54 protein-coding genes and 1 riboswitch (2 of these 55 running past the window's edge) are annotated in these 55,186 nt (G+C 67.2%); of the genes, 42 read left to right on the top strand and 12 right to left on the bottom strand.

Features of this window, described 5'->3' with window-relative positions:
• Together acs and H7F35_RS33110 are read left to right on the top strand one after the other, a co-directional pair.
• Window positions 1-871 carry the 3' end of an acetate--CoA ligase gene (acs, locus tag H7F35_RS33115; protein ID WP_187110700.1) on the top strand. It extends 1,127 nt beyond the left edge of the window, so the window shows 871 of its 1,998 coding nt (coding positions 1,128-1,998); the start codon falls outside the window, past its left edge; its stop codon occupies window positions 869-871.
• Window positions 872-998: 127 nt separating this feature from the next.
• A complete protein-coding gene (locus tag H7F35_RS33110) occupies window positions 999-1,499 on the top strand; it encodes a LapA family protein (protein ID WP_187110699.1) in 501 nt (166 codons plus the stop codon).
• Window positions 1,500-1,505: 6 nt separating this feature from the next.
• On the opposite strand, the gene H7F35_RS33105 is transcribed toward H7F35_RS33110, so the two are convergent.
• A complete protein-coding gene (locus H7F35_RS33105) occupies window positions 1,506-1,811 on the bottom strand; it encodes a c-type cytochrome (protein ID WP_187110698.1) in 306 nt (101 codons plus the stop codon).
• A 106-nt stretch (window positions 1,812-1,917) separates the two neighbouring features.
• Here H7F35_RS33105 and H7F35_RS33100 point away from each other — a divergent pair, with 106 nt between their 5' ends.
• Both H7F35_RS33100 and H7F35_RS33095 read left to right on the top strand, forming a co-directional pair.
• Window positions 1,918-2,172, top strand: a complete 255-nt coding sequence (locus H7F35_RS33100) for a TIGR04438 family Trp-rich protein (protein ID WP_187110697.1) — start codon at window positions 1,918-1,920, stop codon at window positions 2,170-2,172.
• Window positions 2,173-2,233: 61 nt separating this feature from the next.
• Window positions 2,234-3,055 (top strand): DUF3592 domain-containing protein, encoded by an 822-nt coding sequence (locus tag H7F35_RS33095; protein WP_187110696.1) that lies wholly within the window; start codon window positions 2,234-2,236, stop codon window positions 3,053-3,055.
• Window positions 3,056-3,164: 109 nt separating this feature from the next.
• On the opposite strand, the gene ilvD is transcribed toward H7F35_RS33095, so the two are convergent.
• The gene (ilvD, locus tag H7F35_RS33090; protein WP_187110695.1) at window positions 3,165-4,859 is read right to left on the bottom strand and encodes a dihydroxy-acid dehydratase; all 1,695 of its coding nucleotides are present in this window, start codon (window positions 4,857-4,859) and stop codon (window positions 3,165-3,167) included.
• A 103-nt stretch (window positions 4,860-4,962) separates the two neighbouring features.
• Here ilvD and H7F35_RS33085 point away from each other — a divergent pair, with 103 nt between their 5' ends.
• Window positions 4,963-5,898 (top strand): LysR family transcriptional regulator, encoded by a 936-nt coding sequence (locus tag H7F35_RS33085; protein ID WP_187110694.1) that lies wholly within the window; start codon window positions 4,963-4,965, stop codon window positions 5,896-5,898.
• A gap of 52 nt (window positions 5,899-5,950) precedes the next feature.
• Entirely contained in the window at window positions 5,951-6,499 is a 549-nt protein-coding gene (locus H7F35_RS33080; RefSeq protein WP_187110693.1) for a hypothetical protein, read from the top strand.
• A 24-nt stretch (window positions 6,500-6,523) separates the two neighbouring features.
• On the opposite strand, the gene H7F35_RS33075 is transcribed toward H7F35_RS33080, so the two are convergent.
• Window positions 6,524-7,426 carry a LysR family transcriptional regulator gene (locus H7F35_RS33075; RefSeq protein WP_187110692.1) on the bottom strand — a complete coding sequence of 301 codons (903 nt, stop codon included), beginning with the start codon at window positions 7,424-7,426 and terminating at the stop codon, window positions 6,524-6,526.
• A gap of 130 nt (window positions 7,427-7,556) precedes the next feature.
• Here H7F35_RS33075 and H7F35_RS33070 point away from each other — a divergent pair, with 130 nt between their 5' ends.
• The 8 genes from H7F35_RS33070 (at window position 7,557) to H7F35_RS33035 (ending at window position 15,607) form a co-directional block, all read left to right on the top strand.
• On the top strand, window positions 7,557-8,330 hold the full coding sequence (locus H7F35_RS33070) for an SDR family oxidoreductase (protein ID WP_187110691.1): 774 nt from the start codon (window positions 7,557-7,559) through the stop codon (window positions 8,328-8,330).
• A gap of 6 nt (window positions 8,331-8,336) precedes the next feature.
• Entirely contained in the window at window positions 8,337-8,606 is a 270-nt protein-coding gene (locus H7F35_RS33065) for a hypothetical protein (RefSeq protein WP_187110690.1), read from the top strand.
• 57 nt (window positions 8,607-8,663) lie between these two features.
• Window positions 8,664-9,488, top strand: coding sequence for a prolipoprotein diacylglyceryl transferase (gene lgt, locus H7F35_RS33060; RefSeq protein ID WP_187110689.1), 825 nt, complete (start codon window positions 8,664-8,666; stop codon window positions 9,486-9,488).
• A 528-nt stretch (window positions 9,489-10,016) separates the two neighbouring features.
• Window positions 10,017-10,685, top strand: coding sequence for a GntR family transcriptional regulator (locus H7F35_RS33055; RefSeq protein WP_187110688.1), 669 nt, complete (start codon window positions 10,017-10,019; stop codon window positions 10,683-10,685).
• A gap of 48 nt (window positions 10,686-10,733) precedes the next feature.
• A complete protein-coding gene (locus H7F35_RS33050) occupies window positions 10,734-12,200 on the top strand; it encodes a malonyl-CoA decarboxylase (RefSeq protein ID WP_187110687.1) in 1,467 nt (488 codons plus the stop codon).
• Between the two features lie 79 nt (window positions 12,201-12,279).
• Entirely contained in the window at window positions 12,280-13,263 is a 984-nt protein-coding gene (locus H7F35_RS33045; RefSeq protein ID WP_187110686.1) for a Bug family tripartite tricarboxylate transporter substrate binding protein, read from the top strand.
• Window positions 13,260-14,048, top strand: coding sequence for an enoyl-CoA hydratase/isomerase family protein (locus H7F35_RS33040; protein WP_187110685.1), 789 nt, complete (start codon window positions 13,260-13,262; stop codon window positions 14,046-14,048). The genes H7F35_RS33045 and H7F35_RS33040 overlap by 4 nt, the downstream gene beginning before the upstream one ends.
• A gap of 23 nt (window positions 14,049-14,071) precedes the next feature.
• Window positions 14,072-15,607 (top strand): malonate--CoA ligase, encoded by a 1,536-nt coding sequence (locus tag H7F35_RS33035; protein ID WP_187110684.1) that lies wholly within the window; start codon window positions 14,072-14,074, stop codon window positions 15,605-15,607.
• 124 nt (window positions 15,608-15,731) lie between these two features.
• Here the strand turns inward: H7F35_RS33035 and H7F35_RS33030 are convergent, their stop codons facing one another.
• From H7F35_RS33030 to H7F35_RS33015, 4 genes are all read right to left on the bottom strand, one after another.
• Window positions 15,732-16,157 (bottom strand): universal stress protein, encoded by a 426-nt coding sequence (locus tag H7F35_RS33030; protein WP_187110683.1) that lies wholly within the window; start codon window positions 16,155-16,157, stop codon window positions 15,732-15,734.
• Window positions 16,158-16,223: 66 nt separating this feature from the next.
• Window positions 16,224-17,051, bottom strand: coding sequence for a sulfite exporter TauE/SafE family protein (locus H7F35_RS33025; protein ID WP_187110682.1), 828 nt, complete (start codon window positions 17,049-17,051; stop codon window positions 16,224-16,226).
• Window positions 17,052-17,327: 276 nt separating this feature from the next.
• The gene (locus H7F35_RS33020) at window positions 17,328-17,663 is read right to left on the bottom strand and encodes a cell division protein ZapA (RefSeq protein ID WP_187110681.1); all 336 of its coding nucleotides are present in this window, start codon (window positions 17,661-17,663) and stop codon (window positions 17,328-17,330) included.
• The gene (locus tag H7F35_RS33015; RefSeq protein ID WP_093129838.1) at window positions 17,660-17,884 is read right to left on the bottom strand and encodes a DUF904 domain-containing protein; all 225 of its coding nucleotides are present in this window, start codon (window positions 17,882-17,884) and stop codon (window positions 17,660-17,662) included. The genes H7F35_RS33020 and H7F35_RS33015 overlap by 4 nt, the downstream gene beginning before the upstream one ends.
• A 115-nt stretch (window positions 17,885-17,999) precedes the next feature.
• On the opposite strand from H7F35_RS33015, the gene H7F35_RS33010 reads away from it, so the two are divergent.
• From H7F35_RS33010 to H7F35_RS33000, 3 genes are all read left to right on the top strand, one after another.
• Complete coding sequence (locus H7F35_RS33010; RefSeq protein ID WP_222621992.1) at window positions 18,000-19,595, top strand: flavin monoamine oxidase family protein; 1,596 nt, start codon at window positions 18,000-18,002, stop codon at window positions 19,593-19,595.
• 24 nt (window positions 19,596-19,619) lie between these two features.
• Window positions 19,620-20,042, top strand: a complete 423-nt coding sequence (locus H7F35_RS33005; RefSeq protein ID WP_187110680.1) for a c-type cytochrome — start codon at window positions 19,620-19,622, stop codon at window positions 20,040-20,042.
• A gap of 69 nt (window positions 20,043-20,111) precedes the next feature.
• On the top strand, window positions 20,112-20,627 hold the full coding sequence (locus tag H7F35_RS33000; protein ID WP_187114500.1) for a RidA family protein: 516 nt from the start codon (window positions 20,112-20,114) through the stop codon (window positions 20,625-20,627).
• A gap of 18 nt (window positions 20,628-20,645) precedes the next feature.
• Here H7F35_RS33000 and H7F35_RS32995 read toward each other — a convergent pair whose 3' ends face one another.
• Window positions 20,646-22,367, bottom strand: a complete 1,722-nt coding sequence (locus H7F35_RS32995) for a ClcB-like voltage-gated chloride channel protein (RefSeq protein WP_187114499.1) — start codon at window positions 22,365-22,367, stop codon at window positions 20,646-20,648.
• Window positions 22,368-22,461: 94 nt separating this feature from the next.
• Window positions 22,462-22,716: riboswitch (cobalamin riboswitch) on the top strand.
• Window positions 22,717-22,810: 94 nt separating this feature from the next.
• On the opposite strand from H7F35_RS32995, the gene H7F35_RS32990 reads away from it, so the two are divergent.
• The 17 genes from H7F35_RS32990 (at window position 22,811) to H7F35_RS32910 (ending at window position 40,154) form a co-directional block, all read left to right on the top strand.
• Window positions 22,811-24,730, top strand: coding sequence for a TonB-dependent receptor domain-containing protein (locus H7F35_RS32990; RefSeq protein WP_187110679.1), 1,920 nt, complete (start codon window positions 22,811-22,813; stop codon window positions 24,728-24,730).
• Window positions 24,715-26,163, top strand: coding sequence for a cobyrinate a,c-diamide synthase (locus tag H7F35_RS32985; protein WP_187110678.1), 1,449 nt, complete (start codon window positions 24,715-24,717; stop codon window positions 26,161-26,163). Before H7F35_RS32990 ends, H7F35_RS32985 begins: the two co-directional genes overlap by 16 nt.
• The gene (locus H7F35_RS32980) at window positions 26,153-26,725 is read left to right on the top strand and encodes a bifunctional adenosylcobinamide kinase/adenosylcobinamide-phosphate guanylyltransferase (protein ID WP_187110677.1); all 573 of its coding nucleotides are present in this window, start codon (window positions 26,153-26,155) and stop codon (window positions 26,723-26,725) included. The genes H7F35_RS32985 and H7F35_RS32980 overlap by 11 nt, the downstream gene beginning before the upstream one ends.
• The gene (locus H7F35_RS32975; RefSeq protein WP_187110676.1) at window positions 26,722-27,591 is read left to right on the top strand and encodes an ABC transporter substrate-binding protein; all 870 of its coding nucleotides are present in this window, start codon (window positions 26,722-26,724) and stop codon (window positions 27,589-27,591) included. The genes H7F35_RS32980 and H7F35_RS32975 overlap by 4 nt, the downstream gene beginning before the upstream one ends.
• Before the next feature lie 11 nt (window positions 27,592-27,602).
• Entirely contained in the window at window positions 27,603-28,613 is a 1,011-nt protein-coding gene (locus H7F35_RS32970; protein ID WP_187110675.1) for a FecCD family ABC transporter permease, read from the top strand.
• Window positions 28,610-29,395 (top strand): ABC transporter ATP-binding protein, encoded by a 786-nt coding sequence (locus H7F35_RS32965; RefSeq protein ID WP_187110674.1) that lies wholly within the window; start codon window positions 28,610-28,612, stop codon window positions 29,393-29,395. The genes H7F35_RS32970 and H7F35_RS32965 overlap by 4 nt, the downstream gene beginning before the upstream one ends.
• Before the next feature lie 384 nt (window positions 29,396-29,779).
• Window positions 29,780-30,349 carry a cob(I)yrinic acid a,c-diamide adenosyltransferase gene (cobO, locus tag H7F35_RS32960; protein WP_187110673.1) on the top strand — a complete coding sequence of 190 codons (570 nt, stop codon included), beginning with the start codon at window positions 29,780-29,782 and terminating at the stop codon, window positions 30,347-30,349.
• A gap of 8 nt (window positions 30,350-30,357) precedes the next feature.
• Window positions 30,358-31,056 (top strand): 5,6-dimethylbenzimidazole synthase, encoded by a 699-nt coding sequence (gene bluB / locus H7F35_RS32955; RefSeq protein ID WP_187110672.1) that lies wholly within the window; start codon window positions 30,358-30,360, stop codon window positions 31,054-31,056.
• Window positions 31,056-31,529, top strand: a complete 474-nt coding sequence (locus tag H7F35_RS32950) for a MotA/TolQ/ExbB proton channel family protein (RefSeq protein WP_187110671.1) — start codon at window positions 31,056-31,058, stop codon at window positions 31,527-31,529. Before bluB ends, H7F35_RS32950 begins: the two co-directional genes overlap by 1 nt.
• Window positions 31,526-31,882 (top strand): DUF2149 domain-containing protein, encoded by a 357-nt coding sequence (locus H7F35_RS32945; protein ID WP_187110670.1) that lies wholly within the window; start codon window positions 31,526-31,528, stop codon window positions 31,880-31,882. The genes H7F35_RS32950 and H7F35_RS32945 overlap by 4 nt, the downstream gene beginning before the upstream one ends.
• Window positions 31,879-35,919: a cobaltochelatase subunit CobN gene (cobN, locus tag H7F35_RS32940; protein WP_261803457.1), complete on the top strand. Its 4,041-nt coding sequence runs from the start codon at window positions 31,879-31,881 to the stop codon at window positions 35,917-35,919. Before H7F35_RS32945 ends, cobN begins: the two co-directional genes overlap by 4 nt.
• A 21-nt stretch (window positions 35,920-35,940) precedes the next feature.
• Window positions 35,941-36,918 carry an adenosylcobinamide-phosphate synthase CbiB gene (cbiB, locus tag H7F35_RS32935; RefSeq protein ID WP_187110669.1) on the top strand — a complete coding sequence of 326 codons (978 nt, stop codon included), beginning with the start codon at window positions 35,941-35,943 and terminating at the stop codon, window positions 36,916-36,918.
• Window positions 36,915-37,937, top strand: coding sequence for an aminotransferase class I/II-fold pyridoxal phosphate-dependent enzyme (locus H7F35_RS32930; protein WP_187110668.1), 1,023 nt, complete (start codon window positions 36,915-36,917; stop codon window positions 37,935-37,937). The genes cbiB and H7F35_RS32930 overlap by 4 nt, the downstream gene beginning before the upstream one ends.
• 27 nt (window positions 37,938-37,964) lie before the next feature.
• Window positions 37,965-38,318 (top strand): CidA/LrgA family protein, encoded by a 354-nt coding sequence (locus H7F35_RS32925; RefSeq protein ID WP_187110667.1) that lies wholly within the window; start codon window positions 37,965-37,967, stop codon window positions 38,316-38,318.
• Window positions 38,315-39,043: an LrgB family protein gene (locus H7F35_RS32920; protein ID WP_187110666.1), complete on the top strand. Its 729-nt coding sequence runs from the start codon at window positions 38,315-38,317 to the stop codon at window positions 39,041-39,043. Before H7F35_RS32925 ends, H7F35_RS32920 begins: the two co-directional genes overlap by 4 nt.
• Before the next feature lie 5 nt (window positions 39,044-39,048).
• Window positions 39,049-39,630 (top strand): GNAT family N-acetyltransferase, encoded by a 582-nt coding sequence (locus H7F35_RS32915; RefSeq protein ID WP_261803456.1) that lies wholly within the window; start codon window positions 39,049-39,051, stop codon window positions 39,628-39,630.
• Window positions 39,631-39,689: 59 nt separating this feature from the next.
• Entirely contained in the window at window positions 39,690-40,154 is a 465-nt protein-coding gene (locus H7F35_RS32910; RefSeq protein WP_187110665.1) for an OsmC family protein, read from the top strand.
• A gap of 24 nt (window positions 40,155-40,178) precedes the next feature.
• Here the strand turns inward: H7F35_RS32910 and H7F35_RS32905 are convergent, their stop codons facing one another.
• Window positions 40,179-40,949: a flagellar brake protein gene (locus tag H7F35_RS32905; protein ID WP_187110664.1), complete on the bottom strand. Its 771-nt coding sequence runs from the start codon at window positions 40,947-40,949 to the stop codon at window positions 40,179-40,181.
• 155 nt (window positions 40,950-41,104) lie between these two features.
• A complete protein-coding gene (locus tag H7F35_RS32900) occupies window positions 41,105-42,019 on the bottom strand; it encodes a LysR family transcriptional regulator (RefSeq protein WP_187110663.1) in 915 nt (304 codons plus the stop codon).
• A gap of 179 nt (window positions 42,020-42,198) precedes the next feature.
• Between H7F35_RS32900 and H7F35_RS32895 the strand changes: the two genes are divergently transcribed.
• The 4 genes from H7F35_RS32895 (at window position 42,199) to H7F35_RS32880 (ending at window position 49,315) form a co-directional block, all read left to right on the top strand.
• On the top strand, window positions 42,199-43,083 hold the full coding sequence (locus tag H7F35_RS32895; protein ID WP_187110662.1) for an alpha/beta hydrolase: 885 nt from the start codon (window positions 42,199-42,201) through the stop codon (window positions 43,081-43,083).
• Window positions 43,084-43,233: 150 nt separating this feature from the next.
• A complete protein-coding gene (locus tag H7F35_RS32890; RefSeq protein WP_187110661.1) occupies window positions 43,234-44,484 on the top strand; it encodes an efflux RND transporter periplasmic adaptor subunit in 1,251 nt (416 codons plus the stop codon).
• 40 nt (window positions 44,485-44,524) lie between these two features.
• On the top strand, window positions 44,525-47,800 hold the full coding sequence (locus tag H7F35_RS32885; RefSeq protein WP_187110660.1) for an efflux RND transporter permease subunit: 3,276 nt from the start codon (window positions 44,525-44,527) through the stop codon (window positions 47,798-47,800).
• 24 nt (window positions 47,801-47,824) lie between these two features.
• Window positions 47,825-49,315 carry an efflux transporter outer membrane subunit gene (locus tag H7F35_RS32880; protein ID WP_187110659.1) on the top strand — a complete coding sequence of 497 codons (1,491 nt, stop codon included), beginning with the start codon at window positions 47,825-47,827 and terminating at the stop codon, window positions 49,313-49,315.
• A gap of 69 nt (window positions 49,316-49,384) precedes the next feature.
• Here the strand turns inward: H7F35_RS32880 and H7F35_RS34985 are convergent, their stop codons facing one another.
• Window positions 49,385-49,774: a hypothetical protein gene (locus tag H7F35_RS34985; RefSeq protein ID WP_261803455.1), complete on the bottom strand. Its 390-nt coding sequence runs from the start codon at window positions 49,772-49,774 to the stop codon at window positions 49,385-49,387.
• On the opposite strand from H7F35_RS34985, the gene H7F35_RS32870 reads away from it, so the two are divergent.
• The 4 genes from H7F35_RS32870 to H7F35_RS32855 all read left to right on the top strand — a co-directional run bounded on the left by H7F35_RS32870 (window position 49,734) and on the right by H7F35_RS32855 (window position 53,938).
• Window positions 49,734-51,194, top strand: a complete 1,461-nt coding sequence (locus H7F35_RS32870; protein ID WP_187110658.1) for a cobyric acid synthase — start codon at window positions 49,734-49,736, stop codon at window positions 51,192-51,194. The two genes, H7F35_RS34985 and H7F35_RS32870, sit on opposite strands and share 41 nt — an antisense overlap.
• Window positions 51,191-52,237 carry a nicotinate-nucleotide--dimethylbenzimidazole phosphoribosyltransferase gene (gene cobT / locus H7F35_RS32865; RefSeq protein WP_187110657.1) on the top strand — a complete coding sequence of 349 codons (1,047 nt, stop codon included), beginning with the start codon at window positions 51,191-51,193 and terminating at the stop codon, window positions 52,235-52,237. Before H7F35_RS32870 ends, cobT begins: the two co-directional genes overlap by 4 nt.
• Before the next feature lie 346 nt (window positions 52,238-52,583).
• Window positions 52,584-53,378, top strand: coding sequence for an adenosylcobinamide-GDP ribazoletransferase (locus tag H7F35_RS32860; RefSeq protein WP_187110656.1), 795 nt, complete (start codon window positions 52,584-52,586; stop codon window positions 53,376-53,378).
• Window positions 53,375-53,938 (top strand): histidine phosphatase family protein, encoded by a 564-nt coding sequence (locus H7F35_RS32855; protein WP_187110655.1) that lies wholly within the window; start codon window positions 53,375-53,377, stop codon window positions 53,936-53,938. The genes H7F35_RS32860 and H7F35_RS32855 overlap by 4 nt, the downstream gene beginning before the upstream one ends.
• Before the next feature lie 40 nt (window positions 53,939-53,978).
• Here H7F35_RS32855 and H7F35_RS32850 read toward each other — a convergent pair whose 3' ends face one another.
• Window positions 53,979-55,186: the 3' portion of a LuxR C-terminal-related transcriptional regulator gene (locus H7F35_RS32850; RefSeq protein WP_187110654.1), read on the bottom strand. It continues 1,561 nt past the right edge of the window; the window shows 1,208 of its 2,769 coding nt (coding positions 1,562-2,769); the start codon falls outside the window, past its right edge; it ends in the stop codon at window positions 53,979-53,981.

The following is a 55,186-nucleotide window of genomic DNA, read 5'->3' as shown; positions in this document are numbered from 1 at the left end:
GGCGGCAGAGGGCGACGAGAAGGTGCATCCGAAGAACTGGGACCTGTCGAGCCTGCGCATCCTCGGTTCGGTCGGCGAGCCGATCAATCCCGAGGCGTGGATGTGGTACCACCGGAACATCGGCCACGAGAAGTGCCCGATCGTCGATACCTTCTGGCAGACCGAAACCGGTGGCCACGTCATCACGCCGCTGCCGGGCGCCACGCCGCTGGTGCCGGGCTCGTGCACCTTGCCGCTACCGGGCATCATGGCCGCCATCGTCGACGAGACCGGCAAAGACCTGCCCAATGGCGCAGGCGGCATGCTGGTCATCAAGCGGCCCTGGCCCTCGATGATCCGCACCATCTGGAACGACCCCGAGCGCTTCAAGAAGAGCTACTTCCCCGAGGAGATGGGCGGCACGATCTACCTGGCCGGCGATGGCGCCGTGCGCAGTGTCGATCGCGGCTACTTCCGCATCACGGGTCGCATCGACGACGTGCTCAACGTCTCGGGCCACCGACTGGGCACCATGGAAATCGAATCGGCGCTGGTCTCCAAGACCGACCTCGTGGCCGAAGCCGCGGTGGTGGGCCGTCCCGACGATGTGACGGGCGAGGCCGTGTGCGCTTTTGTCGTGCTCAAGCGCAGCCGCCCGACCGGCGAAGAAGCCAAGCAGATCGCCAATGAGCTGCGTGCCTGGGTCGCCAAGGAAATCGGCCCCATCGCCAAGCCCAAGGACATCCGCTTCGGCGACAACCTGCCCAAGACGCGCAGCGGCAAGATCATGCGGCGCCTGTTGCGCAGCATTGCCAAGGGCGAGGAGATCACGCAGGACACCTCGACGCTGGAAAATCCGGCAATCCTCGAACAGTTGTCAGAACGCCTGTAGGACGTGGCCGTTTATCCGTCCGGCAGCGCCGGACGGGCCCTTCGGCTGAGGTAAAACCAATTCAGTTGCCGCGCGCTCCGGTGCGTGCGGCCTGCATTTGTGTTCGATCTTTCCGAAGGAGGCCCCCATGGGTGTGAGATCCGCTTTCCTGTTTGTCATCGTGCTGCTGATTGCAGCACTCGCCGCGCTGAACTGGGGGGCGCTGTCGGCGCCCACCGATGTGTGGCTGGGCTTCATGACCGTCTCGGCGCCGCTGGGGCTGATCATGCTGGGGCTCACGGTCGTGCTCGCGGCCTTCTTCCTGGTCTACGTGCTGTACCTGCACAGTTCGGTGCTGCTCGACACCAAGCGCCACACGAAGGAAATGCAAGTCCAGCGCGACCTCGCGGACAAGGCCGAAGCCTCGCGCTTCACCGAGTTGCGCAACTTCCTCGAAGCGCAAGAGAACAAGCACATGGCGCACAACGCAGACCGTCACACGGCCGTGCTGGCGCGCATGGATCAGCTTGAAACCGCCGTCCGGTTGCGCTCCGACCAGACCGACAACACGGTGGCCGCGCACATCGGCCAGCTTGAAGATCGCATCGAGCGCCGTCCGCTGCCGGTGGACATCAACCCGCAGGGTTGACGGGGATTACTTCGTCGACAGCACCCAGGCGGCCAGCTTCTTTGCATCCGCTTCGCTGACCTGGTTGTTCGCCGGCATCGGCACCGGCCCCCAGACGCCGGAGCCGCCCTTCATGATCTTGCTGGCGAGCGTGTCGACGGCACCCTTGTCGTCCTTGTACTTCGCGGCCACATCCTTGAACGACGGCCCGAGCACCTTGCGCTCGACCGCGTGGCAACTCATGCAGTTCTTCGACGTGGCCAGGGCGAGATCGGCGAAGGCGGGGGCTGCGACGCCGAAGCCCAGGGCGACCAACAACAGGACTCTTTTCATGGGGATGTATTTCGTAAGGGCTGGGTTACATTCGATGCAACGCGATTGTAGGTAGCGCCGTGCACCGGCGTCCGGATGCGTTGCCACAAACCCCGGGGGATTCGCGATGTTGTTTTTGCTGCTGGGCCTGCTGGGCATTGCCCTCAAGTACCTCGAAGTCGGCATGGTCGCCGGCTGGAGCTGGTGGATCGTGCTTTCCCCGTTCGCGATGGCCATCGCGTGGTGGGCCTGGGCCGATTCCTCGGGCTATACCAAGCGAAGGGTCATGGAGCGGGAAGACAAGCGCAAGCAGGCGCGCATCGACCGCCAGAAGACCAACATGGGCATGAAGACCAGCAACGGCCAGCCCCCGCGCCGCTGAGCGCGGTGCCGCCGCTACCCGCCTGACAAACCCCGCGCTCCATGCCGAAAGGAGGTGCGCCATGGATGACCAAGCCGCCACCCGCGCATTGCTCGTCTTCGGCCTCTCGCTGTTGGTCGGACCGGCCATCGGCGGGCTCGTGGGGTGGCTCAAGACCTTCTTCTGGGGTGTCGGCGTCGGTGCGCTGTTGATCGGCTGCGCAGGCCTTTACGGTGCGGTCACGGTCGGCTGGCACCGCTACCAGTCGATTGCCGGCACGGACAGCGTGCAGGGCAGCCTGGTCGAGTTCGTGGAAGAGCGCAGCAAGGACAGCGACGGCCGCACGACCATATCGCGCGCGCCCATCGTCGAATACACCGCTTCCGATGGATTGAAGCGCCGCGTCAAGGGGCTGGGCGGTGGCCTGACCGGCAAGGAGTGGGGCGACCCGGTCGAGGTGCGCTACAGCAAGGCCGACCCAGCGCAGGCGTTGGTGGCCGATTTCCAGAACATGTGGGGCATCGTCTGGGGGCTTGGCATCTTCGGTGGATTTCCGACGATGTTCGGCCTCTTCTTCATGGGCATGGCGATCAGGGAAGGCCGGCACCAGGACGGGCGGCGGTTGGTGCGCGATCCCACGCCGGCGCAGCAGCGCTGGCGTACACACGGCACCGTGGTCGCCAACATGGTGTTTCTCGCGGGCTTCGCGCTCGTGTTCTTCTATCCCGATCCGAACCCGGCGAAGCAGTTCGGCGCGGGCTTCATGACCATCGGCGCCGGGGCCTTGCTGCACTTCATCGTGCAGAGCTTGCCGCCGGCGACGGATTTCCAGTTCCGCAGCATCCTCGCGATCGTCGGCCTTGGGTTTCTGGCCTTCGGCTACGGCGCGTGGATGATGGCCTGAACAAGGCTCGCCCCCAGGCTGCGTGCACTTCGCGTCACTTCGCCAACCCCCTACCGGGGGCAACACCGGAGGCCCGGCAAAGCCGGTTCCTCGGTGTTTCCCGAAGGAATCAGAACTTGTCGAGCACCGCGCCTGAGCTGGCGCTCGATGCGTTGAACGCGAACTTCGCTTGTACGCCGCGCGTGTAGCGCGGAGCCGGGGCCTTCCAGCCCTCGCGGCGCTTGGCGATCTCGGCTTCGGGCACGTTCAGTTCGAGCACCAGCTTGTGCGCGTCGATGGTGATCGAGTCGCCTTCGTTCACGAACGCGATGGTGCCGCCGGCCGCAGCTTCAGGCGCCACGTGGCCCACGACCATGCCCCAGGTGCCGCCAGAGAAGCGGCCATCGGTGATCAGGCCCACGCTTTCGCCCAGGCCCGCGCCGATCAGCGCGCCGGTGGGGGCCAGCATTTCCGGCATGCCCGGGCCGCCCTTGGGGCCGAGGTAGCGCAGCACCATCACGTCGCCGGCCACGATCTTGCCGGCCAGGATGGCCTGCAGCGCCGATTGCTCGTCGTCGAACACGCGCGCCGGGCCGGTGATGACCGGGTTCTTCAGGCCGGTGATCTTGGCGACAGCGCCTTCGGGCGACAGGTTGCCCTTCAGGATCGCCAGGTGGCCTTCGGCGTACATCGGCTTGTCGATCGTGCGGATCACGTCCTGGTCGGCGCGCGGCACGTCGGGCACGTCCTTGAGCACTTCGGCAATCGTCTGGCCGCTGATGGTGATGCAGTCGCCATGCAGCAGGCCCGCGTTCAGCAGCACCTTCATGACTTGCGGAATGCCGCCGGCCTTGTGCAGGTCGACCGCGAGGTACTTGCCCGAGGGCTTCAGGTCGCACAGCACCGGCACCTTCTTGCGCATGCGCTCGAAGTCGTCGATGGTCCATTCGACCTCGGCCGCGTGCGCGATGGCCAGGAAGTGCAGCACCGCGTTGGTCGAGCCGCCCGTGGCCATGATGACGGCCACGGCGTTTTCGATAGCCTTCTTGGTCACGATGTCGCGCGGCTTCAGGTCTTTCTTGATCGCCTCGATCAGCACCTTGGCTGACTCCTTGGCCGAGTTGGCCTTCTCGTCGTGCGGATTCGCCATGGTCGACGAGTAGGGCAGCGAGATGCCCAGCGCCTCGAACGCGCTGGACATGGTGTTGGCCGTGTACATGCCGCCGCACGAGCCGCTGCCCGGAATGGCGCGCATCTCGATCTCACGCAGGTCTTCGTCGCTCATGTTGCCTGCGGCGTTCTGGCCCACGGCTTCGAACACGCTCACGATGTTCAGGTCTTGCCCCTTGTAGCGCCCCGGCAGGATGGTGCCGCCGTACACGTAGATGGCCGGCACGTTGGCGCGCAGCATGCCCATCAGGCCGCCGGGCATGTTCTTGTCGCAGCCGCCGACCACGAGCACGCCGTCCATCCACTGACCACCGACGCAGGTTTCGATGCAGTCCGAAATGACTTCGCGGCTCACCAGCGAGTACTTCATGCCTTCGGTGCCCATGGCCATGCCGTCGGAAATGGTGGGCGTGCCGAACACCTGCGCGTTGCCGCCGGCTTCCTCGATGCCCGCGATGGCCGCGTCGGCCAGCTTCTGCAGGCCCGAGTTGCAGGGCGTGATGGTGCTGTGGCCGTTGGCGACGCCGACCATCGGCTTCTTGAAGTCGCTCTCTTCGTAGCCCATGGCATAGAACATCGAGCGGTTGGGGGCGCGGCTCTTGCCTTCGACGATGTTGGCGCTGCGGCGATTGATCTGGATTGGCTTGGTGTCCATGGTGTCTCTTGTGTCGTGGGGAGATCGAGGGGAGCGCCAAGTATCGGACTTCTGATTGATTGGTTCCAATCCAATTTGCAGCATGGATTGATATGCTCGGCATATGAATGAAGTCATGATTGACCTGCGGGCCTGGCGCCAGTTCGTCGCAGTGGCCGAAGAGCTGCACTTCGGCCGGGCCGCGTTGCGGCTGCACATGACGCAGCCGCCGGTGACGCAAGCCATCGCCCAGCTCGAAAAGACGCTGGGCGTGGTGCTGTTCGACCGCACCCGAAGGCGCGTGGCGCTCACGCCCGCCGGCGAGGCGCTGTTGCCCGACGTGCGCGAGCTGCTGGCACGCGCCCAGGCGCTGCCCGCGCGGGCCCGTGCGGCGGCGGCGGGGCAGGTGGGCCGCGTGCGCATCGCCTTCGTTTCGACCGTCGGCTTCGAGCAGTTGCCGGCCTGGGTGCGCGAGTTCCGCGTGCTGTGCCCCGAGGTGGCGCTCGAACTGGTCGAGGCCACCGGCGACGTGCAGCTCGAAGCCTTTGCGCGCGGCGAGATCGATGCCGGGCTGATGCTGCATTCGCCCGGCGCTGCGCCGCCGGGACTGACGCGGCTTGCCGTGTCCGAAGAGCCGCTGGTGCTCGCGCTGCCGGCTCGGCATGCGCTGGCCCGCACACAGAAGCTGTTGTTGTCCGATGTGCTGGCCGAGCCGCTGGTGATCTTCCCGCGCCGCATCGTGCCTTCGCTGCACGACGCGATCTTCGGGCTCTATCACGCGGCAGGCCGGGTGCCGCAGCTCTCGCAGGAGGCCATCCAGATGCAGACCATCGTCAACCTGGTGTCGGGCGGCATTGGCGTGGCCTGGGTGCCGGAGAGCGTCACGCAGTTCAGGCGCGCGGGCGTGGTGTACCGCCGCGCCGCGGAATTCGCGCCGGCCGCGCGGCGCCGCAGTGCGCCGACGCTTCCCGTCTGCGAGACCAGCCTCGTGTGGCCCGCCGGGGCCGCCAACCCGGCGCTGGAGCGCTTCGTGGCGTTCGTGCGCGAGCTCAAGCTATAAACGGCGGCGTTGGCACCGCGTCGGTGCGCTCGAAGAAGTGAAGAAGAATCGCATGAAGACCCCAGCCTCCTTCCTCGTCCGTTGCACTTTTGTGGTGGCGGCGGCCCTGTGTGCGTTGGCCGTGCAGGCGCAACCTGCGGCCCCCCAGTTCAAGGACTATCCGGCCGATGCGGCATACACCGGAGCGAACCACGCGCTGGTGATCGACAGCGACTTCGCCAAGCTGTTCCGCACCCGCCTCAGGAATGCGATTGCTTCGAGCAAGCCGGACTTCGCGGGTCGCTACATCGTGGTGCGCTGGGGTTGCGGAAGCGACGGATGCAACATGGGCGCGGTGATCGATGCGACCACGGGGCATGCCACCGCGCTGCCGGTGGTGCTCTCCAGCGCGTCTCCGGTGAAGCCGGAGTTCGGGAACGAGGCCGGGCAGGAACTCATCTACAAGCGCTCCAGCCGCCTGATGGTTTTCGCGGGCGACATCAACATCGAGCAGCCGAAGGGCGGCAGCGGGGACACAGTCGCGTTCTACGAATTTGCCAACGGCAAGTTCAGGCTCGTCAAGAGTCTTCCTTACGGCCGCAAGGACATGACGGCGCGCTGACGGCGCAAGGCGCGGCGAGCCGGATCAAGGGCTGAGCGAGTCAGCCAGCAGCGTCTCGAGCCAGCCCGCGAACGCCTGCATCCGGCGCGACAGGTTGCGCCGGTGCGGATACACCAGATGCACCGGCAGCGGCTCGGCGCGCGCGTCGGGCATCACCTCGACCAGTTCGCCGGCTGCAAGATGCTCGCGCACGTCGTAGGCGGGAATCTGGATCAGGCCCAGCCCGGCCAGTGCGCAGGCGATGTAGGTTTCGGCGTTGTTGGTCGTCACCTGGCTGGGTATTCGCAAGGTGTGTGTTTCGCCATCGCGCTGCCATTCCCACGGCGCTGCGCGGCCACTGGTCGGCGAGGCGTAGTTGACCGCGAGGTGTTGCGGAAAATCCGCAGGCGTGCGCGGCGTGCCGTGCCGCGCCAGATAGGCCGGGCTCGCGCAGTTGATCAGCGTGAAATGCCCGAGCGGCCGCGCCACCAGACTGCTGCTTGCCAGGGGCCCGACGCGCAGCGCGCAATCGACGCCTTCGAGCACGAGGTCCACCGCGCGGTCGCTGGAGCCGAGTTCAAGCTCGATGCCCGAAAAACGCTCGAAGAAGCTCGGCAGCGCCGGCGCGATCAGTCGCCGCGCGATGCGGCTCGGCACGTCGACCTTGAGCCGTCCGCTCACGTGGCCGTGCGCGGGCAGGAACTGCTGCTCGATGTCTTCCATGTCGGCCACCAGCGCGCGGGCCCGCTCCAGCATCACCTCGCCGTCGGGGGTGAGGCTGACGCGTCGCGTGGTCCGGTGGAGCAGGCGCGAGCCCAGCCGTGTTTCGAGCTGCTGCACGGCCGTCGAGATGGTCGCGCGCGGCAGGCCCAGCCGGTCGGCGGCGCGCGTGAAGCTGCCGGTTTCGGCCACGCGCAGGAAGACCTGGAGAAGGTCGATGCGGTCCATTCGCTGTTTGCCTGATTGTTCGTGATTTATTGAACAGTCTAGCCTTGGATCGTTGATTTATCCGCGCACCGGCGACCAATAGACTCCAGCTCGCAGTCACACATCCACATCTCTTTTCAGGAGTTCATTCATGTCCGCACGCACACTCAAGAACAAGGTCGCCGTCATCGCCGGCGGCGGCAAGAACCTCGGCGCCCTGATCGGCCACCAACTGGTCGACAGCGGCGCCCGTGGCATCGCCATCCACTACAACAGCGATGCTTCGCGCGCCGACGCCGAGGCAACCGCCGCCGCGCTCAAGGCCAAGGGCGCCGACACGCTGCTGGTGCAGGGCGATCTCTCCGTGGTCGAGAACAACGTCCGGTTGTTCGACCAGGCCGTCAAGCATTTCGGCCAGGTCGACATTGCCATCAACACCGCCGGCGTGGTCATCAAGAAGCCGATCCTCGATGTCACCGAAGCCGACTACGACAAGAGCTTCGATGCCAATGCCAAGGCGGCCTTCTTCTTCATCCAGCAGGCCGGCCGCACCTTGGCCGAAGGCGGCAGCATCGTGTCGATCGTGAGTTCGCTGCTGGCGGCCTACACACCGTTCTATGCGATCTACCCGGGCTCGAAGGCTGCGGTGGAGCACTTCACGCGCGCGGCTTCCAAGGAGTTCGGCGAGCGCGGCATCTCGGTCAATGCGATCGGCCCGGGACCCATGGACACGCCGTTCTTCTACGGCCAGGAAAGCAAGGAAGCCGTCGAATACCACAGCAGTGCTGCCGCGCTGAGCAAGTTCTCGAAGAAGGGCCTGACCGACATCGAGGACATCGCGCCCATCGTGCGCTTCCTGGTCACCGAAGGCTGGTGGATCACGGGCCAGACCATTTTCGCCAACGGTGGCTACACGACCCGCTGACACGACATGCACACGATCCTGGTGATGGGCGGTGGCTTCGTGCTGCTGGTGGTGTTTCTTCTGGCCGGCCGCTTCATGGGCGACGGCTCCGCGCTGGCGCTCGCCACGGCCGCCAAATGGTTCATTCCGGCGTGGTTCATCGGCGCCGGCATCAACATGGCGGTGGGCGTGATCAAGGCAGGCTACTCGGTGGCCGAAGAACTGCCGATCTTCCTGCTGATCTTCGCGGTGCCGGCCGTGGTGGCGGGGCTCGTGTGGTGGAAGTTCGGGCGCTGACGTTGCCCTGAATGTCCCCGTGCCGGCCCCGACATTCAGGCCGGGCACAATCCGCGGATGCTCATGTATCCGCAGATCAATCCCATCGCCCTGCAACTGGGGCCGGTGGCCATCCACTGGTACGGCCTGACCTACCTGGCCGCCTTTGCGCTGTTCTACTTTCTCGGCACGCGCCGGCTGCGACATGAGCCGTACCGCTCGCTCGTCGGTGCCGGTGCCTGGCAGCGCAAGGACATCGAGGACATTCTTTTTCTCGGCGTGATGGGCGTGATCGTCGGTGGCCGGCTCGGCTACTGCCTGTTCTACAAGCCCGAGTTCTATCTCACGCATCCGCTCGAAATTCTCTACGTGTGGCAGGGCGGCATGAGCTTCCATGGCGGCATGCTGGGCGTGATCGGTGCGATGGTCTGGTTCTCGCATTCGCGTGCGCGGCCGTTCTGGCAGGTGATGGATTTCGTCGCGCCCTGCGTGCCGACGGGCCTGGCCGCGGGCCGCGTGGGCAACTTCATCAACGGCGAGCTGTGGGGCCGATTCAGCAGCCCCGACCTGCCATGGGGCATGGTGTTCCCGCAAAGCGGCTCGATGCTGCCGCGCCATCCCTCGCAGGTCTATCAGTTCCTGCTTGAAGGCTTGCTGCTGTTCGTGATCATGTGGCTCTACGCGCGCAAGGAGCGCAAGCAGGGCCAGGTGGCGGCGGTGTTCCTGATCGGCTATGGCGCTCTGCGCTTTTTTGCCGAGTACTTCCGCGAGCCCGACGATTTCCTCGGCCTGCGCGCATTGAGCCTGAGCCAGGGTCAGTGGCTCAGCGTGCCGATGGTGATTGCCGGCATCGCGTTGTGGTTCTGGTTCGGCCGCACGAAGACTGTCGCTGCTCGGGCCTGAGTTCGTCGGTTTCTCGGGGCCTGTGTTGAGGCCGGCTTTTCTTCTGGGCGCTGCTGCTGTTCAGGGCGTCGCTCCCGCCGACACGGTGCTCTTTTTCGCGAATGTCCCCCGCTTCGCTCCTCCTTTATTTAGCTAAAAAGAGCCCCGTATCGACGTGAGCGGTCAGAGCGGTGGTTGATCGCAAGATCAATAGCAGCGTGCCCCTGTGCGAATGACGCCGGGTGTTCCCCGCAGCGAAATAAAGGAGGAGCGAAGCGGGGGACATTCGCGGAGGGGAGCACCCGGTGTCATTCGCACCCGCCCCGAACAGCAGCGCTCCGAATGCACGCGCCACAAACGACAGAGCAGCGCACCGGTACTTCGACGGCTGCTTGCATGTTCCCAAACAGATGATGAAGAAGCTCTCAGGGTAATTCCGGGCGCAGCAACCGCCGCTCGGCACTTGCGTTGCATGACTGCGGTCCTCACAATTACGCGTAATTACAGGAAATTACGCCGAGCCACCCGAGGTCATCGCTTCAAATTCCCATGCGCCTGGTTCCCAACTCCCTGCACGACGAAGTCGCCGCCACGCTGCGCGAGCAGATCTTCGACGGCACGCTGGCCCCCGGCAGCTTCGTGGACGAAACGGCCCTGTGCGAGCGGCTTTCCATCTCCCGCACGCCACTGCGCGAAGCACTGAAGGTGCTCACTGCCGAAGGCCTGCTGCGGCACGAGCCAAGGCGCGGCTGCTTCGTCAATGAAGTGACCGAGCGTGACCTCGACGAAATTTTCCCCGTCATCGCTTTGCTCGAAGGCCGCTGTGCCTACGAGGCGGCACGCAACGCGAGCGATGCGGAGCTGCATGAGCTTGACGCGCTGCACGAGCGCCTGGTGCGCCATGCCAAGGCGCGGCGCATCAACGACTACTACGCGACCAACCACATCATTCACGAGGCGATCATCAAGCTCGCCGACAACAAGTGGCTGGCCCAGGTGATCGGCGACCTGCGCAAGATCCTCAAGCTCGCGCGGCTGCAGCAGTTGCATGCGCCGGGCCGGCTCGACCAGAGCCTGTCCGAGCACCTGGCCATCTTTGCGGCCCTCAAGGCGCGCGACAGCGAAGGCGCCGATGCCGCCATGCGCACGCACATGACGCGGCAGCGCGAGGCGCTGCGTGAAGTCATGCAGCAACAGAAATCCAGGGTGATGCCATGACGCGCGATCGTCGCGGCATGCCCGAACCCCAAGCATTGGAGTGACCCGATGAGTGCGACCGAATGGTTCCAGGCGCGGCTGCGCTCTGGCGAAAAGTCCAAGGTGCCCGTGGCGCCAGAAGGCGCCACGAAAAGCACGCCGAAGAATGCGCTCAAGCCCAGCGCACGTTCGACCGCCGAGCGTCTGGTGGTCACGCTGCGAAAGGCCGACGAGGCGCTATCGCCGCGCGCGCTGCGTCGCGTGCTGGCCGACCTGCAAGCCGTGATCGATCCGCGCGTGAGCGAGGTCGAAGGCGGCCGGCGCGCCCATGCCATCGCCGTGGCCTACGCTGCCGCACAGCCCGAGGAGCGCCGCGACTACTGGGCGCTGATGAGCGAGCACTTCGCCGCCGACGCGCAAAAGCTCAAGACCGCACGCGACCAGCACCAGACCGCCGTTGGCACGCCCGACGAAGGGCAGGCCGAGCTGCGCCTGCGCCGCGCGCTCGTGTCGCCGCGCATGCGCCTGCTGCAGCGTTTCGCGGTCGAGCCCGAGGGCATGCGCTTTCTGGTCGATCTGCGCGCCGACCTGCTGCCGTGCCTGAAGGCCGACAAGCGCCTGCTGTCGCTCGATGCCGAGCTGGAGCAACTGTTCTCCACCTGGTTCGACGTCGCCTTCCTCGAACTGCGCCGCATCGATTGGGATTCGCCGGCCTCGCTGATCGAGAAGCTGATCCGCTACGAAGCCGTGCACGACATCAAGAGCTGGTCCGACGTGAAGAACCGGCTCGACGACAGTGACCGCCGCTGCTACGGTTTCTTTCATCCGCGCCTGCCGAACGAGCCGTTGATCTTTGTCGAAGTGGCGCTGGTCGATCGCATCAGCGACGGCATCACGCCGCTGCTCGACGAAGCCGCCGCGCCGGTGCTGCCGGCCAAGGCGACCACCGCGATCTTCTATTCGATCAGCAACACGCAGAACGGCTTGCGTGGCGTGAGCTTCGGCGACTCGCTCATCAAGCGCGTGGTCGAGACCCTGCAAGACGAACTGCCGCGCCTGAAGACCTTCGCCACGCTGTCGCCGATTCCGGGTTTTCGCACCTGGCTCGCGAAGAACGCCGCCGACCTGCTGCCGCGTCTCGACGAAAAGCGCGAAGCCGAAATCGGCCGCCTCGTCGGCTCGCTGCCGCCGACCGCGGAGCGGCTGCTCGCAGCCGTCGATGCAGCCGCCACCTTCGATGCCAAGTCGCTGCTGCGCCAATGGCTGATGCAGGCCGCCGCCGAGTACCTGGGCCGCGCGCTGGTCGACGGCACGCCGGCCGATCCGGTCGCGCGCTTTCACCTGGGCAACGGCGCGCGCGTCGAGCGCCTGAACTGGGCCGGCGACCCGTCGCCCAAAGGGCACAAGCAGTCGTACGGGCTCATGGTCAATTACCTCTACGACCTCAAGCGTCTGGACAAACATCGCACCTGGCTGGCGGACGGCAAGGTGGCTGTATCGGGAGATATCGACAGCCTGTTTTTTAAAAAGGGCTGACAGGGCGCCAGAAGCCGGTGCAAGACACACCGGCGGCCGCATCGGGCGGCAAAATCCACAACGACAGGAGATGAGACACATGAACCCAAGCTTTCAACGCCGCGACGTCTTGCGCGTGGCCGCCGCCGGTGCGGCCGTTCTTTGCGGTGCAGCGCGCGCGCAGGGCTGGCCGACCAAGCCGGTGACGATGGTCGTGCCGTTCCCGGCCGGCGGCGGCACCGACGCCTTTGCGCGGCCGATCTCGGGCCAGTTCTCGCGGCTGACGAACCAGTCGCTCATCATCGACAACCGCGGCGGCGCCGGCGGCACGCTCGGTGCCAGCGTGGCCTCGAAGGCATCGGCCGATGGCTACTCGCTGTTCATGGGCGCGGTGCACCACGCCATTGCGCCTTCTGTCTATCCCAAGCTCGACTACGACATCGAGAAAGACTTCGCGCCGCTGATGCTGCTGGCCAATGTGCCGCAGGTGGTGGTGGTCAATCCGCGCCGCGTGGCGGCCAACAACATCAAGGAGCTGATCGCGCTGGCCAAGGCCAATCCCGGCAAGCTGAACTACGGTTCGGCCGGCGCGGGCACCTCGCACCATCTGGCCGGAGAGCTGTTCAAGATCCAGACCGGCACCTTCATCACCCACATTCCCTACCGTGGTGCCGGGCCGGCGCTGGCGGACCTGATCGCCGGCAACGTCGACCTGATGTTCGACGGCCTTGGCTCCTCCGCCCAGTACATCAAGAGCGGCCGCATCAAGGCGCTGATGGTGGCCGGCGCCAAGCGCAACCCCGCATTCCCCGACGTGCCGTGCGCCGCGGAAGTCGGCCTGCCCGACTACACCGTGACCACCTGGTACGGCCTGTGGGCGCCCAAGCGCACGCCGGCCGACGTGCAGCCGCAGATCGTCGGCGAGATGCAGAAGGTGCTGGCGGCCGACGACATCAAGGCCATCTGGGCCCAGAACGGCTCCGAAATCCCGACGCTGACGGGGTCGGCCTATGGCAGTTTCGTGAGCGCCGAAATCAAGCGCTGGGCCACGGTGGTGAAGGCCTCGGGCGCCCGGATCGAATGACGGGCGGCAGTCGCATCTCGCTGCACCGCGAGGGCGCCATCGCGCGCGTCACGCTGTCGAACACAGGGCGCCTGAATGCAATGACGCGCGCGATGTGGCGCGAGCTGCGTGTCGTGTTCGACGGCCTTCGCAACGGCGACGACAGCAGCAGCGGCTTGCGCTGTGTCGTCGTGCGAGGCGAGGGCGGCGCGTTCTGCGCGGGCGGCGACATCTCCGAATACCCGTCGTTCCGCTTCGAAGAGCCCAGCCTGCGCGAGTTCCATGAGAACGAAGTCTGGGCTGCATTGCAGTCGATGCTCGACTGTCCGCTGCCGCTGATTGCGCAGATCGAGGGCGCCTGCATGGGCGCCGGCATCGAGATCGCGAGCTGCTGCGACATCCGGCTGGCCGGTGCATCCGCGAAGTTCGGTGCACCGATTGCCAAGCTCGGTTTTCCGATGGCCCCACGCGAAGCCGCGCTGGTGCATGGCGCCATCGGCGACGTGCTCGCGCGCGACATGCTTCTGGCCGCTGGCGTGCATGGTGCACAGCGCCTGTACGACGCGGGCTTTCTGCTGCATGTGCTGCCCGACAACGAAGTGATCGCCGCCGTGCAGGCCCATGCCACGCGCGTTGCCACGCTGGCGCCGCAGACCGCGCGCCTGCACAAGAAGACCTTTGCCGCATTGAGGGCCGGCGCACCTTCGGCCCACAGCCTGCTGGCCACTGCCTACGACTACGCCGATTCCGCCGAGCACCGCGAAGGCATTGCCGCCTTCCTTGCCAAGCGCACACCGAATTTCTGAAGTACCCGTTCAAAGACGAAGCGATGAAGACGCCTGCCAACGCCAACCTGTTCGCCGCCCTGCGCGCGGCCTTTCCCACTGATCTCGACAGCATCGCCGTCGAAACCGACAACGGCCTTTTCTACTCGTGGCGCGACATCGAGCGCGCAAGCGCGATGATCGCCAACCTGCTCGATGCGCTGAAACTGGAGAAGGGCGCGCGCGTCGCGGTGCAGGTCGAGAAATCGGTCGAAGCCATGCTGCTGTATCTGGCGACGCTGCGCGCGGGTTATGTGTTCCTGCCGCTCAACACCGCCTACCAGAGCGCCGAGATCGAGTACTTCATCGGCAACGCCGAGCCCGCGGTGGTGGTGTGCACCAGCCGCAATGCCTCGTGGGTCGGCCCCATCGCGAATGCGGCCGGCACCCAGCATGTCTTCACGCTGGACGACGACCGCACCGGCACGCTGCTCGAAATTGCCGCGCAGTGCAGCGACCAGCACAAGGTCGCGCAGCGCAAGCCCGACGACATGGCCGCGATCCTCTACACCAGCGGCACCACCGGCCGCAGCAAGGGCGCGATGCTCACGCACCGCAACCTGCTGTCGAACGCCGAGGTGCTGAAAGACTATTGGGGCTGGACCGAAGGCGACGTGCTGATCCACGCGCTGCCCATCTTCCACGTGCACGGCCTTTTCGTAGCGCTGCATGGCGCGCTGCTCAACGGCAGCAAGATGCTGTGGTTCTCGAAGTTCGACCCCCAACGCATCGTGCAGAAGCTGCCCGAAGCCACCGTGTTCATGGGCGTGCCCACGCTCTACGTGCGGCTGCTGGCCGAAGCCGGCCTCACGCGCGAGGCGGTGCGCAACATGCGCCTGTTCATCGCGGGCTCGGCGCCGCTGCTGATCGAAACCTTCGACGAATGGCGCGAGCGCACCGGCCACACGATCCTCGAGCGCTACGGCATGAGCGAGACGGCCATGCTCACGTCCAACCCCTACAGCCCCGCGCAGGGCGAGCGCCGTGGCGGTACCGTCGGCTTTGCCTTGCCCGGCGTGCAACTGCGCGTGCGCGACGACAGCGGACGCGACTGCACCACCGACGAGATCGGCAACATCGAGGTCAGCGGCCCCAACGTGTTCGCCGGCTACTGGCGCATGCCCGAGAAGACCAAGGAAGAGTTCACCGCCGACGGCTTCTTCAAGACCGGCGACGTGGGCAAGATCGATGGCCGTGGCTACATCACCATCGTCGGGCGCAGCAAGGACCTGATCATCAGCGGCGGCTACAACGTCTACCCGGCCGAGATCGAGGGCTACATCAACGAAATGGCCGGCGTGGCCGAAAGCGCGGTGATCGGCGTGCCGCACCCCGACTTCGGCGAAGTGGGCGTGGCCATCGTGATTGCGAAGACCGGCGCCGCGCTCGACGCCGAGGCCATCGTGGCCGATCTCAAGGCCAGGCTCGCCAACTTCAAGATTCCCAAGCGCTGCTTCGTGGTGCCCGAGCTGCCGCGCAACACCATGGGCAAGGTGCAGAAGGCGCTGCTGCGCGCGGAGCACAAGGGGCTGTTCGCCTAGGCTTTCACGGCGGCCGCCTTCTCGGTCACGCGCTGGAAGGCGATGTCTGGCACGGCGGGCTCGAAGGGCGCTTCTTCCGTGTCGCGCCAAGGGCCGCAGGCAGCGACCGTGGCAGCAGGAAGGGCTACTGGACCAGCAGCACCGTGATGTCGGTCTCGGAAAGCACCTTGGTGGAGACCGAGCCCATCAGCGCACGCCCGAAGATGCCGTGGCCGTGGGTGCCGAGCACCATCAGTTCGGCCTGCGCGTCGCTCGCGGCCTTCAGGATTTCTTCGGCCGCATGGCCGTGGCGCGAGTCGATCGTGTAGTTGCTCAGGCCCTTCTCGGCGAACAGCGCCTTCACCGGGTCGAGCACCTTGGCGCTTTCCTCGGCGTAGTACCCCGCGACCACTTCCTTGCTGAGGTGCCGGGCCACGTTGCCCGAGACGCCGGTGCACACATGCACCACCACGAGTTGATGCCCGTCCACGAACATCGCGCGATGGGCGATCAGGTAATCGAGCGCCTTGCGCGTGTAGGCGCTGCCGTCGACGGCGATAAGGATTTTCATGAAACCTTTATACGCCCGGCCCTGTGAGATGCCGCAAGTCGCACCTCGCTGCCGAAGGGCTTTGGATCAGCCGTGCAGGCCCTTCCAGAGCATGTAGGCGGCCAGCACATAGAGGATGCTCGCGAACACGCGCTTGAGCTTCTTCACCGGCAGGCTGTGCGCCGCCTTCGCACCCAGCGGTGCGGTGAACACGCTGCACGCCGCAATCACCACCAGCGCGGGCAGCCAGATGTAGCCGAAGGCGCCAGCCGGCAGGCCCTGCACCGATTGGCCGCTGATGACATAGCCCAGCACGTTGGCCACCGCAATCGGAAAGCCGAGCGCTGCGCTGGTGGCCACCGCGTTGTGAATGGCCACGTTGCACCAGGTCATGAAGGGCACGCTGATGAAGCCGCCACCCGCGCCGACCAGGCCTGATATGAAACCGATGGCGCCGCCCGCCGCAAGCTGGCCGCCGGTGCCCGGCATCTGGCGAGTGGGCTTGGGTTTCTTGTCGAGGAACATCTGCGTGGCCGAGAAGCCCACGAACAGCGCGAAGAAGATGGCGAGCGCCGTGCCCTTGAGCAACGCGAACACGCCGAGGCTGCCCGCGAGGCTGCCGATCACGATGCCGGGTGCCAGCCGCTGCACGATGTCCCAGCGCACCGCGCCACGCTTGTGGTGCGCGCGCACGCTCGACACCGAGGTGAAGATGATCGTCGCCATCGAAGTTGCGATGGCCATCTTCACCGCAAGGTCGGCCGGCACGCCGCGCTGGCCCATGATGATCGTGATGAACGGCACCATCAGCATGCCGCCGCCGATGCCCAGCAGGCCCGCGAGGAAACCGGTGCCCAGGCCGAGCGCGGCGAGTTCGGCGATCAACAAAGGGTCGAGCAGGGCGGCAAGGTTCACGGGACGGGCTCTTGAAAAAGCAACGGCCCCGTGCGATGAAGCAGGGGGCCGTGGCGAAAAAGGTGTCTGCAGATGGTGTGCCGGACCCGCATCCTGAACCAGGGTTCAGGTGGGCGAGGGCAGCAAGACTTCGGGTTCATCTAACGCGAGATGATCACACCCGTCAAGCGATGTACCAAGCCCGGCTCCGGAGAGCATTGGAACAAGGAAATATTAAGCCCGACACGTCTGCAGACGAGGTGGATTTTACGCCTTGTCTATGTCGGTCGGACGTATTCAGAGCAAATGCCCATCGCCGGCCAACGCTTGATCGAGTCTTTGAATGAGCTGCGCCGCTTTCGGATCGGCTTCGCCCGCTTGCGTTGCGGCTGTGGACGCGGGTGCAGGCGCCGGTGCTGCCGCCACTGCGGCCTGTTGCGCGGCGAGATCGAACGCCAGATTCAGTGATGCGAGCACCGCAATGCGGTCGCGCGCCTTGACCTTGCCCGCGTCGCGGATCTTGCACATGGCCGCGTCCACGCGTTCGACGGCATCGCGCAGTTGCGGCTCGCCGCCGTCGGGACAGCCGAGCAAATAGCTCTGGCCCATGATCTGTACTTCTATCTGCTTCATGCGGGGGAGTCTTGGGATGGGGGTTCGGCCGGCAGCCGTTCGAGCAGGGCGTCCAGGCGCGTGCGGGCTGCGGCGAGCCGCGACTTCAGGGCATCGCGTTCGCGCGTGAGCGCATCGACTTGTTCCTGCAACAGCGCATTGGTGCGCTGCACCTCTTCATGGCGCACAAGCAGTCGTTCAACACGCTCGGCGATCTGATCGATGGGGCTGGAGGCGGGCATGGTTGGCGATTGTAGTTTCCCGGGAATGCGGTGCCGCCGATGGTGCGCGCGGTGCTTGGGCTTGGCATGGATTCTGCTGCCTTCCAGTTGCCTTTCAAACTCCCATAGCCAGTCAATGACCACGAAGAACAACACTTTATTCAGTCGGCGCGACCTGCTCACGCTCATCGGCAAGACCGCCGGAGGCGGCGCGATGTACCAGGCGATGACCTCGCTGGGCTTTGCCGCCGAGTCCAACTACAACGGGCCACCCAAGCTCGACGGTGCAAAGAAGGGTGCGTCGGTGCTGGTTCTTGGTGCGGGCCTGGCCGGCATGGCCGCCGCGCTCGAGCTGCGCAACGCGGGCTACTCGGTCAAGGTCCTCGAGTTCAGCAACCGCGCGGGCGGCCGATGCTGGACGCTGCGCGGAGGCGACACCTTCACCGAGCTGGGCGGTGCCGTGCAGCAGTGCGGCTTCGCCAAGGGCGAGTACTTCAATCCGGGGCCGTGGCGCATTCCCTATCACCACCATGCGGTGCTTGGCTATTGCAAGCGCCTGGGCGTGGCGCTGGAGCCCTTCATCCAGGTCAACTACAACGCGCTGGTGCATTCGAGCAAGGCCTACGGCGGCAAGCCGCAGCAATACCGCCATGTGCAGGCCGACTACCAGGGCTATGTGGCCGAACTGCTCGGCAAGGCCACCACCCAGGGCAGTCTCGATGCGGCGCTGACGAAAGAAGACAAGGAAAAGCTGCTCGAAGGCCTGCGCCGCTGGGGCGCCCTTGACACGCAGTTCCGCTATCGCGAAGGCGCCATCAGCAGCGACCGCCGCGGCTATGAAGTCGATGCGGGCGGCGGCCTGATGCCGCTGGCCAAGCCATCGAAGCCGCTCGACATGAGCGAGCTGCTGCAATCCAACCTCTGGCGCTACATTGCCAGCGGACAAGACTACGAATTCCAGAGCGCGATCTTCCAGCCCGTGGGCGGCATGGACATGATCGCCAAGGCCTTCCAGAAAGAAGTCGGCAGCCTGATCCGCTACGGCGCCAAGGTCACGAAGATCGAGCAGAACGACCGCAGCGTGACCGTCACTTACACAGACGCGTCCAAGGGCGATGCGGTCACGCAGGCCAAGGCCGACTGGTGCCTGTGCACCATTCCGCTGTCGGTGCTGAGCCAGATCGACATCCAGGTCGGCGCGCCGATGCAGGAGGCCATCAACGCCGTGCCCTACGGCGCATCGGTGAAGGTGGGCCTGCAGTTCAAGCGCCGCTTCTGGGAAGAAGACGAGCACATCTACGGCGGCATCAGCTACACCGATCTGCCGATCTCGCGCATCTCGTACCCCTCGACGCGCTATGGCGCCAAGGGCAAGTCGGTGGTGCTCGGCGCCTATGTGTTCGACGGCCCGAACTCCTACGAATTCACCGCCATGGCACCCGAGGAGCGTGTGCGCCGCGCCGTCGAGTTCGGCACGCAACTGCATCCGCAGTACGCGAGCGAATTCGACAACGGCATTTCCGTGGGTTGGCACCGTGTGCCCGGCTCGCACGGCTGCTACGGCATGTGGACCGACGAAACACGCCAGAAGCACTACAAGAACCTGTGCCAGGTCGACGGGCGCATCGCGCTGGCCGGTGAACACGCTTCCTACATTCCGGCCTGGCAAGAGGGCGCGCTGCTCTCGTCGCTCGACGCCATCCAGCGGCTGCATGCCCGCGCCGTCGCGTAACGCCGAGTGAAGGACGCACCCACCATGAACCACGACATCAAAACCTTCAAGCACGCGCTGCTCGGTCTTTCGTTCGGCGCGCTGGCCTCGGTGGCCGGCCAATCCGCTTTTGCGCAGTCGCCCGAGCCTGCGTTTTCCGTCGGGCCCCGATTCCAGGAAAGCTCGGGCGAGTCGATCTATCGCGCCACCTGCCAGGGCTGCCACATGGCGCAAGGGCAGGGCGCGAAGGGTGCGGGGGCCTATCCGGCGCTGTCCTCGAACCCACGGCTCGCGAGCCCCGAATACCCGCTCTATGTGGTGATCAACGGCCAGAAGGGCATGCCCGCCTTCGGCAAGATGCTGAGCGATGAGCAGATCGCTTCCGTGGTCGGCTATGCGCGCACCCATTTCGGCAACCAGTACCCCGACGCCATTGCGGCGGAGAGCGTCAAGAAGCTGCGGCCTTGATTGACGTTCCTCCTTCGATATCCGGCAGATCCTTCCTTTCATCCCTGTAGAGAGACAACACACATGACCATGACCTCCATCACGAAGAAGCTGGCGCTTGTCGCCGCACTGTTCGCCGCCGGCACCGGTGCGGCCCACGCAGCCGACGAGATCATTCGCCACCGCATTCCGAACTCATCGTTTCCGATCTCGGCGGCGGTGGAGATTCCGTCCTCGTTCACCAATGTCTACCTCTCCGGCCAGGTGCCGCCGCTGCAGGACGCGACCGCGCCCAAGAACAGTGCCGCAGCCTACGGTGGCGACACCAAGGGCCAGACCGTCGGCGTGCTCAAGGCCATCGAGAAAAGCCTCACGGGCCTGGGCCTGACGATGGGCGATGTGGTGAAGATGCAGGTGTTCCTGGTGGGCGATCCAGCCAAGGACAACAAGATGGATTTCGCCGGCTTCATGGAGGGCTACACCCAGTTCTTCGGCACCACCGCGCAGCCTCGCCTGCCGGTGCGCTCGGCCATGCAGGTGGCGGCGCTCGCCAATCCGGCCTACCTGGTCGAGATCGAGGTGATGGCGGTGCGTCCCGCCAAGTAAGCAGGGCCCTGCAGCGCGCTATTCGCTCAGCCGCACGTAGGTGGCGAGCAGCGCGCTCTTCGCGGCCACGCCCAGCAGCACCGGGTGATCGATGCTCTCGATCACCGGCAGCCGCTCGCCGCGATGCTCCAGGAAACGCTGCAATGCCTCGCCGAGGCTGGTGTCTGCCGTGATCGGCTGGATGGCCTGCGAGAGCAGGTCGGCCGCTGTCGTTTCAGTCGGCGCCGTGCCGAGCGTGGCCAGCGGCACCACGCCGAGGTAGCGGTTGTCGGCATCGACCACGTAGAGGTACTTCACCGGGTGCTGCAGGAAGAGGCGGCTCATGGCTTCGCGGTCCGCATCCGGGCCAACCACCGTTTCGGCCGGCTGCACCAGGTCGCGCATGTGCAGTCCGCGCAGGCGCAGTTGCGCATCGCGCTGTGCATTGCGGTGCAGCGTGATCTCGTACATCGAGCCGGCGTTGGCCGAGCGCGCCACGAAGTACGCGATGACGCTGGCGGCCATCAGCGGCAGCATCACCTGGTAACTCAGCGTCATCTCGAAGATCATCAGGATGGCCATCAGCGGCGCCTGTGTCGCGCCCGCCAGAAAGGCGCCCATGCCGACGATGGCGTAAGCAAACGGGGCAGAGCTTGCCTCGGGCCACAGCGCCTGCACCCCCACGCCGAACAGCGCACCGATCATGCAGCCGAAGAACAGCGCGGGCGTGAACACGCCCCCCACCGCGCCCGAGCCGGCCGTGGCCAGCGTGGCGATGGCCTTGGCCGCGAGCACCATCGCGATCAGCGTCCAGGGCCACGGCGAGTGCAGCACCGAATTGACCACGCTGTAGCCGTTGCCCCAGACCTCGGGCAGCGGCACCGAAATCGCGCCCATCACCAACCCGCCCAGGGCAAGCCGCCACGGCAGCGCGATCGGCAGCTTTGCGAACAATGCACGGCTGCCATGCAGCGCCCGCAGGAAGCCGACCGACGCAAAACCCAGCAGCACGCCCAGCAACGCAAACAGCACGACCTCGGCGCCATGGATCTCGGGAAACACCGGCATCAGGTAGGGCGGCTGGTAGCCCGGCAGCGCGCGCATCGCCACATTGGCGACCACCGACGCAATGATGATCGGCCCCACGCTTTCCATTGCGATGGAGCCGAGCACGATCTCGGCGACGAAGAACGCGCCCGCAATCGGCGCGTTGTAGGCGGCGGTCAACCCCGCTGCCGCGCCACAGGCCACCAGCAGCCGCAGCCGTTCGACCGGAAAGCGGAACACCCGGCCCAGCAGCGACGCAGCCAGCGCCGCCAGTTGCACCATCGAGCCTTCGCGGCCGATCGAACCGCCGCTGCCGATGCTCACCAGCGACGACGCGCTGCGCACCAGCGTCTGCGCGACCGGAATGCGTCCGTCGCCGAGCACGATGGCTTCCATATAGTCGGAGGTGGTGCTCTTGTGCACCGTCACGCGCCTGGCCAGCACCAGCAGTCCGCCCGCCACCAGCCCGCCGAGCGTGGGGCAGGCGATGCGCGCCCACCATGGCAGATGGCGCGCCATCGCCACGAGGCCTTCGCCGGGGCCGAGCACCAGATGCTCGAAGGCATACAGCGCGGCACGAAAAAGTTCGGTCGCCAGTGCGCCGAGCAGCCCGGCCACGATGGACCACAACAGCATCGACTGCCAGCCCGAGACGCCGAAGAGCCGCTGCAACGCCGAACGAAGACTCAGAAAAAGCGAGGCCGGCCGCATCATGCCGACGCCCGGTTCATGGTCTTCAAAACGCAACAGTCCATGGACGTCGATGTTAGCGGGGCGCAACTTTCGACTTAAAGAGCCGGTGGCAGGGCCTAAAATCCCGGCCGTTGGTGCTCGCGGCGTGGTTCACACGGCGCAGTTCAACGGGAAGCAGGAGTGGAAGCCCCCGAACTCGGGATCCAAGGCCCAAGCCACCTGCGCTGCCCCCGCAACGGTCAAGCAGACGGCGCCGCAAGGCGCCAACCCCTCTCCATCCAGCCACTGGGTGCCCTGAAACAGGCACCTGGGAAGGCGGCGAGGGGCCGTTCTGCCAGCCCGGATACCGGCCAACGAGGCGGCTGCCGCATGCATGACGATGAATCGATGCATGAAGCAGCCATGGCGCCCAGGCGCCGGCGGGGAGGCCGGCAAGGGGCATTGACGTTCGTTCGGCTCAACTCATGATTTCCTGCGTTTCTCTTTCTCGCGGCCGCGCCCCTGTGCGCCGCAGCCACCTCGCGTGCCTGCCGCTCGCGCTCGCTTCGGCCTTCGGTGGCCTCGCTCATGCCCAGGAAGCGCCAACGCTCGGCGAAACCGTGGTCACGGCCAACCGCACGCCACAGGCGCTGTCGGACATCGTGGGCGACGTGTCCATCATCGACCGCCAGGCCATCGAGCGCAGCGGCGCGACCGGCGTGGCCGATGTGCTGTCGCGCCTGCCGGGCATCGAGATCACGCGCAACGGCGGCGTGGGCAACACCACCAACGTTTACATCCGGGGTGCCGAAACGCGCTTCACGGCTGTGTACCTCGACGGCGTGCGCATCGACTCGCAATCGACCGGCGGCGCCGGCTGGGAAGGCATTCCGCTCGCCCAGATCGACCGCATCGAAGTGCTGCGAGGCCCGGCCGCGGCGGTGTACGGCTCCGACGCCATCGGCGGCGTGATCCAGCTCTTCACCAAGCGTGGCGAAGAGGGCGTGTCGCCCTACGTGGGCGTGGGTATCGGCAGCAATGACCTGCGCAAGCTCGAAGCAGGCCTGAGCGGCAAGTCGGGTGCCTTCGACTATTCGCTGGGCGTGGCGCATGAAGAAAGCAAGGGCTTCAATGTGCAGCCGGCGTCCAAGCGCGTGCTGTCCAAGGACGGCTACACCAGCCCCGACCGCGACGGCTATCGCAGCAACTCGGGCAACGTGAAGCTGGGCTACCAGATCACGCCCGACCAGCGCATCGAAGCCTCGGTGCTGTCCAGCGACATCCTGGCGGGCTACGACACGACGATCGGCTACAAGACCAAGCTGCCGTTCCTGTTCAAGGACGATCTTTCCAGCAACACCTTGCGCACCGCGGCCCTGACGTGGTCTGCCAAATGGAACGAGATCTACAGCACCCGCGTGCAGGTGACCGATTCACGCTCGACCTACGAGACCGATCCCTCGTACTACCGCACCGAGACCCACCTGCGCGGTTACCTGTTCCAGAACGAGTTCCGCTTCGGTCCCCACCTGGTGACGGCCACGCTCGAACGTCGGGAAGACGGGCTGGTGAATCCGGCGGCCACCACCACGGCCAAGCTCCTCTCACGTGATCGCTCGCAGGACGGCATCGCACTGGGCTACGGCTTCGTGCAAGGCCCGCACTCGCTGCAGCTGCATGTGCGCCACGACAAGGACAGCGAGTTCGGCGGCAAGACCACCGGCAGCGCCGCCTACGGCTATGCCATCACCTCCACGCTGCGCGCCACCGTGTCGGCCGGCACCGCCTTCCGCGTGCCCACGCTGTACCAGCGCTTCAGCGAGTACGGCCTTGCGAGCCTCAAGCCCGAGTCGAGCCGCAACGTCGAGCTGGGCCTGCAGTACACCGAGGGTGCCACCACCGCAGGCATCGTCGTCTACAACAACCGGGTGCAGAACCTGATCGTGTTCGACGGCAGCGCCAAGGGTTGCCAGTCGTCCTTCGGTTGCTACGCCAGCACGGCGCGTGCCCGCTACCAGGGCGTCACGCTGTCGGGCGGCCATCGCATCGGCGACGTGACCCTGCGCGCCTCGCTCGACTACCAGGACCCGCGCGACCTTGCCACCAACAACCTGCTGGCCCGCCGTGCACAGCGCCACGCGACCCTCGGCGCCGACTGGCGCATCGCAGGCTGGACGCTGGGTGCGGAAGTGCAAACCTCCAGCAAGCGCTACGACGACGCCGCCAACACCGTCAAGCTCGGTGGCTACACACTGCTGAACCTGTCGGCCAGCACGCCGATCACACGCGACCTGAACCTCATCGCGCGCGTCGACAATGTGGGCAACAAGGACTACCAGTACGCGCGGCTGTATGCCACCGCCGGTCGCACCGCGTACGTCGGGCTCAAGTGGACGCCGCAATAAGCCAACTTTCGCAACAACGAAGCGACGCCGCCGGCGCCGCGGCCCCCACCTGCGCCGCGGTGCTGGTGGCGGCGCCTGCCTCGGGGCAGGGCAAGACGACCGTTGCAGCCGCGCTCGCGCGGCTGCATGCGCGTCAGGGCCGTCGGGTGCGTGCCTTCAAGTGCGGGCCCGATTTTCTCGATCCGCATTGGCTGGCGCTGGCCACCGGCGCACCGGTGCATTCGCTCGATTTGTGGATGACCGGCGAGGCCGATTGCCGCGCGCGCCTGCGAGCCGCGGCGGCCGAGTGCGACCTGCTGATCGTCGAAGGCGTGATGGGCCTGTTCGACGGCACGCCCAGCGCGGCCGATCTGGCTGAGCGCTTCGGCCTGCCGGTGCTGGCGGTGATCGACGCGGGCGCCATGGCCGGCACCTTCGGCGCGCTGGCTTTCGGCCTGCAGAATTTCCGCCCCGGATTGCCGTGGGCCGGCGTGCTGGCCAATCGCGTGGCCAGCGAGCGCCATGCGGGCATGTTGAAGGACGCCTTGCGCGAGCCTTCGCAATGGCTGGGCGCCTTGCCACGCGATCCGGCGTTCTCGTTGCCTGAACGGCACCTGGGCCTGGTCCTGGCGGCCGAACTCGGCGATGCGATGGCGCGGCTCGATGCGGCAGCCGATGTGCTGGCCACAACGCCGTTGGGCCAGATGCCGATCGGGCAGTTGCCGCAGGTTCGTTTCGAGGCGCAAGCATCGGCGCCGGTTGCGCCGGTGCCGCCTTTGCTGGCCGGCCGCACCATCGCCATCGCGCGCGATGCGGCCTTCTCGTTCATCTACCCCGCGAACCTCGACGTGCTCACCGCACTCGGCGCGCGGCTTTCCTTTTTCTCGCCGCTCGCGGGCGATGCCTTGCCGGCCTGCGATGCCGTCTGGTTGCCCGGCGGCTACCCCGAGCTGCATGCCGCTGCGCTGGCCGAGGCGACGCAGATGCGCGACGCATTGGCAGACCACGCGGCGGCTGGCAAGCCCATCTGGGCCGAATGCGGCGGCATGATGGCGCTGTTCGACGAACTGGCCACGCACGCCGATGCGACGCGCCCGCCAGACGTTCACCGGCTCTGGAGCCTGCTGCCGGGCCGGGTGACGATGCAAAAGCGCCTGGCCGGCCTCGGCCCGCAGCAGCTCACGCTGGGCAACCACACTCTGCGCGGCCACACCTTCCACTATTCGAGCTGCGAGACGCCGCTGGTGCCAGCCGCCCACACTGCCCGGCCCGCCGTGACCCAGGCAGTGGGCGCCCGTGCCGGCGAAGCCCTGTATGTGCATGGCCCGGTGCGCGCAAGCTACTTCCACGCATGGTTCGCCTCCAGCCCCGAAGCCACGGCACGGCTTTTCGGCGCCATGCCGATCGAACTCGAAAGCCACGACGCCGCGAAGGAAGACAGCGATGCCCGTTGAACGCGAATTCATCCTCGGCGGGCAGAAGAGCGGCAAGTCGCGCCGCGCCGAACAGCGCGCCATCGACTGGCTCGCGGCCGACGCGAAGGGCCGCCGCGCCGTGCTGATCGCCACCGCGCAGGCCTACGACGACGAAATGCAGGAGCGCATCGTGCGCCACCAGGCCGACCGCGCCGAGCGCGTGCCCGGCATGCGGACCATCGAAGAGCCCATCGAACTTGCGCGCGCTGTCGTCACGCAGAGCACGCCCGAGACGCTGGTGGTCATCGACTGCCTTACGCTGTGGCTCACCAACCTGCTGATGCCGATGGAAGACGCGCGGCCCGCCACGCGCACGCCGGCCACGCACGCCGCCATGCTGCTGATGGCGCTGCGCGAGGCGCGCGGCCCCGTGGTGATCGTCGGCAACGAGATCGGCCTGGGCGTGATTCCCCTGGGCCGCGAGACGCGCGCCTTCGTCGATGCGCTGGGCCGCCTGAACCAGGACGTGGCCGCCGCTTGCGACCGCGTCACACTGATGGCGGCCGGCCTGCCGTTGAGCCTGAAAGCACCCGCTGCATGAAGAGACTGATCCGATCGCTGTCGTTCGCCCTCGGCCTGGCCGCATTCGCGCTGGGCGCGCACGCCTTCGACGTGGTCGACGAACGCGGCGTGACCGTGAGCCTGCCGCAGTCGCCGCAACGCATCGTCTCGCTGCTGCCGTCGCTCACCGAATCGGTCTGCGCGCTCGGCGCCTGCGGGCGGCTGGTGGGTGTCGACCGTTATTCCAACTCGCCTGAGCAGGTGAAGGCCTTGCCGCAGGTCGGCGGCGGGCTCGACCCGAACGTCGAAGCCATCGTGGCGCTCAAGCCCGATGCGGTGCTGCTCGCCAAGTCCTCGCGCGTCACGCAGCGGCTCGAAGCGCTGGGCGTGAAGGTGCTGGTGCTCGAACCCAAGAGCCATGCCGACGTGCGGCGCGTGCTCGACAAGCTCGACCAAGTGCTCGGCACGCACGAGGCGCCCAAGGTCTGGCGCGTGATCGATGCCAGCGTGTCGGCCGCCGCGCAGTCGCTGCCGACAAGCGCGAAGGGTTTGCGCGTGTACTTCGAAGTCAACAACGCGCCGTATGCGGCGGGCGAGTCGTCGTTCATCGGTGAAACGCTGGCGAGGCTCGGCGTGAAGAACATCGTGCCGGCGGCGCTCGGACCATTCCCCAAGCTCAACCCCGAATATGTGGTGCGCGCCAACCCCGACCTCATCATGGTGAGCGTGCGCAGTGCGCAAGGGCTGGAGCAGCGCCCCGGCTGGGCTGGCATCCGCGCAGTGCGTGAAGGCCGTATCTGCCGTTTCAGCGCGGAGCAGTCCGACGTGCTCGTGCGCCCCGGCCCGCGCATGGACGAAGCCGCACGCCTGATGGCGCAGTGCCTCACGGACAAGGGCCAAAGGTGAGCGGGGCGCGCATGCAAACCGCCCATCTGCGCCGTGTGCTGCTGCTCGGCGTCGGCCTGCTGGTGCTGGGCGCCGCGCTGCTGCTGTTCGGCTTGGGCATCGGCAGCACCGGCTTCGAGAGCCTGCTGTCGGCGCGACACGACCCGGTGGCGCTGCAGATCGTGTGGGACATCCGCCTGCCGCGCACGCTCGGTGCCTGGCTCGCGGGCGCGCTGCTCGGACTGGCCGGCGCGGTGGCACAGGGGCTGTTTCGCAATCCGTTGGCCGACCCGTACCTGCTGGGCAGCGCCTCGGGCGCTTCGCTCGGCGTGGCGGTGGCGCTGCTGATGTTCGGCGGTTCAGCCGCGAGCATGCAGTGGGTGATGCGGCTCGGGCTCACGGGTGCCGCATTCATCGGCGCGGTGCTCGCGGTGATGCTCACGCTGATGCTGGCAAACGGTGTGCAGCAGACACTGCGCCTGCTGCTGGCGGGCGTGATCGTCGGCGTGGTGCTCGGCGCCGCGAAAGACCTCATCACCATTGCATCGGCCGACATCCTGCAGGCCCTGCAGGGCTTCGTGCTCGGCAGCACAGGGCTGGTCGGCTGGAGCGCCTGTGCCGTGATGGCCATGGTCGGCGTGGTCTGCGTGCTGTTGGGCTGGGCGCTGGCGCCGGTGCTCGACGGGCTGGCGCTCGGCGAGGCCACCGCGCGCAGTCTCGGCCTGCCGCTGGGCGGTATGCGCGCCGCCCTTGTGGTGGTGCTGGCATTGGCCACTGGCGCGGCCGTGGCGCAGACGGGCCTGATCGCTTTCGTCGGGCTGGCGGCGCCGCACCTCGTGCGCTCGATCGTCAAGACCACGCATGCGCGGCTGATCGTGCTGTCGGCGCTGATGGGCGGTCTGCTGCTGATGGCGGCCGACCTGCTGGCGCGCTGGCTGATCGCGCCGCAAGAACTGCCCGTGGGCGTGCTGACCGCCGTGCTCGGCGGCAGCTACCTGCTGTGGCTCATGCATCGCCGCAGCGCGCGGGGTGGCCTGGCATGAGCGACAACGACCTCGTTCCGGCCCTCGAAGCCCGCAGCGTGAGCGCCACGCTCGGCACGACCGAGGTGCTGCACGGCATCGACCTGAAGCTCTCGTCCGCGCGCTGGACCAGCATCGTCGGGCCGAACGGCGCGGGCAAGTCGACGCTGCTCAAGGCGCTCGCCGGCCTGCTGCCACACCGTGGCGAGGTGCGGCTGTTCGGTGAAGCACAAGGAAAAATCCCGGCTCGCGTTCGCGCCCAGCGCCTGTCCTGGCTCGGCCAGAGCGGCACGGGCGAGGGCAGTGCCGACGACCTGATGGTCTACGACATCGCCATGCTCGGCCGCCTGCCGCATCAGCGTTGGCTGGCCGCCCCAAGCGCCGAAGACCGCGAGGCCGTGGAACGCGCGCTGCGCAGTACTCAGGCCTGGGACTGGCGCAATCGCCCGTTGGGTCAACTCTCGGGTGGCGAGCGCCAGCGCGTGTTGCTGGCGCGGGCGCTCGCGGTCGAGGCCGAGTTGCTGCTGATGGACGAACCATTGGCCAACCTCGACCCGCCGCATCAGGCCGACTGGATGCAGACCGCCCGTGCGCTCGTCGCCCAAGGCAAGACGGTGGTGAGCGTGTTGCATGAATTGCCGATGGCATTGGCCGCAGACGAGTTGGTCGTGATGAACCACGGGCGTGTGACCCATCACGGAGGTTGCGGTGACCCTGTGACCCATGCGGCGCTGGAGCAGGTGTTCGATCACCGCATTCGGGTGCATCGGGTCGCGGACCAATGGATTGCGCTGCCGCTATGAAGTACGGCGGGATGCGGCTTGAACGCTGCTGCTGTTGTTCTGGGCGCTGCTGTTCAGGGCGTCGCTCACGCCGACACGGTGCTCTTTTTCGCGAATGTCCCCCGCTTCGCTCCTCCTTTATTTCGCGAAAAAGAGCCCCGTATCGGCGCGAGCGCTCAGCGCACTTGTTGATCGTCTGCACTCCAGCAGCGTGTCCATGTGCGAATGACGCCAGGTGCTCCCCGCAGCGAAATAAAGGAGGAGCGAAGCGGGGGACATTCGCGGAGGGGAGTACCTGGCGTCATTCGCACGCGCCCCGAACAAATGCGCCCCCGAACTAAAGCCCGAAGAAACACAAGCGACTCAAGGCACAACGCCAAATAGCGCAACCGAATTGGAAATCCGATGCAAATAGAAACCCCTCCCAGCGAAAAGCCATACGAAAAGCCCGAAGGCGAACGCCGCGGCATCGTCATCGTCAACACCGGCGACGGCAAGGGCAAGAGCACAGCAGCATTCGGCTTGGCGTTGCGTGCCCATGGCCGTGGCAAGGCGGTGAAGATCTACCAGTTCATGAAAGTGCCATCGGCACGCTTTGGCGAACACCGCATGTTCGAGCAGATCGGCATTCCGATCGAAGGGCTCGGCGATGGTTTTAGCTGGAAGAGCCAGGACCTCGAACGCTCGGGCCAGCTTGCGCGCGACGGCTGGGAAAAGGCCAAGGCCGCCATCCTTTCGGGCGAGTTCTTCCTCGTCGTGCTCGACGAGATCACCTACCCGCTGATCTACGGCTGGCTGCCGCTCGAAGGCGTGCTCGAAACGCTGCGCGCGCGGCCCAAGCACGTGCACGTGGTGCTCACCGGCCGTCGCTGCCCGCCCGAGATCATCGAGCTGGCCGACACCGTGACCGAGATGACCATGGTCAAGCATGCGTTCAAGGCCGGCATTCCTGCTCAGCGCGGTATCGAGGACTGATGAGCCCGATGGCGCAAGCATTTGCAGCCGATGAGGTGGATGCGGTCTACCGCGCCATCCACGAACGGCGCGACATGCGGCACTTCGCTGGTGGGGACGTAGCACCCGGGTTGCTTCGCCGGTTGCTCGAAGCCGCGCACCACGCACCCAGCGTCGGGTTCATGCAGCCGTGGCGTTTCATCCGCGTGCGCGGCCAGGGGTTGCGGCAAAGCCTGCACGACACCGTCGAGCGCGAACGTGTGCTCACTGCCCGTGCGCTCGGGCAGCGCGAAGACGAGTTCATGCGCCTGAAGGTGCAGGGCCTGCTCGACGCGGCCGAACTGCTGGTGGTGACGCTGGCCGACGGCCGCGAAAAGCACGTGTTCGGCCGCCGCACCCTGCCGCAGATGGACCTGGCCTCTGCCTCTTGCGCCATCCAGAACCTCTGGCTCGCGGCGCGCGCGGAAGGGCTGGGCATGGGTTGGGTGTCGTTGTTCGATCCGGCCGAGGTGTCGGTGCTGCTCGGCCTGCCGGACGGCGCCGAGCCCATCGCCTTGCTGTGCCTGGGCCCGGTGCACGATTTCTACGAAGAGCCGATGCTGCAGCGCGAACGCTGGGCCCGGCGCGAGCCGCTGTCGGCGCTGGTGTTCGACGAGTGCTGGGGTCGGGCTTCGGACCTGTTTGCTGATGGCCCTTCCGCCAACCCATCGCCTGTGGAGCCCACCTGATGCTGGCCTTCGATACCGTTCTGTTCGAGCTTGCGCGCCTGTTCCTCTGGCCCGTGACGCTCGGCGTGCTGCTGTCTTTTGTCTATGCGGTGTATTGCCTCGGCGCCTTCGGCATCGAGTACCTGCAGCGCCGCCGCGATCCCTCGCGCGTGCTGACGTTGCAGCGCCATGCCGATGCAAGCCAGGAGCAGATGGAGCTGGTGGTGCTCAAGCAGCTCGAAGGCGTGCGCCTGTGCAGTCGCGTGGCGCCAATGCTGGGGCTGATCGCCACCATGATCCCGATGGGCCCGGCGCTGGTGGCCGTGGCCTCGGGCGAATCGCAAGGCGTGGCGCAAAGCCTGGCACCCGCGTTCGCGAGCGTGATCGTGGCGCTGGCTTCGGCCTCGATCACCTTCGTGGTCTACACCGTGCGCCGGCGCTGGCTGATGCGTGAACTGGTGGCGGTGCTGGATGCGCGGGATCGGCTCTCATGAGCAGGCGTCAGTTTTCCATCCTGAGCAGCCTCGACAGCGATGACGACGATCCGGTGCTGTCGACCATCAACCTGATCGACGTGTTCATGGTGGTCATCGGCATGCTGATGATCGCGGTCATCAACAACCCGATGAACCCGTTCGCGCAGGACAAGCTGACCATCATCCGCCATGAGGGCCAGCCGGACATGGAGATCATCACGCGCGAAGGCCAGAAGATCACGCGCTTCAAGGCCAGCGGCGCGACGGGGCGGGGCGATGGCGAGAAGGCCGGCACCGCGTGGCGACTGAAGGACGGCACGATGGTCTACGTGCCGGCGGAAGCGGTGCCTGCTGCGCAGGGCGGGAAGTGACGCGATTCTTCTTCTGGCTCCTGCTGATGGGGCTGGGCTTTTTTGTGCCGGCCCAGGCCCAGCAGGCCGCGGCTTCGCGCATCGTGGTGTTGAGCACGTCGCTGGTGTCTCCGGCGCGTGTGGTGCGGCTGCAGGCGGCGGCGCGCGAGGCTGGGCTGCCGATGCAGGTGGTGTCGGCCGCGCAGGATTCTCCTGACGCATTGGCTGCCGCACTTGATGGCGCACGGCTGCTTGTGATCGACGCGCCGCACATCAGCGTGGCGCAGGCCGCTGCGGCGCGCTTCGGCGATGCGATCTCGCGCAGCGCCGTGCCTTATGTGCTGGTCGGCGAATTCGCGCTGGTGGCCAAGGGACAGGCTTCTATAGCGGCGCCATTGGCAGCGGAGCGCGGTGTCGATGCTTTGTGGGCACAGCGGTTGCGCGAGTACTGGCGTTTCTCCGGCACTGCGAACCTCGGCGCGGCGATGAAGGCGTTGGCGCAGGTCGACGACCTCGCCGGTTTGCCCGCACCCGTGCCGCTACCACTCGCCGGCCTTTATCACCCGGGCTGGCCGCGCATCGAAACCGACATCACCGCGCTGGACCGCCTGCCGGGCACCGGCGGCACCGTCGCCATCGCCATCAACAGCGCCACCGTGAGCAACGACGACACCGGCTGGCTCGACCGCCTGATCGCTTCGCTCGAACAGCGTGGCCTGCGCGCCTATGCCTTCTACGGCCCGCGTCAGCAGAAGGACCTGTTCTTTCGCATGACCCACGGTGCGGGCGGCGAAGAGAGACGCGTGGCCGACCTGATCGTCAACGCCTCGCTGGTCTTCAGCCCGAACGAGCGCAAGGCCGAGCTGGAGCGCATTGGCGTGCCTGTGTTGCAGACGCTGCCTTCGCTGGCCATGGACGCCACGCAGTGGGCACAGAGCAAGGACGGGCTGGCGCAGACCGACATCGCGTCGTACTACAGCCCGAGCGAGCTGGCCGGCATGACCGACCCGATGCTCGTGAGCGCTCGCGATACAGCGAGCGGCGCGCTGCAACCACTGCCCGCGCAGATCGATGCGGTGGCCGACAAAGCCGCAGCATTGCTGCGCCTGCAGCGCACGCCCGCGGCGGACCGGCGTGTCGCGATGCTGGTCTACAACTACCCGCCGGGCGAGGCCAACTTCGGCGCTTCCTTCCTCAATGTGCCGCGCAGCGTGAACAACATGTTGGCGGCGATGAAGTCCGCCGGCTACCGCACGGACATCCCCGGCGCCGACGCACTCATCGCGCAGGTGCAGGCCACGATGAAGGCTTACTACCCGACGGCGCAGGGCGATGCGCTGCAGCCGTTGCTCGACAAGGGGCTGGCCGATGCGCTGCCGCTGTCGCGCTACGTCGCGTGGTTTCGTTCGCTGCCTGTGGACACGCAGCGGCGCATCGAGACCTACTGGGGGCCGCCCGAGAAGTCGACCATGCTGCGACCGGTCGCGGGCGAGCCGTCTTTCGTGATCCCGCGCGTGCAATTCGGCAATGTGGTCGTGTTGCGCCAGCCGCCGCGCTTCGAGCCCGGCACGCAGGTGGCGGACAAGGCCGAGCAGGTGTATCACCGCTCGGCCATTCCATTGAGCCACAGCTACCTGGCCACCTACCTGTGGCTGCGCACGCAGTTCGGCGCCAGCGCGGTCGTGCACGTGGGCACGCACGGCACGGTCGAATGGTCGGCGGGAAAGGAGCGCGGACTGTCGGTGCAGGACGATCCGCTGCTTGCCCTTGGCGACCTGCCGAACGTCTACCCGTACATCATGGACAACCTCGGCGAGGCCACCACTGCCAAGCGCCGTGGCCGCGCGACGATGGTGAGCCATTCGACGCCGATGTTCGCGCCCGCCGGCTTTCGCCCCGGCGTGCAGGCGATGCACGAGCGCATGCACGACTGGGAAACGCTGTCGCCCGGCCCGGTGAAGACCGCGATGGAACGACAACTCACGGGCGAGTTCGTCGAACAGCACTACGACCGCGACCTGAAATGGACGCCAGCGCAGATCCGTGCCGACTTCGCGGGCTTCATCGCCGTGCTGCATCCGTACCTCGACGAACTGGCGCAAACCGCGCAGCCGCTGGGCCTGGCGACCTTCGGACAGGCGCCGGATGCGGAGCGCCGTCGCATGACGATCCTGCAGATCCTCGGCAAGCCGCTGGTCGAAGCCTTGGGCGAGGACATCGACGAAGCCTTCCTGATCGACGCGAAGAACGTGGCTGGCTCGCGACCGGCACGCTGGGTCGAACTCGCCCTGACAGACGCACCGGCGGCCGGCGCCATGGGCAAGACCCCGGCCGATGTGCAGAGCCTTCTTGCTCTCGCCCAGCGCGCGCAGAAACTCGATGCCGTGCTCGCGCACAACGAGGAAATCGAAGGCCTGCTGACCGCGCTCGACGGCCGTTACCTCAAGTCCAGCTACGGCGGCGACCCGGTGCGCAACCCCGACAGCCTGCCGACCGGCCGCAATCTCTACGGTTTCGATCCGAGCCGCGTGCCCACGCGCGCGGCCTGGGAGACCGGCGTGGCCGCGATGGATGCATGGATCGCCGAACACGCGAAGACCCATGCCGGCAAGGCGCCGGAGAAGATCGCTTTCACGCTGTGGGCCGGAGAGGCGTCGCGCCATCAGGGTGTGCTGGAGAGCCAGGCCTTCTACGCCATGGGCGTGAAACCGCGCTGGGACGAAGCCGGCCGCATGACAGGCATCGACGTGATCCCGGCGCAGGTGCTGGGCCGCCCGCGCATGGACGTGCTGGTCAGCGTCACCGGCTCCTACCGCGACCAGTTTCCGAACGTGATGCGCTGGCTCGACGAGGCGGTGCAGCAGGTGGCCGCATTGCCCGAAGCCGGCAACGCCGTCGCGCAGCACAGCGAGACGCTGGCGCGCAAGCTGCGCGCGGAAGGCGCGACAGCGGCCGAGGCCACGCGCTGGTCGACCGCGCGCGTGTTCTCGAACGAGCAGGGCAGCTACGGCGCCGGACTCGAAGAGGCCGCGCTGGCGAGCGATGTCTGGGCCAGGCAGAACCGTGGCGGCGGCGACGCGCAGATGGCGCAGCTCTACATGGACCGCATGGGACACGCCTACGGCAAGGGCCTCGACGGCGCAGCGCGCCCCGGCGCCTATGCCGGCAACCTCATGCAGGTCGATGCGGCGCTGATGGCGCGCAGCTCCAATCTCTACGGCGTGCTGACCAACGACGACCCGTTCCAGTACCTGGGTGGCATCGCGCAAGCCGTGCGACAGCTCACAGGCAAGGACCCCGCGCTCTACGTGCAGAACCTGCGCGACGGCAGCGCGGTGCGCACCGACACTGCCGCTGGCGCCATCGCGCGCGAAATGCAGACGCGCTACCTGCATCCGCAATGGATCGAAGCGCAGAAGGCTGAGGGCTACAGCGGCACGCTGCAGGTCTTGAAGACGGCGCAGTTCCTGTGGGGCTGGCAGGTCACGGCCCCGGGCACCGTGCGGCAGGACCAGTGGCAGTCGCTGCACGAGGTCTATGTGCGCGACAAGTACAAGCTGGGCACGCGCGAATGGCTGGAAGGCGACAACCGCGCCGCCTTCGCGCAGACGCTGGAGCGCATGCTCGATGCAGTGCGGCTGGACTACTGGAAGCCGGACGCGAAGACCCGGCGCGAGCTGGCGCAGGCTTATTCGGAAGCGGTGCGTGCCACCGGGATGCGTGAACGGAATACGGCGGTGCAGCGGTTTGCGCAGGCGGAGTTGGCATCGGCTGTGGCACCCGCGGCACCGAAGTGGAATGCGCCGGTGGTGCCGGTGGTCGTCGCGTCGCCACCTGCTGCACCTGCCCCCGTGCCTGGGCCCACGACACCGGCCGCCGAGCCGGCGCCGGACAGCATGCAGCCCGTCACCGGCCTCAAGCTCGAACCCACGGCCGACGCGACACCCGCGCCCACGGCCGACACGCTCGTCTTTCGCCTCTGGATCGCATTCGGCGCGGCGCTGCTGGTCGCGCTCGGCGCATGGATGCAGTGGCGACGCGGCAAAGTCCCCGCCTGATTCGCGAGAATGGCGGCTCCCATGCCCCACGCCACTCTTGAATACGCCCTTGCCGTCGTTGCCGCCCTGTGGCTCGCGCTGGCCATCGACCGCTGGCTCGGTGAGCCTCCCGCGCGTTGCCATCCGGTCGTGTGGATGGGGCTGTACCTCGGCGGGATCGGCTCGCGCGTTGCGCCACTGACAAGGGATGCGAAGCGCCTCGATCTGCCGGCTTTCTTCATCGGGGCGCTGACGTGGTGTGTAGGCGCTGTATGCGTCGGCGGCGTGGCGATGGCGTTGCAGGGGATGCTCGCGGTGTGGCTGCCCTTGTGGGCCATGGCGGTGCTGCTGGGCCTGCTGCTCAAGCCGCTCTTTGCATGGCGCATGCTGCGCGACGAAGTGCTGGCGGTCGAAGCCGCGCTGGCCGTGTCGCTCGACGCCGGCCGCAAGCAATTGGCCAGGCTGGTGAGCCGTGATGTCTCCATGCTCAGCGAACGCGAGGTGCGCGAAAGCGCCATCGAATCGCTCGCTGAAAACCTCAACGATTCGCTGGTGGCGCCGCTGTTCTGGTTCGTGCTTCTCGGCCTGCCGGGTGCGGCGGTCTACCGTTTCGCCAACACGGCCGATGCCATGTGGGGCTACCTCGGCGAGCGCAATGGGCGCGACTGGACATGGTTCGGCAAATGGGCCGCACGCGCGGACGATCTGCTCTCGTGGCTGCCGGCGCGGCTCACGGTGCTGCTGCTAGCGCTCGCGGCTTGGCGCTGGCCGGCCGGCCTGACCGACGAAGCGCGCCGCACGCCATCGCCCAACAGTGGCTGGCCGATGGCGACGATGGCCTTGCTGCTCGGCGTGCGGCTGGCCAAGCCGGGTGTCTATGCATTGAACGCCGAAGGCCGCGCGCCGACCGCCGCCGACATGCAGCGCACCGCGCAGCTCGGCGGCCGGGCCGTCTTCGCTGTGGCTGTCCTGGCATCGCTGGCGATCGTGGCGGCCTCGGGCTGGAGGTGGTGGGCATGACGCCAGATCGCACTGCCAACGCCGTGCACGGCGGCCCCGACGAATCCGGCACCGCGCCGCACGACTTCTCGACCAACGGCAATGCAATAGGGCCGTGTCCTGTCGCCGTGGCCGCGATCCGCGCCGCCGATGCCGCGCACTATCCGGACCCGCGCTACACGGCGTTGCGCACAAGGCTCGCGCGCTTCCATAGCGTGGCCGCCGAACGCATCGTGATCGCCGCGAGTGCGAGCGAGTTCATCCATCGCATCAGCGCCGCTGTCGCACAAGGCGGCGGCTTGCAGGTCTGGCTGCCGGCGCACAGCTACGGTGACTACGAGCGCGCCGCGCAGGCCTGGGGTTTGCAGTCGCTGCGCGCGCCGGCATCGCACGCGTCTGCGGCGCTTCGCTGGTGCTGCGAACCTTCGAGCCCGATGGGACAGGCGCAGGCCGATCTGGTGCAACACGCCGAAAGCAGGAGCGGCATCTGCGTGCTCGACATGGCGTACGAGCCCTTGCGCCTCGAAGGCCGGGCTTCGCTCGATGCGACGCAACGCGACCGTGTCTGGCAGTTGTGGACACCGAACAAGGCCATGGGCCTGACAGGCATCCGCGCCGCCTATGCCATCGCACCCGATGGCGACGACACCGCACCGCTGCTGCAACGCCTGGACCGGCTCGCGCCGTCGTGGCCGCTGGGCACGCACGGCGTCGCGCTGCTCGAAACCTGGACCGGCGGCGAGGCACAGGCCTGGCTTGCGCAGAGCCTGCAGACCCTGCGCGCGTGGAAGGCCGGGCAGCGCGCCCTCTGCGAATCGCTGGGTTGGCATTGCCTGCCGAGCGATGGCAATTTCTTCTGCGCGCGCACCGACCGGCCCTATCCCGCGCAGGCCGCCGCGCTGCGCGCCGACGGCATCAAGCTGCGCGACTGCGCCTCCTTCGGCCTGCCGGGCCATGTGCGGTTGGGTGTGCTCCCGCCGCAGAGCCAGCAGGCCCTGAAAGAGGCCTGGACACGCGCGGCCGCTTCCGCAGACTATTGATCGAACGGACACCCCGACAACAACGCCATGCTCTACGCCATCACCACGCTCTTTCTTTGCCAACTGGCCGGCGAATTGCTGGTGCAGTGGCTCAGCCTGCCGATCCCCGGTCCGTTGATCGGCATGCTGCTGCTGTTCGTCGGGCTGCTGGTGCGCGGTGGCGTGCCGCAGACGCTGACCGACACCTCGGGCCATCTGCTGCGCAACCTGATGCTGCTGTTCATCCCGGCGGTGACGGGCGTCATGCTGCATTTCGAGCGGGTGGGGCGCGAGTGGCTGCCGTTTCTGGCGGCCGGCATCGTTGGCGCTGCCTTCACCATGACCGTGACCGCGCTCACGTTCCGCTGGATGATCCGCATCACCGGCAAGGACGCTGAATGACCGCGCCTGCCAAGCTCTCCGAGATCTGGGTGTTCCTTGCCCAGTCGCCGCTGCTGTGGCTGTCGCTCACGCTGCTGGCCTACCTGGGCGCGCTGTGGCTGCACACCCGCAGCGGGCGCAACCCGGTGGTCAATCCGGTGCTGGTGTCGGTCATCGTCATCGTGGGCGTGCTGCTCGTCACGCGCACGCCCTATGACACCTATTTCGAGGGCGCGAAGTTCGTGCACTTCCTCATCGGCCCGGCCACCGTGGCACTGGCGGTGCCGCTCTACAGCCAGGTCGGCCGGCTGCGGCGGCTGTGGCTGCCGATCGGCGTGGCGCTGCTGGTGGGCTCGGTGGCGGCCATCGTGTCGGCCATCGGCATTGCGTGGGTGCTGGGCGGCTCGCACGAGCTGATCATGTCGCTCGCGCCCAAGTCGGCCACCATGCCCATCGCGATGGGCGTGGCCGAGAAGATCGGCGGGCTGCCGTCGCTCGCGGCCGTGGCTGCCGCCATCGCGGGCATCTCGGGCGCGATCATGGCGACCGGTCTGCTGAACCTGTTGCGTATCAAGGAGCCGGCGGTGCGCGGCTTCGCGGTCGGCATGGCCGCGCATGGCATCGGCACGGCGCGCGCCATCCAGGTGAATGAAACGGCGGGTGCGTTCTCCGCGCTGGCCATGGGGCTGAACGGCATCGCGACGGCCTTGCTGGTGCCGCTGCTCGTCAAGCTGCTGGGCGTCTGAAGAAGATGGCGCGCCCCGATACCGCTCCCCGTCCGATGGAACTGGTCTGGCCCTCGAAGGCGGGCCTCGACAGCTATGTGTCTGCGCTGAACCGGGGCTGGGCACGGGACGAGACGCGCCCCGGCTCGGGCTCCGAAGAACGCGCGCAGATCGAAACCGATGCCGCCCAGTTCCTTGCAAGCCTGGTGGACCGCGAGGCGAAGGGCCCGCCCGTCACCATGCCCGACGGCTCGCAGGTGCCGCGCCTGCCCGGCTACAAGTGCTGGATGTGGGACGGCGAGTTCTGCGGCAGCATCGACCTGCGCTGGCAACCGGGTACCCAGGCCTTGCCCGCCTACTGCCTGGGCCACATCGGCTACAGCGTGGTGCCCTGGAAGCAGCGCAAGGGCTATGCGACGCGCGCACTCGGCGGCATGCTGATGCTGGCGGCCGGGGAAGGCCTTGAATGGGTCGAGGTCACGACCAGCCTCGACAACTTTGCATCGCAGAAGGTGATCGTGGCCAACGGCGGCGTGATGGTCGAGACCTTCATCACCTTGCCGAGCCAGGGCAGCCTGACCAAGTTTCGCTACCGCATCGACCTCTGAAGCCGGCCGCTGCCGTGGCGCAAAATTGCGCTCTTGCAATACACGCCGGAGCACACCCCATGGCCCAGTACACCGCAGAAATCCTCTGGCAGCGAGGCGAGCAGGATTTTCTCGGCAACACCTACAGCCGCAGGCATTCGCTGCGCTTCGACGGCGGCGCGGAAGTGCCGGGCTCTTCGTCGCCGCATGTGGTGCCGCTGCCGATGTCCGATGCATCGGCCGTCGATCCGGAAGAGATGTTCGTCGCCTCGCTGTCGAACTGCCACATGCTGTGGTTTCTCACGATGGCGGTGAAGCGCAAGTTCATCGTCGACCGCTACTTCGATGCGGCCATCGGCGTGATGGAGAAGAACGCCGAAGGCAAGACGGCGATGACGGTGGTCACGCTGCGGCCGCAGGTGACGTTCTCCGGCGAGAACATTCCGACGCACGAGCAGATCGACCAGATGCACCACCGGGCGCACGATGAATGCTTCATCGCCAATTCGGTCAAGACCGAGGTGCGCTGCGAGCCGGTGTACTGACTTCAGGCCCTGGCCCGCACCACGTCAGCGCACCAGGGCGTTGCTCTTCATTTCGAGCTGCGTGATCAGGCGCTGCAGCCGGTTTTCAACGCTGCCCGGCAGCACCAGAAAACGGAAACCCAGTTGATGGCGCCGCGTGCCGTTCGGCAGTGCGGTGGGGCGGTGCGACACGAGTTCCAGGTCGAGCGAGAGCCGCCCGAGCGTGCCGAGCGACAGTTCGCAATTGCGCAGGTGCGTGCCGATCGGCAGTTCGGCCACGCGTTCGTCTGTGGTGCGCATGCCGACGCCGCCGAGCGACAGGTCGTGCACCTCGAAGCGGAACGCATCGCCTTTGGGCAAAGAGCCCGTGCACGTGTACGAATCGAGAATCGGTGTATCGACGCGGAAGTGCATTCGGCGTTGCAGATAGAACAACACCTCGGGAAAGTTGACCTCGAACGCGGGCAGTCCCTCGTAGCGGGTCTCACGCGGCGAGGTGGTGGCGAATTCGATGCGCACGCCGTCCGGCTGGGCGCTGAAATGGCAGCGCGGCGCGGCCAGCAGGCCCCTGTTCTGCTCGGGCGACGCGCCCCAATCGAAGATGAAGGTGCGCGTGCGCGCATCCACGTCCAGAAGCTGCGTCACGAGTTGGCCGCCTGCGAATTGAACGCTGAGGAAATCGCTGCCGCTGGCGAGGTTGCGCAGCCGGGCGCCGATCTCTATCGGGTTTCGGCGGCCGAATTCGCTCGCGCTTTCGTCTGGCGGGGTGTGCGTCTGGTCGGGGGCGTCGGCCTGGCCGTTCGACTGGTTGTCCATGAGGTTGCCGGAATGTATGTTCTTGTAGGTGCGGTCTTCAGTGAAGCCGCGGCATGCGCCGGCCGGAGTTTAGGTGCCTGCAGTGAAACATTTGCTGCAGACGCCAAGACCGGCGATGGGCAACACCCGCCCCGGCAGGCAACCTCTGCGAGCTGTCAGCGGCGCTGCAGCCGCGGATTCTTGGCAAACAGCTCGGCGGCCCAGTCCACGAAGGCCCGCACCTTGGCGCTCAGGTGGCGGTTGGGCGGGTAGACCACGTGGATCGGCAAGGGGTCGCGGGTCCAGTCGGACAGCACCTCGACCAGCGCGCCGCTTTCCAGCAGCGGATCGGCCATGAAGGTGATGCACTGCGAAATGCCGAAGCCGCCGAGCACCGCCGCCATGTGGGCGTTGCTTTCGTTGACCGACACGCGGTAGGGGCCGTTCAGTTCGATGCGCTCGTCGCCCTTGTGGAACTCGTGCGGGTACACGCGCCGGGTGGTGCCCGAGAAGTAGCTCACCACGCTGTGGCGCTTCTCGATGTCGTTCGGGTGCTGCGGCGCGCCATAGCGCTTGATGTACGCCGGTGACGCCACGGTGACGAAGTGCAGCGTGCCGATGCGGCGCGCCACCAGCGACTGGTCGCTGAGTTCGCCGGCGCGGATCACGCAGTCGACGTTGTCGCTGATCAGGTCCACCGTGCGGTCGCTCACGCCCAGGTCGACCTGGATGTCGGGGTAGCGGTCGCAGAAGGTGGCCAGGGCGGGCAGGATGATCTGCTGCGCCACCGAGGTGCCCACGTCGATGCGCAACCGCCCCGTGGGGCTGGCCTGCGCATTCGTCATGCTGGCTTCCATGTCGTCGAAGTCGTTCAGCAGGCGCGCCGCCCGCTCGAAGTAGGCCGCGCCGTCGGGCGTGACCGTGACGCGGCGCGTCGTGCGGTTGAGCAGCTTCACGCGCAGGCGCGATTCGAGCGCCTGGATCTGCTTGGTGACGGTGCCCTTGGGCAGGGCGAGCGAGTCGGCAGCCCGGGTGAATGTGCCGGCTTCCACGACGCGGACAAAGATCCGCATGGCCTGGATTTGATCCATTGAATGCCTGTTCTGGGAGACCCGGCCCACACCGGGGGAGCGGATTCTCACACATGCGGGTAATCCCCACGGCGGGCCGATTGTTAGCCGTTTGGAAACAGAGTAGGGGCATGTTCCCTGTTTAACGTCACATAGGGCGCCTTATATTTCACTCATCGCCCATTCCCCCGAGGTCGCCCATGTCACCCGCTCCATCGTCCCGCTCCGCCGAAGCTGCTGCTCTCGCAGCGGCACAAGGCGTGGAAGCCGATCTTTCGATCGAGCTGCCAGGCCGCGCGCCGGTCGGTGCCCGTGTGTACGGGCAGCGCGCGAAGGGTGAAACGGCGCCGCTGGTGCTGCACTTCCATGGTGGCACCTTCATTTGCGGCAACCTGGACAACGGGCGCAACGTGGCACGGCTGCTGGCCGGTTCGGGCGCGGTGGTTGTTTCGCTGGCGTATCCGCTGGCACCGGAGTCGCCGTTCCCTGAGCCCATCGAAGTGGGCTATGCCGCCCTCGAATGGCTCTACAAGCAACGCGTCAAGCTCGGCGGCAAGGGTGCGCAGGTGTACCTGGCCGGCGAAGAGGCTGGTGGCAACCTGGCCGCTGCGGTGGCGCTGATTGCGCGCGACAGGGCGCATCCACCGGTGGCGGGCCAGATCCTGCTGTCGCCCATGCTCGATCCGTGCGCCGGCACGGCCTCGCTGCGCAAGGCCACCAACGATGCGGCCGAATGCCGCTGGGCCACGGGCTGGGAGAAGTACCTGAGCTGCCCCTCGAACGCCACGCACCCCTATGCCGTGCCGAGCGGATCGCTGCGGCTGTCGGCCCTGGCGCCCGCACTGGTGCTGGTCGGTGCCGACGACGCCATGCGCGACGAGGCGCTGACCTTCGCCGGCCGCCTGCGCGCCGCCGGTATCGAGGTCACGAGCAGCGTGTTGCCCAGTGCCAGGGATTGGCCGAAGGCGCTGTACGACACCGAGAGCAACGCCTGCGTGGCCTGTGAAGCCACCGTGCAGCAGCACTTCCGTGAGTTCTTCAGTGCGACCACGCCGCCGCCCGCGGCACCCAACCACCCCAGCTAGCTAGTTCCAGCCGGCCAGGCTGCCTGATCGACACGCTGCCAACGCGGCAGCGTGCGAGGGCCCTTTTTTTTCCGAAATCCGCCTCCCGGTGCCGAAAAGCGCCGGGGTGGCCTGTTGCATCCAAAAAGTCATCGAGAAGGACGAACCATCATGTCGAACAACAAGCAAAAGCTCTCTTCCGTTGCCCGCAAGGGCCTCTGGCCCGCTGTCACGGGCGTGACCGCACTGCTGGCCGTGGCGGCCGCCGTGCTGGGCATGCACAGCTTCAAGGCCGAGGCCACGGCACCGGTCGCTGCGCAGCAGGGCACGCCGGTGTCGGTCGCCACCGTGGCGTCGAGCGAGATCAATGCCTGGGACGAGTTCTCGGGCCGGCTCGAAGCCGTCGAGCGCGTCGATGTGCGATCTCGCGTGGCGGGGGCCGTGCAGTCGGTGCACTTCCGCGAAGGCGCGTTGGTGAAGCAGGGCGAGTTGCTCATCACCATCGACCCCGCGCCGTACGCGGCCGAAGTCGAGCGTGCCGAAGCGCAGGTGGCGTCGGCGCAGGCCCGCCAGTCGTTCAGCCGCAGCGAGCAGGAACGCGCCAAGCGCCTGTGGGACGAGCAGGCCATTGCACAGCGCGAGTACGACGAGCGCGCCAACGCCGGCCGCGAAGCCGAAGCCAACCTGCGCGCCGCGCAAGCCTCGCTGCAGACCGCGCGCCTGAGCCTGGGCTACACCCAGGTGCGGGCACCCGTGTCCGGCCGCATCGGCAAGCTCGAAGTGACAGTGGGCAACCTGGTGGCGGCCGGTCCCGGCGCGCCGGTGCTGACCACGCTGGTGTCGGTGAGCCCGATCTACGCGAGCTTCGACGCTGACGAGCAAGTCATCACGCGGGCCCTGAAAGACCTGCCGAGCGGCTCCAGCGCGCGCGGCCAGATCGACACCATTCCCGTGCAGATGGGCACCGCCGGCCTGGACGGCACGCCCTTCACCGGCAAGCTGCAACTGATCGACAACCAGGTCGATGCCAAGAGCGGCACGGTGCGCGTGCGGGCCTCGTTCGACAACAAGGACGGCTCGCTCATCCCCGGCCAGTTCGCCCGCATCCGCATGGGCCAGGCGCGCAACGACACCGCCTTGCTGGTGAGCGAACGCGCCATCGGCACCGACCAGAACAAGAAGTTCGTGATGGTCGTGGGTGACGACAACAAGGCCGTCTATCGCGAAGTGGCGCTGGGCGCTTCCATCAACGGCCTGCGCGTCGTGAGCAAGGGCCTGAAGGCGGGCGACCGCATCGTGGTCAACGGCCTGCAGCACATCCGCCCGGGTGCGCTGGTGGCGCCGCAGACCGTGACCATGGACGCGAAGGCGGACAGCAAGCAACAACAACCGGAACGCGTGGCCGAGGCCGCGAAGTCCTGAAACCGGAGGGGAGCGCACCAGCGCTCGCCGGAGAACCAACATGAATCTCTCTAAATTCTTCATCGACCGGCCGATCTTTGCCGGCGTGCTGTCGCTATTGATGCTGATAGCCGGCCTGATCGCGCTGCGTGGGCTGCCGATCTCGGAGTACCCGGAAGTCGCGCCGCCTTCGGTGGTGGTGCGCGCCCAGTACCCCGGTGCCAATCCGAAGGTGATTGCCGAAACCGTTGCCACGCCGCTCGAAGAGCAGATCAACGGCGTCGAAGGCATGCTCTACATGGGCAGCCAGGCCACCACCGACGGCGTGCTCACGCTCACCGTCACGTTCCGCCTGGGCACCGATCCCGACAAGGCACAGCAACTCGTGCAGAACCGCGTCTCGCAAGCCGAGCCGCGCCTGCCCGAGGAAGTGCGGCGCCTGGGCATCACGACCGTCAAGAGCGCACCCGACCTGACGATGGTGGTTCACCTCGTTTCGCCGAACAACCGCTACGACATCAACTACCTGCGCAACTACGCAGTGCTGAACGTGAAGGACCCGCTGGCACGCATCGAAGGCGTGGGCCAGGTGCAGATCTTCGGCGGCGGCGACTACTCGATGCGCGTCTGGCTCGACCCGCAGAAGGTCGCGCAGCGCGGCCTCTCGGCCTCCGACGTGGTGGCTGCGATTCGCGGCCAGAACGTGCAGGCCGCGGCCGGCGTGGTCGGCGCTTCGCCGGGCCTGTCGGGTGTGGACATGCAGCTCTCGATCAATGCGCAAGGGCGCCTGCAGAGCGAAGAAGAGTTCGGCGACATCATCGTCAAGAGCGGCACCGACGGCGCCGTCACGCGTCTTCGCGACATCGGCCGCCTCGAAATGGGCGCCGCCGACTACTCGCTGCGTTCGCTGCTGAACAACGACCCGGCCGTCGGCATGGGCGTGTTCCAGGCACCGGGCTCCAATGCGCTCGACATCTCGTCCAACGTCCGCAAGACGATGGAAGAGCTGAACAAGAACATGCCCGAAGGCCTGGAATACCGTATCGCCTATGACCCGACGCAGTTCGTGCGTGCGTCCATCGAATCGGTGATCCACACGCTGCTCGAAGCCATCATGCTGGTGGTGCTCGTGGTCATCCTGTTCCTGCAGACGTGGCGCGCGTCGATCATTCCGCTGCTGGCCGTGCCGGTGTCGGTGATCGGCACTTTCGCGGTGCTGCACATCCTCGGTTTCTCGATCAACGCGCTGAGCCTGTTCGGGCTGGTGCTGGCCATCGGCATCGTGGTGGACGACGCCATCGTGGTGGTGGAGAACGTCGAGCGCAACATCGAGGCGGGGCTCACGCCGCGCGAAGCGACCTACCGTGCGATGCGTGAAGTGTCCGGACCCATCATCGCGATCGCGCTGGTGCTGGTGGCCGTGTTCGTTCCGCTGGCTTTCATCAGCGGTCTCACGGGCCAGTTCTACCGCCAGTTCGCGGTGACCATCGCGATCTCGACGGTGATCTCGGCCATCAACTCGCTCACGCTGTCGCCCGCGCTCGCCGCACTGCTGCTGCGCGGCCACGACCAGCCCAAGGACGCGCTGACGCGCGGCATGGACAAGGCCTTCGGCTGGCTGTTCCGTGGCTTCAACAAGCTGTTCCATCGCGGCTCCGAGGCCTACAGCGGCGGCGTGAAGCGCGTCATCTCGCGCAAGGCGCTGATGCTGGTGATCTACGTGGCGCTCGTCGCCGTGACCTTCGGTCTGTTCAAGGCAGTGCCCGGCGGCTTCGTGCCGGCGCAGGACAAGCAATACCTGATCGGCTTTGCCCAACTGCCCGATGGCGCCACCCTGGACCGCACCGAAGAGGTGATCCAGCGCATGGGCGACATCATGAAGAAGAACCCGAACGTGGAAGACGCCATTGCCTTCCCGGGCCTGTCGATCAACGGCTTCACCAACAGCTCGAACTCGGGCATCGTGTTCGCCACGCTCAAGCCCTTCGACCAGCGCAAGCGCGACGACCAGAGCGGTGGTGCGGTGGCCGGCCAGCTCAACGGTGCCTTCTCCAGCATCCAGGACGCCTTCATCGTGATGTTCCCGCCGCCACCGGTGGCGGGCTTGGGCACCACGGGTGGCTTCAAGCTGCAACTGGAAGACCGCGCCTCGGTCGGCTACGACCAGATGGACCAGGCAGTGAAGGCCTTCATGGCCAAGGCACAGGCCGCGCCCGAGCTGGCCGGCATGTTCACGAGCTGGCAGGTCAACGTGCCGCAGCTCTATGCGGACATCGACCGCACCAAGGCCCGCCAGCTCGGCGTGCCGGTGACGGACATCTTCGACACCATGCAGATCTACCTCGGTAGCCTGTACGCGAACGACTTCAACAAGTTTGGCCGCACGTACAGCGTGCGCGTCCAGGCCGATGCGCCTTACCGCGCCCGTGCCGAAGACGTGGGCTTGCTGAAGGTGCGCTCCACGAGTGGCGAGATGGTGCCGCTGTCCGCGCTGATGAAAGTCAATTCGACCTTCGGGCCGGAACGCGCCATGCGCTACAACGGCTACCTGGCTGCGGACATCAACGGCGGCCCGGCACCCGGCTATTCGTCGGGCCAGGCGCAGGACGCGATCACCAAGATCGCGGCCGAGACGCTGCCCAAGGGCGTGAGCTTCGAGTGGACCGAGCTGACCTACCAGGAAATCCTGGCCGGCAACTCCGCCTTCCTGGTGTTCCCGCTGGCCATCCTGCTGGTGTTCCTGGTGCTGGCCGCGCAATACGAAAGCCTGACGCTGCCGATCGCGATCATCTTGATCGTGCCCATGGGCATCATGGCTGCGATGGCGGGCGTGTGGATATCGGGGGGTGACAACAACGTCTTCACGCAGATCGGGCTGATCGTGCTGGTGGGGCTGAGTGCGAAGAACGCGATTCTTATCGTGGAGTTCGCACGGGAACTGGAGTTCGCCGGACGCACACCCGTGCAAGCCGCGATCGAAGCCAGCCGCCTGCGCCTGCGCCCGATTCTCATGACCTCGCTGGCCTTCGTGATGGGTGTGCTGCCCCTCGTGCTGTCGACCGGCGCGGGCTCGGAGATGCGCAAGGCCATGGGCGTGGCGGTGTTCGCCGGAATGATCGGCGTGACGGCCTTCGGCCTGTTCCTGACGCCGGTGTTCTATGTGCTGCTGCGCCGCCTGGCGGGCAACCGGCCACTCAAGCTGCACGGCGAAGTGCCGCATGGCGACGACTTCGTGTCGGCCGACCATCCAGCGACGCCGTCGCATGGTGGCTCGGGCGGTGGCAGCCTGCACCCGGTGCCTGCCTCGCCGCGCCCCTCGCACGGCTCGCATGACTGATCGAGAACGAGAAGAAAGCGAATCATGAAATTCTCAATGCAACCTTTGGTGAAGCCCCTGCGCACCGCCTTGCTGCCACTGATGGCCGCCCTGGTGCTGGCCGGCTGTGCCACCGTGCCTTCGGGCGTGCCTGAAATCACGACCACGGCGCAGTTCAAGGAGCAGGGCCCCACGCCGCCCACCGGCTTCACGCGGGCCGTGCCTTCCGAGGCACAGGCACGCGGTGCCTGGTGGCTGGCGTTCAACGACCCGGTGCTCAATGCGCTGGTCGAGAAGGCCGACGTCAACAACAACAACATCCAGGCCGCGGCCGCGCGGCTGGCCGAGGCCCGCGCGCTGGCGCGCAGCGCCAATGCCGACCGCCTGCCGCAGATCGGCCTGAACGCCGGTGCCAACCGTGGTGCGGGCCTGGACAAGGCCACGGCCAGCACCCGGCCGGCAACCATGACCAACGCCGGCGCCAGCTTCTCTTATGAGCTGGACCTGTTCGGCCGCCTCTCGGGCGCCAGCAATGCGGCCAAGCTCGACGCGGCCGGCCGCGAGGCACTGCTGCAAAGCACGCGGCTCGCGGTACAGGCCGAGGTGGCCCAGACCTACCTGCAACTGCGCGCGCTCGACGCCGAACGCGCCCTGGTGCGCGAAACGGTCGAGGCCTACCGCGACACGCTGCGCCTGACGCAGCGCCGCCAGGCGGCCGGCGACATTGCCGAGCTGGACGTGGCGCGGGTGCAGACCGAGGTGTCGTCCACCGAATCCGACGCACTGGCGCTCGACCGCCAACGCGCCCAGGTGGAGCATGCGCTCGCGGTGCTGGTGGGCGATTCGGCCTCCAGCTTCGGCCTGCGCACCGACGCATGGGCCACGGTGCTGCCGTCCATTCCGCCGGGCGTGCCCGCCACGGTGCTGACGCGCCGGCCCGACGTGTCGGCCGCGCAGAGCGCGGTGCTGGCCGCGCAGGCCCGTGTCGGCGTGGCACAGGCCGCGTGGTTCCCGGACATCTCGCTCACCGGCGCTGCCGGCTATGCCTCGCCCGAGATCGGCGACCTGTTCAAGTGGTCGGCCCGCTCGTGGGGCGTGGGTGCGCTGCTGTCGCTGCCGATCTTCGACGGTGGCCGCCGCGAAGCGGGCGTGCAGGGTGCCAATGCGCAGCTCGATGGCGCGCTCGCCAGCTACCGCTCGCAGGTGCTGGTGGCCTTCCAGGAGGTCGAAGACCAACTGGCCGCCATCCGCATCCTGCAGGAGCAGTCGGTGGTGCAGGCGCAGGCCGTGACCTCGGCCACGCGCGCCACCAGCCTGTCGGACACGCGCTATCGCAACGGCTACATCAGCCAGCTCGATCTGCTAGATGCCCGCCGCAGCGAACTGCGCAACCGCCGCCAGGCGCTGCAGGTGAAGTCGGCGCAATACCAGGCGGCGGTCGGGTTGATCCGCGCCATCGGCGGCGGCTGGGAAGCGCCGGCGGCGGTGGCTTCGGCGCCTGCTGCGGCAGCGGCGCAGGCGGTTGCCGCCCGCTGAAGGAACGCCAGAGTTTCAGAGTGAAAGCCTGAAAGCCGCAGCAATGCGGCCTTTTGCGCCGCCGCAGATTCAGTCGTTGCCGGCTGAATCTGCGGCGGCGCTTATTTTTTTCAGTTCCAGCACGCCCATCGTCAGGGCGTTGGAATAGCTGGTCTGCGGGCCGGCCGCGCAGCGGTAGACCCGGTAGTCGAGTGTTTCCGAGACATCGCTGCCGTGGTGGGCTTCGAGCAGGGTCCAGAAGAACTGGCCCGGTTCGCGTTCCTCGACGGCAAGTGCCAGATCGTTCAAGGCAGGCATGGGTCCGTGGTTGCAATGCGTGGTGATGGCGGGTGTACGTGCCAAAGATGAGTTTGGATTCAACGATGGCGTTCCCCGGTGCCGGCCGGGCGCCGCCGCGGCGCTCAACGACAATTCGCCGATGAGTTCAAAGGCGAAGAACGGGCCGGCGCGTTGCGTCATGGTCCTGGGCACCACCAGCGGTGCCGGCAAGAGCTGGCTGGCCACGGCCCTGTGCCGCTGGTACGCCCGGCAGGGTCTGAAGGTGGCGCCCTTCAAGGCGCAGAACATGAGCAACAACGCCCGCGTGGTCGATGGCGGCGAGATCGGCAGCGCCCAGTATTTCCAGGCCCTGGCGGCCAACGCCGTGCCCGAGGTGCGCATGAACCCGCTGCTGCTCAAGCCCGAGCGCGACACCCACAGCCAGGTCGTGCTGATGGGGCAGGTGAGCGAGGCGCTTTCGGCCTTGCCCTGGCGCGGCCGCAGCGAGCGCGTCTGGCCCCAGATCGCGCAGGCGCTCGACGAGCTGCGCGCCGAAAACGACGTGGTGGTGATCGAAGGCGCGGGCTCGCCGGCCGAAATCAACCTGATGGCCAGCGACATCGTCAACATGCGCATTGCCCGGCACGCTAAGGCCCGTTGCCTGCTGGCGACCGACATCGACCGTGGCGGCGCCTTTGCGCACCTGTACGGCACCTGGGCGTTGCTGCCTGAGGCGGACAGGGCGCTGCTCAAAGGTTTCGTGCTCAACAAGTTTCGCGGCGACGCCTCGCTGCTGGCGCCCGCGCCGCAGCAACTGCAGGAACTGACCGGCGTGCCCACCGTCGCCACGCTGCCGATGTGGTGGCAGCACGGCCTGCCCGAAGAAGACGGCGTATTCGACGACCGCAGCCGCGCCAGCGGCGCCGTCACCCGCACCGTGGCAGTGGTGGCCTATCCGCGCATCAGCAACCTCGACGAATTCCAGGCCCTGAAGAACGTGCCCGGCGTGCGCCTGGTCTGGGCCCGCACGCCGGCTGACGTGGCCGGTGCGGACTGGATCGTGCTGCCCGGCTCCAAGCACACCAGCGGCGACCTGGCCTGGCTGCGCGCGCAGGGGCTGGACCGCGCGGTGGCCCAGCATGCCGGGCGCGGCGGCGCGGTGCTGGGCATTTGCGGCGGGCTGCAGATGCTGGGCGAGGCGCTGGTCGACCCCCACGGCATCGACGGCAACGCCCCGGGGCTCGGCCTGCTGCCGCTGGTGACGGTGTTCGAGCGCGAGAAAACCGTGCGCCACCGCAGCGCCACCTTCGGCGAGCTGACCGGCGACTGGGCCGCGCTGTCCGGTGCGTCGGTGGCGGGCTACGAAATTCACCACGGCCAAACGGCCGCACACCCGCAGATGGCGAATGACGGCCGCCCCGTCATGCCTGAGGGGCTGGCCTGGCAGAACACACGCGGCAACGTGCTGGGCCTTTACCTGCACGGCCTGTTCGAGGATGCTGGCGCGCTGCAGGCCCTGTTCGGCGCCACCGCCCCCACGCTCGATGCCACCTTCGACGGCCTGGCCGATTTCATCGATACCCACTTCGACGCCGGCGTGCTGGCCGGACTGATTGCATGAACGACAACAACGACCTGATTCCCACCATTCCCGACCTCGTCGACACTGCGCTCGCGGCCCGGCTGCAAAGCGCGCTCGACAACAAGACCAAGCCGCTGGGCGCGCTCGGCCGGATCGAGGGCCTGGCGCTGCGCATCGGCCTGATCCTGGGCACCGAAACGCCCGAGTTCAAGGCGCCGCAGATGCTGGTGTGCGCGGGCGACCACGGGCTGGCGGCGCGCGGCGTGTCGGCATTTCCGAGCGACGTGACCTGGCAGATGGTCGAGAACTTCCTGGCAGGCGGTGCGGCCGTCAGCGTGCTGGCGCGCCAGCATGGGCTGGCGCTGACGGTGGTCGATTGCGGCGTGGGGCGCGACTTCCAGCCCCGGCCGGGGCTGGTGCAGCGGCGGATTGCCGCGGGCACGGCCGATGCCTCCACCGGCCCGGCGATGACGCCCGAGCAATGCGCCCAGGCCATCGCCAACGGCCGCGAGGTGGTGCGCGCGCTGCCGGGCAACGCCTTGCTGCTGGGCGAAATGGGCATCGGCAACAGTTCGTCGGCGGCGCTGCTGCTGTCGCGGCTGGGTGGTTTGAACATCAACGACTGCATCGGCATTGGCACCGGTCTCGACGCGGCGGGCCTGGCGCGCAAGCGCGAGGTGCTGCGGCAGGTTCTGGCGTTGCATGCATCGGCGACCGCGCCGCTGGACGCGCTGGCCGCTTTCGGTGGCTTCGAGATCGCCACGCTGGTGGGGGCGGTGTTGCAGGCGGCGCAGGAGCGGCGTGTGATCGTGGTCGACGGCTTCATCGCCAGCGCGGCCGTGATGGTGGCGCAGGCGCTGCAGCCCTTCGTGGCGCAGCGCTGCGTGGCGGCGCATTGTTCGGCGGAGCCGGGGCACCTGCTGCTGCTGGAGTGGCTGGGCCTGGAGCCGCTGCTGAGCCTCGATCTGCGCCTGGGCGAAGGCTCGGGCGGTGCGTTGGCTTGGCCGTTGCTCGAGTCCGCATGTCTGATCCTGCGCGAGATGGCTAGCTTCGAGGCGGCGGGTGTGTCGCGCAAGGCATGACGGCTGGCTTTTCTGTTCACCGCTTTTTTCGTTCTATGCGCTGCTGCTGTTCAGGGCGTCGCTCACGCCGACACGGTGCTCTTTTTCGCGAATGTCCCCCGCTTCGCTCCTCCTTTATTTCGCGAAAAAGAGCCCCGTATCGGCGCGAGCGCTGGACAGAGCGGTGGTTGATCGGCGGGACACCAGCAGCGCGTCCTGTGCGAATGACACCGGGTGCTCCCCGCAGCGAAATAAAGGAGGAGCGAAGCGGGGGACATTCGCGGAGGGGAGCACCCGGTGTCATTCGCACCCGCCCCGAATGTCCCCGAACCCATCCAACCACAACGCGCATGGAGCGACAGAAACGATGAACGGCGTTCGTCACTTCCTGCTGGCGCTGCAGTTCTTCACAAGGGTGCCGATGACGGGCGCGCTCGCAGCCTGGGTCGGCTTCAGCCCGCAGATGCTGCGTGCGAGCGCGGCCCATCTGCCGGGCATCGGATGGTTGGTCGGCGGGGTAGCAGCGGCGGTTTTCGTCGGCGTGGGCATGGGGCTGGCCGGCGTCGCAGGGGCGCTGGTCGCGGCCGTATTGAGCACCGTCGCCACGGTGATGCTCACAGGTGCCTTCCATGAGGACGGCCTCGCCGATGTGGCCGACGGCCTCGGCGGCTCCGCCAACCGCGACCGTGCACTGGAAATCATGAAGGACTCGCGCATCGGCGCCTTCGGCACAGCGGCGCTGGTGCTGGCGCTGGGCCTGAAGTTCGCACTGCTCGCCACGCTGGCGACGCGCGGGCTGCAGGCGGTGGCCGTCGCCATCGTCGGCGCGCATGTGCTGTCGCGGCTGATGCCGCTGTTCCTGATCCGCTGGCTGCCCTACGTGGGCGACAGCGGCGCGAGCAAGGCCAAGCCGCTGGCCGATGCGATCAGCCGTGGCGCGCTGGCGATCGCCGTGCTGTGGTCGATTCCCGCGGTGGCGCTGCTGCTGTGCGCGCATGACGCTGTTCACGTGGCCGCGGCACTGGTGATTGCAGCTCTGGCTGCGGGTTGGATGGCGCGGCTGTTCATGCGGCGCCTGCAGGGTTTTACCGGCGACGGCCTGGGCGCGACGCAGCAGGTCTGCGAACTCGCGATCTACCTCGCGCTGGCCTGGCACGCATGAGCACGCTCTGGCTCCAGCGCCATGCGCCCGTGGTGGCCGAAGCCGGGCTTTGCTACGGCGCGACGGACCTCGAAGCCCATGCGGACGCCACGCTGGCCGCGGCGCAGCGCATCGCGCCCCTGCTGCCGACCGGCATCGTGCTGCTGAGTTCGCCGCTGCGGCGTTGTGTCGCGCTGGCCAATGCCATCGTGGCCCTGCGCCCGGATCTGCAACTGCGCCACGACGCGCGCTTGGCCGAGATGAACTTCGGCGCCTGGGAAGGGCGCCCATGGTCCGCGATCCCGCGCGAAGACTTCGAGGCCTGGACTGCCGATTTCGCCGATTCGCCCGCTGGTTCTCATGGCGAAAGCGTGCGCGTTTTCATGCAGCGCGTGGCCGCCGTGCACGACGAATGGCAGGCAGCGAAAGGCGATGCGCTGTGGGTCACGCATGCCGGCGTGTTGCGCGCGGTGTCGCTGTTGCAGCGTGGTGTTCGTTGTGTCGAAACCGCTGCCGACTGGCCTGCGGGCGACATGCCGTTCGGCGGCTGGCTGACTTTCGGCGATACGCCGGGCGCCTGACACCTGACACCTGACACCTGAGGCCTGAAACCGGCCGCGGCTACTTGCCGCTGCCGCCCTCGTCGTGCGCCAGTTCAAGTTCGCGTCGCATGCGCGCGGCGACCGCTCTGCGCCCGTGCGCGTCCAGCTTCATGTAGATGTTCTTGAGGTGCCACTTGACCGTGTCGAGCGACAGCCCGAGCGTCAGCGCGATCTTCTTGTTCGGCAGCGACTGCTGCAGCAGCTCGGCGATCTCGGCTTCGCGCAGCGTGAGCAAGTGGCTCAGGCGCTGGTCGTCGCGAAAGCGCTGGGTGGGCGGCGGCTCGGCCTGTTCGTCGCGCTGCGATTGCGCCAGCGCTTCGATGCGCTCGATGAAGAACGCCAGCACAGGGTCGAGCTTGGGGATTGTGGCCGCCGTGCGGATCAGCGGCAGGGCGTTGTCGTGCGCGCTCAGCAAGGTCTGCATCAGGCCGAGCCGGTGGCCCAGGCGCAGGGCCGCGCACACGCGGGCCCTCGATGCCTCGGTGCGGCCGAGCCTGCGCTCGACCTCGGCCGCCTGCAGCAGCAGGGTGGTCACGATGCCGACCTGGCCGCGCTGTCCGTAGCGCGTCACCAGGGTTTCGATCTTGGCCAGCGCAAGCGGCAGTTCGCCGTCGTGCATCGCCAGGTGAATGCGCGCGCGCTCCCCGACGTCGGCCACCCGCCGCAGGATGCCGGCTTCGGCGTCCGGGTGGCGGGCCTGCAGCGCCTCCATCTCCTGCAGCGTTGCACGTGCCGCATCGGCATCGCCGCTTTTCAACTGAATCCGGAGTTGCTCCAGCAGCACGCAGGCCAGTGCGCGGTCCATGTGAAAACGCTGCAGCAGGCCGCCGGCCTGCGTCAGGTCGGCAAGATGGGCCAGGGCCTCGGGCCACCTGCCGGCCGCTTGCTGCGCCCGGTTCGACACCAGGATCATCCGCAGCGTGGTGTCGGGGATCAGGCCGTCGTGCGTGCCCAACTGCTCCTGGATGAAGCGCGTGGCCACCAGCGGGCCGTGTTGTTCGTACAGCACCTCGACGAGCAGTTGCGCCGTCAGCCGCGCCGCTTCGGCGCAGTGCGCACCGCGCTCCTGTGCCTCGCGCAGCACCTGGCGGTAGACGCGCTCCGCGCGGTGGATCTGGCCTTCGATGGCGAACGAGAGCCCGACCAGGCACTGGCCCACCAGCGAACCGAAAATCGTGCCGATGACCGGTTCGCCGTCGACCCGGGGCAGCGCCTCATCGCGCTGGA

Source organism: Variovorax sp. PAMC26660 (genome assembly GCF_014302995.1).
GTDB lineage: Bacteria > Pseudomonadota > Gammaproteobacteria > Burkholderiales > Burkholderiaceae_C > Variovorax.
This window is presented reverse-complemented; position numbering and strand designations above follow the sequence as displayed.

What these genes read in the sequence shown, in the direction of transcription:
- H7F35_RS32870 (WP_187110658.1), top strand. Translation starts at nt 49,734, where the DNA reads ATGAGTTCAAAGGCGAAGAACGGGCCGGCGCGTTGCGTCATGGTCCTG.
- H7F35_RS32905 (WP_187110664.1), bottom strand. Translation starts at nt 40,949, where the DNA reads ATGGACAACCAGTCGAACGGCCAGGCCGACGCCCCCGACCAGACGCAC.
- H7F35_RS34985 (WP_261803455.1), bottom strand. Translation starts at nt 49,774, where the DNA reads ATGACGCAACGCGCCGGCCCGTTCTTCGCCTTTGAACTCATCGGCGAA.
- H7F35_RS33105 (WP_187110698.1), bottom strand. Translation starts at nt 1,811, where the DNA reads ATGAAAAGAGTCCTGTTGTTGGTCGCCCTGGGCTTCGGCGTCGCAGCC.
- H7F35_RS33050 (WP_187110687.1), top strand. Translation starts at nt 10,734, where the DNA reads ATGAGTGCGACCGAATGGTTCCAGGCGCGGCTGCGCTCTGGCGAAAAG.
- H7F35_RS32975 (WP_187110676.1), top strand. Translation starts at nt 26,722, where the DNA reads ATGAAGAGACTGATCCGATCGCTGTCGTTCGCCCTCGGCCTGGCCGCA.
- ilvD (WP_187110695.1), bottom strand. Translation starts at nt 4,859, where the DNA reads ATGGACACCAAGCCAATCCAGATCAATCGCCGCAGCGCCAACATCGTC.
- H7F35_RS33070 (WP_187110691.1), top strand. Translation starts at nt 7,557, where the DNA reads ATGTCCGCACGCACACTCAAGAACAAGGTCGCCGTCATCGCCGGCGGC.
- H7F35_RS32880 (WP_187110659.1), top strand. Translation starts at nt 47,825, where the DNA reads ATGAAATTCTCAATGCAACCTTTGGTGAAGCCCCTGCGCACCGCCTTG.
- H7F35_RS32990 (WP_187110679.1), top strand. Translation starts at nt 22,811, where the DNA reads ATGATTTCCTGCGTTTCTCTTTCTCGCGGCCGCGCCCCTGTGCGCCGC.
- H7F35_RS33075 (WP_187110692.1), bottom strand. Translation starts at nt 7,426, where the DNA reads ATGGACCGCATCGACCTTCTCCAGGTCTTCCTGCGCGTGGCCGAAACC.
- H7F35_RS32995 (WP_187114499.1), bottom strand. Translation starts at nt 22,367, where the DNA reads ATGATGCGGCCGGCCTCGCTTTTTCTGAGTCTTCGTTCGGCGTTGCAG.
- H7F35_RS32920 (WP_187110666.1), top strand. Translation starts at nt 38,315, where the DNA reads ATGACCGCGCCTGCCAAGCTCTCCGAGATCTGGGTGTTCCTTGCCCAG.
- cobO (WP_187110673.1), top strand. Translation starts at nt 29,780, where the DNA reads ATGCAAATAGAAACCCCTCCCAGCGAAAAGCCATACGAAAAGCCCGAA.
- H7F35_RS33085 (WP_187110694.1), top strand. Translation starts at nt 4,963, where the DNA reads ATGAATGAAGTCATGATTGACCTGCGGGCCTGGCGCCAGTTCGTCGCA.
- H7F35_RS33080 (WP_187110693.1), top strand. Translation starts at nt 5,951, where the DNA reads ATGAAGACCCCAGCCTCCTTCCTCGTCCGTTGCACTTTTGTGGTGGCG.
- H7F35_RS32965 (WP_187110674.1), top strand. Translation starts at nt 28,610, where the DNA reads ATGAGCGACAACGACCTCGTTCCGGCCCTCGAAGCCCGCAGCGTGAGC.
- H7F35_RS33100 (WP_187110697.1), top strand. Translation starts at nt 1,918, where the DNA reads ATGTTGTTTTTGCTGCTGGGCCTGCTGGGCATTGCCCTCAAGTACCTC.
- H7F35_RS33035 (WP_187110684.1), top strand. Translation starts at nt 14,072, where the DNA reads ATGAAGACGCCTGCCAACGCCAACCTGTTCGCCGCCCTGCGCGCGGCC.
- H7F35_RS32945 (WP_187110670.1), top strand. Translation starts at nt 31,526, where the DNA reads ATGAGCAGGCGTCAGTTTTCCATCCTGAGCAGCCTCGACAGCGATGAC.
- H7F35_RS32900 (WP_187110663.1), bottom strand. Translation starts at nt 42,019, where the DNA reads ATGGATCAAATCCAGGCCATGCGGATCTTTGTCCGCGTCGTGGAAGCC.
- H7F35_RS33000 (WP_187114500.1), top strand. Translation starts at nt 20,112, where the DNA reads ATGACCTCCATCACGAAGAAGCTGGCGCTTGTCGCCGCACTGTTCGCC.
- cobT (WP_187110657.1), top strand. Translation starts at nt 51,191, where the DNA reads ATGAACGACAACAACGACCTGATTCCCACCATTCCCGACCTCGTCGAC.
- H7F35_RS32895 (WP_187110662.1), top strand. Translation starts at nt 42,199, where the DNA reads ATGTCACCCGCTCCATCGTCCCGCTCCGCCGAAGCTGCTGCTCTCGCA.
- H7F35_RS33020 (WP_187110681.1), bottom strand. Translation starts at nt 17,663, where the DNA reads ATGAAGCAGATAGAAGTACAGATCATGGGCCAGAGCTATTTGCTCGGC.
- bluB (WP_187110672.1), top strand. Translation starts at nt 30,358, where the DNA reads ATGGCGCAAGCATTTGCAGCCGATGAGGTGGATGCGGTCTACCGCGCC.
- H7F35_RS32885 (WP_187110660.1), top strand. Translation starts at nt 44,525, where the DNA reads ATGAATCTCTCTAAATTCTTCATCGACCGGCCGATCTTTGCCGGCGTG.
- H7F35_RS33065 (WP_187110690.1), top strand. Translation starts at nt 8,337, where the DNA reads ATGCACACGATCCTGGTGATGGGCGGTGGCTTCGTGCTGCTGGTGGTG.
- H7F35_RS33045 (WP_187110686.1), top strand. Translation starts at nt 12,280, where the DNA reads ATGAACCCAAGCTTTCAACGCCGCGACGTCTTGCGCGTGGCCGCCGCC.
- H7F35_RS32855 (WP_187110655.1), top strand. Translation starts at nt 53,375, where the DNA reads ATGAGCACGCTCTGGCTCCAGCGCCATGCGCCCGTGGTGGCCGAAGCC.
- H7F35_RS33030 (WP_187110683.1), bottom strand. Translation starts at nt 16,157, where the DNA reads ATGAAAATCCTTATCGCCGTCGACGGCAGCGCCTACACGCGCAAGGCG.
- H7F35_RS32925 (WP_187110667.1), top strand. Translation starts at nt 37,965, where the DNA reads ATGCTCTACGCCATCACCACGCTCTTTCTTTGCCAACTGGCCGGCGAA.
- H7F35_RS33005 (WP_187110680.1), top strand. Translation starts at nt 19,620, where the DNA reads ATGAACCACGACATCAAAACCTTCAAGCACGCGCTGCTCGGTCTTTCG.
- H7F35_RS32930 (WP_187110668.1), top strand. Translation starts at nt 36,915, where the DNA reads ATGACGCCAGATCGCACTGCCAACGCCGTGCACGGCGGCCCCGACGAA.
- H7F35_RS33095 (WP_187110696.1), top strand. Translation starts at nt 2,234, where the DNA reads ATGGATGACCAAGCCGCCACCCGCGCATTGCTCGTCTTCGGCCTCTCG.
- H7F35_RS33110 (WP_187110699.1), top strand. Translation starts at nt 999, where the DNA reads ATGGGTGTGAGATCCGCTTTCCTGTTTGTCATCGTGCTGCTGATTGCA.
- H7F35_RS32980 (WP_187110677.1), top strand. Translation starts at nt 26,153, where the DNA reads ATGCCCGTTGAACGCGAATTCATCCTCGGCGGGCAGAAGAGCGGCAAG.
- H7F35_RS32910 (WP_187110665.1), top strand. Translation starts at nt 39,690, where the DNA reads ATGGCCCAGTACACCGCAGAAATCCTCTGGCAGCGAGGCGAGCAGGAT.
- lgt (WP_187110689.1), top strand. Translation starts at nt 8,664, where the DNA reads ATGCTCATGTATCCGCAGATCAATCCCATCGCCCTGCAACTGGGGCCG.
- H7F35_RS33015 (WP_093129838.1), bottom strand. Translation starts at nt 17,884, where the DNA reads ATGCCCGCCTCCAGCCCCATCGATCAGATCGCCGAGCGTGTTGAACGA.
- H7F35_RS32970 (WP_187110675.1), top strand. Translation starts at nt 27,603, where the DNA reads ATGCAAACCGCCCATCTGCGCCGTGTGCTGCTGCTCGGCGTCGGCCTG.
- H7F35_RS32915 (WP_261803456.1), top strand. Translation starts at nt 39,049, where the DNA reads ATGGCGCGCCCCGATACCGCTCCCCGTCCGATGGAACTGGTCTGGCCC.
- H7F35_RS32860 (WP_187110656.1), top strand. Translation starts at nt 52,584, where the DNA reads ATGAACGGCGTTCGTCACTTCCTGCTGGCGCTGCAGTTCTTCACAAGG.
- H7F35_RS33040 (WP_187110685.1), top strand. Translation starts at nt 13,260, where the DNA reads ATGACGGGCGGCAGTCGCATCTCGCTGCACCGCGAGGGCGCCATCGCG.
- H7F35_RS32950 (WP_187110671.1), top strand. Translation starts at nt 31,056, where the DNA reads ATGCTGGCCTTCGATACCGTTCTGTTCGAGCTTGCGCGCCTGTTCCTC.
- H7F35_RS33055 (WP_187110688.1), top strand. Translation starts at nt 10,017, where the DNA reads ATGCGCCTGGTTCCCAACTCCCTGCACGACGAAGTCGCCGCCACGCTG.
- H7F35_RS32890 (WP_187110661.1), top strand. Translation starts at nt 43,234, where the DNA reads ATGTCGAACAACAAGCAAAAGCTCTCTTCCGTTGCCCGCAAGGGCCTC.
- H7F35_RS33010 (WP_222621992.1), top strand. Translation starts at nt 18,000, where the DNA reads ATGACCACGAAGAACAACACTTTATTCAGTCGGCGCGACCTGCTCACG.
- cbiB (WP_187110669.1), top strand. Translation starts at nt 35,941, where the DNA reads ATGCCCCACGCCACTCTTGAATACGCCCTTGCCGTCGTTGCCGCCCTG.